The sequence below is a fragment of the Nonomuraea sp. NPDC047897 genome, assembly GCF_043204415.1.
Taxonomy (GTDB): Bacteria; Actinomycetota; Actinomycetes; order Streptosporangiales; family Streptosporangiaceae; genus Nonomuraea.
In genome coordinates this window covers 1-56069 of record NZ_JBIDCC010000024.1, presented here as the reverse complement: position 1 = coordinate 56069, position 56069 = coordinate 1, and the positions used below count along the sequence as shown (strand labels likewise).

General features: G+C 70.9%; 55 protein-coding genes (1 of these 55 running past the window's edge). 14 read left to right on the top strand and 41 right to left on the bottom strand.

Translation table 11 applies throughout. From position 1 onward, the window contains the following. A protein-coding gene (locus ACGF0J_RS36075; protein ID WP_393153432.1) for an MFS transporter crosses the window boundary here: on the top strand, positions 1–9 show its end. The gene continues 1503 nt to the left of window position 1, outside the view; 9 of the gene's 1512 nt are visible here — the last part of the coding sequence; the start codon falls outside the window, past its left edge; the stop codon is at positions 7–9. A gap of 163 nt (positions 10–172) precedes the next feature. Here the strand turns inward: ACGF0J_RS36075 and ACGF0J_RS36070 are convergent, their stop codons facing one another. The 8 genes from ACGF0J_RS36070 to ACGF0J_RS36035 all read right to left on the bottom strand — a co-directional run bounded on the left by ACGF0J_RS36070 (position 173) and on the right by ACGF0J_RS36035 (position 9202). Next, positions 173–1078, bottom strand: a complete 906-nt coding sequence (locus ACGF0J_RS36070) for a serine hydrolase (protein WP_393153430.1) — start codon at positions 1076–1078, stop codon at positions 173–175. A gap of 174 nt (positions 1079–1252) precedes the next feature. After that, entirely contained in the window at positions 1253–2143 is an 891-nt protein-coding gene (locus ACGF0J_RS36065; RefSeq protein WP_393153428.1) for an alpha/beta hydrolase, read from the bottom strand. A 72-nt stretch (positions 2144–2215) separates the two neighbouring features. Next, a complete protein-coding gene (locus ACGF0J_RS36060; protein ID WP_393153478.1) occupies positions 2216–3610 on the bottom strand; it encodes an NAD(P)/FAD-dependent oxidoreductase in 1395 nt (464 codons plus the stop codon). Positions 3611–3773: 163 nt separating this feature from the next. Beyond that, entirely contained in the window at positions 3774–4577 is an 804-nt protein-coding gene (locus ACGF0J_RS36055; RefSeq protein ID WP_393153426.1) for an ABC transporter permease, read from the bottom strand. Continuing rightward, positions 4574–5425: an ABC transporter permease gene (locus ACGF0J_RS36050; RefSeq protein ID WP_393153424.1), complete on the bottom strand. Its 852-nt coding sequence runs from the start codon at positions 5423–5425 to the stop codon at positions 4574–4576. The genes ACGF0J_RS36055 and ACGF0J_RS36050 overlap by 4 nt, the downstream gene beginning before the upstream one ends. 3 nt (positions 5426–5428) lie before the next feature. Beyond that, entirely contained in the window at positions 5429–6658 is a 1230-nt protein-coding gene (locus ACGF0J_RS36045) for a PotD/PotF family extracellular solute-binding protein (RefSeq protein ID WP_393153476.1), read from the bottom strand. A gap of 8 nt (positions 6659–6666) precedes the next feature. Then, positions 6667–7734: an ABC transporter ATP-binding protein gene (locus ACGF0J_RS36040; protein ID WP_393153422.1), complete on the bottom strand. Its 1068-nt coding sequence runs from the start codon at positions 7732–7734 to the stop codon at positions 6667–6669. Between the two features lie 34 nt (positions 7735–7768). Next, on the bottom strand, positions 7769–9202 hold the full coding sequence (locus ACGF0J_RS36035) for a gamma-aminobutyraldehyde dehydrogenase (protein WP_393153420.1): 1434 nt from the start codon (positions 9200–9202) through the stop codon (positions 7769–7771). Positions 9203–9406: 204 nt separating this feature from the next. Here ACGF0J_RS36035 and ACGF0J_RS36030 point away from each other — a divergent pair, with 204 nt between their 5' ends. Then, positions 9407–9901 (top strand): Lrp/AsnC family transcriptional regulator, encoded by a 495-nt coding sequence (locus tag ACGF0J_RS36030; protein WP_393153418.1) that lies wholly within the window; start codon positions 9407–9409, stop codon positions 9899–9901. A 76-nt stretch (positions 9902–9977) separates the two neighbouring features. Here ACGF0J_RS36030 and ACGF0J_RS36025 read toward each other — a convergent pair whose 3' ends face one another. Genes ACGF0J_RS36025 through ACGF0J_RS35990 form a run of 8 tightly spaced genes read right to left on the bottom strand, consistent with a single transcriptional unit; the run spans position 9978 to position 20049 of the window. Then, positions 9978–12707 carry an alpha-mannosidase gene (locus ACGF0J_RS36025; protein ID WP_393153416.1) on the bottom strand — a complete coding sequence of 910 codons (2730 nt, stop codon included), beginning with the start codon at positions 12705–12707 and terminating at the stop codon, positions 9978–9980. Further along, positions 12704–13792, bottom strand: coding sequence for a Gfo/Idh/MocA family protein (locus tag ACGF0J_RS36020; RefSeq protein ID WP_393153414.1), 1089 nt, complete (start codon positions 13790–13792; stop codon positions 12704–12706). Before ACGF0J_RS36020 ends, ACGF0J_RS36025 begins: the two co-directional genes overlap by 4 nt. A 13-nt stretch (positions 13793–13805) precedes the next feature. Further along, a complete protein-coding gene (locus ACGF0J_RS36015; protein ID WP_393153474.1) occupies positions 13806–14693 on the bottom strand; it encodes a TIM barrel protein in 888 nt (295 codons plus the stop codon). Further along, on the bottom strand, positions 14690–15877 hold the full coding sequence (locus tag ACGF0J_RS36010; RefSeq protein ID WP_393153412.1) for a CehA/McbA family metallohydrolase: 1188 nt from the start codon (positions 15875–15877) through the stop codon (positions 14690–14692). Before ACGF0J_RS36010 ends, ACGF0J_RS36015 begins: the two co-directional genes overlap by 4 nt. Next, on the bottom strand, positions 15874–16944 hold the full coding sequence (locus ACGF0J_RS36005) for an ABC transporter ATP-binding protein (RefSeq protein WP_393153410.1): 1071 nt from the start codon (positions 16942–16944) through the stop codon (positions 15874–15876). The genes ACGF0J_RS36010 and ACGF0J_RS36005 overlap by 4 nt, the downstream gene beginning before the upstream one ends. Next, the gene (locus ACGF0J_RS36000; RefSeq protein WP_393153408.1) at positions 16945–17763 is read right to left on the bottom strand and encodes a carbohydrate ABC transporter permease; all 819 of its coding nucleotides are present in this window, start codon (positions 17761–17763) and stop codon (positions 16945–16947) included. Continuing rightward, complete coding sequence (locus ACGF0J_RS35995) at positions 17760–18686, bottom strand: carbohydrate ABC transporter permease (protein WP_393153406.1); 927 nt, start codon at positions 18684–18686, stop codon at positions 17760–17762. The genes ACGF0J_RS36000 and ACGF0J_RS35995 overlap by 4 nt, the downstream gene beginning before the upstream one ends. Further along, positions 18661–20049, bottom strand: a complete 1389-nt coding sequence (locus tag ACGF0J_RS35990) for an extracellular solute-binding protein (RefSeq protein ID WP_393153404.1) — start codon at positions 20047–20049, stop codon at positions 18661–18663. The genes ACGF0J_RS35995 and ACGF0J_RS35990 overlap by 26 nt, the downstream gene beginning before the upstream one ends. A 231-nt stretch (positions 20050–20280) precedes the next feature. On the opposite strand from ACGF0J_RS35990, the gene iolC reads away from it, so the two are divergent. From iolC to ACGF0J_RS35960, 6 genes are all read left to right on the top strand, one after another. After that, positions 20281–21204 (top strand): 5-dehydro-2-deoxygluconokinase, encoded by a 924-nt coding sequence (iolC, locus tag ACGF0J_RS35985; RefSeq protein WP_393153402.1) that lies wholly within the window; start codon positions 20281–20283, stop codon positions 21202–21204. After that, positions 21201–22139: a deoxyribose-phosphate aldolase gene (locus tag ACGF0J_RS35980; protein WP_393153400.1), complete on the top strand. Its 939-nt coding sequence runs from the start codon at positions 21201–21203 to the stop codon at positions 22137–22139. Before iolC ends, ACGF0J_RS35980 begins: the two co-directional genes overlap by 4 nt. Further along, on the top strand, positions 22139–22999 hold the full coding sequence (gene iolB, locus ACGF0J_RS35975) for a 5-deoxy-glucuronate isomerase (RefSeq protein ID WP_393153398.1): 861 nt from the start codon (positions 22139–22141) through the stop codon (positions 22997–22999). The genes ACGF0J_RS35980 and iolB overlap by 1 nt, the downstream gene beginning before the upstream one ends. After that, positions 22996–24882, top strand: coding sequence for a 3D-(3,5/4)-trihydroxycyclohexane-1,2-dione acylhydrolase (decyclizing) (gene iolD / locus ACGF0J_RS35970; protein ID WP_393153396.1), 1887 nt, complete (start codon positions 22996–22998; stop codon positions 24880–24882). The genes iolB and iolD overlap by 4 nt, the downstream gene beginning before the upstream one ends. A 147-nt stretch (positions 24883–25029) precedes the next feature. Then, on the top strand, positions 25030–26082 hold the full coding sequence (locus ACGF0J_RS35965) for an AI-2E family transporter (RefSeq protein ID WP_393153394.1): 1053 nt from the start codon (positions 25030–25032) through the stop codon (positions 26080–26082). Positions 26083–26139: 57 nt separating this feature from the next. Next, on the top strand, positions 26140–26784 hold the full coding sequence (locus tag ACGF0J_RS35960) for an HAD family hydrolase (RefSeq protein WP_393153392.1): 645 nt from the start codon (positions 26140–26142) through the stop codon (positions 26782–26784). A gap of 14 nt (positions 26785–26798) precedes the next feature. On the opposite strand, the gene ACGF0J_RS35955 is transcribed toward ACGF0J_RS35960, so the two are convergent. Continuing rightward, entirely contained in the window at positions 26799–27347 is a 549-nt protein-coding gene (locus ACGF0J_RS35955) for a DivIVA domain-containing protein (RefSeq protein WP_393153390.1), read from the bottom strand. Positions 27348–27437: 90 nt separating this feature from the next. On the opposite strand from ACGF0J_RS35955, the gene ACGF0J_RS35950 reads away from it, so the two are divergent. Next, positions 27438–28181, top strand: coding sequence for an ATP-binding cassette domain-containing protein (locus ACGF0J_RS35950; protein ID WP_393153388.1), 744 nt, complete (start codon positions 27438–27440; stop codon positions 28179–28181). Continuing rightward, positions 28178–28849, top strand: coding sequence for a hypothetical protein (locus ACGF0J_RS35945; protein WP_393153386.1), 672 nt, complete (start codon positions 28178–28180; stop codon positions 28847–28849). The genes ACGF0J_RS35950 and ACGF0J_RS35945 overlap by 4 nt, the downstream gene beginning before the upstream one ends. A 79-nt stretch (positions 28850–28928) precedes the next feature. On the opposite strand, the gene rlmN is transcribed toward ACGF0J_RS35945, so the two are convergent. Further along, a complete protein-coding gene (rlmN, locus tag ACGF0J_RS35940) occupies positions 28929–30029 on the bottom strand; it encodes a 23S rRNA (adenine(2503)-C(2))-methyltransferase RlmN (RefSeq protein ID WP_393153384.1) in 1101 nt (366 codons plus the stop codon). A 353-nt stretch (positions 30030–30382) separates the two neighbouring features. On the opposite strand from rlmN, the gene ACGF0J_RS35935 reads away from it, so the two are divergent. Further along, positions 30383–31405 carry a suppressor of fused domain protein gene (locus ACGF0J_RS35935; protein WP_393153382.1) on the top strand — a complete coding sequence of 341 codons (1023 nt, stop codon included), beginning with the start codon at positions 30383–30385 and terminating at the stop codon, positions 31403–31405. Positions 31406–31472: 67 nt separating this feature from the next. Here ACGF0J_RS35935 and ACGF0J_RS35930 read toward each other — a convergent pair whose 3' ends face one another. The 6 genes from ACGF0J_RS35930 to ACGF0J_RS35905 all read right to left on the bottom strand — a co-directional run bounded on the left by ACGF0J_RS35930 (position 31473) and on the right by ACGF0J_RS35905 (position 37546). Continuing rightward, the gene (locus ACGF0J_RS35930) at positions 31473–32312 is read right to left on the bottom strand and encodes a phosphatidate cytidylyltransferase (protein ID WP_393153380.1); all 840 of its coding nucleotides are present in this window, start codon (positions 32310–32312) and stop codon (positions 31473–31475) included. Positions 32313–32371: 59 nt separating this feature from the next. Continuing rightward, positions 32372–32929: a ribosome recycling factor gene (frr, locus tag ACGF0J_RS35925; protein WP_393153378.1), complete on the bottom strand. Its 558-nt coding sequence runs from the start codon at positions 32927–32929 to the stop codon at positions 32372–32374. Positions 32930–32971: 42 nt separating this feature from the next. Then, complete coding sequence (gene pyrH / locus ACGF0J_RS35920; protein WP_217709034.1) at positions 32972–33670, bottom strand: UMP kinase; 699 nt, start codon at positions 33668–33670, stop codon at positions 32972–32974. Between the two features lie 135 nt (positions 33671–33805). Continuing rightward, complete coding sequence (tsf, locus tag ACGF0J_RS35915) at positions 33806–34639, bottom strand: translation elongation factor Ts (RefSeq protein ID WP_393153376.1); 834 nt, start codon at positions 34637–34639, stop codon at positions 33806–33808. Between the two features lie 755 nt (positions 34640–35394). Beyond that, on the bottom strand, positions 35395–36345 hold the full coding sequence (rpsB, locus tag ACGF0J_RS35910; protein WP_393153374.1) for a 30S ribosomal protein S2: 951 nt from the start codon (positions 36343–36345) through the stop codon (positions 35395–35397). 607 nt (positions 36346–36952) lie between these two features. After that, positions 36953–37546 carry an ArsR/SmtB family transcription factor gene (locus tag ACGF0J_RS35905; protein ID WP_393153372.1) on the bottom strand — a complete coding sequence of 198 codons (594 nt, stop codon included), beginning with the start codon at positions 37544–37546 and terminating at the stop codon, positions 36953–36955. A 91-nt stretch (positions 37547–37637) separates the two neighbouring features. Here ACGF0J_RS35905 and ACGF0J_RS35900 point away from each other — a divergent pair, with 91 nt between their 5' ends. Then, positions 37638–39065, top strand: a complete 1428-nt coding sequence (locus tag ACGF0J_RS35900) for an MFS transporter (protein WP_393153370.1) — start codon at positions 37638–37640, stop codon at positions 39063–39065. A 96-nt stretch (positions 39066–39161) separates the two neighbouring features. On the opposite strand, the gene ACGF0J_RS35895 is transcribed toward ACGF0J_RS35900, so the two are convergent. Both ACGF0J_RS35895 and ACGF0J_RS35890 read right to left on the bottom strand, forming a co-directional pair. Next, positions 39162–39362, bottom strand: coding sequence for a zinc ribbon domain-containing protein (locus ACGF0J_RS35895; RefSeq protein ID WP_393153368.1), 201 nt, complete (start codon positions 39360–39362; stop codon positions 39162–39164). A gap of 66 nt (positions 39363–39428) precedes the next feature. Then, positions 39429–39593, bottom strand: a complete 165-nt coding sequence (locus tag ACGF0J_RS35890; protein ID WP_393153366.1) for a hypothetical protein — start codon at positions 39591–39593, stop codon at positions 39429–39431. A 53-nt stretch (positions 39594–39646) separates the two neighbouring features. Between ACGF0J_RS35890 and ACGF0J_RS35885 the strand changes: the two genes are divergently transcribed. Beyond that, positions 39647–41197, top strand: a complete 1551-nt coding sequence (locus ACGF0J_RS35885) for a murein hydrolase activator EnvC family protein (RefSeq protein ID WP_393153364.1) — start codon at positions 39647–39649, stop codon at positions 41195–41197. A gap of 114 nt (positions 41198–41311) precedes the next feature. Here the strand turns inward: ACGF0J_RS35885 and ACGF0J_RS35880 are convergent, their stop codons facing one another. Beyond that, complete coding sequence (locus ACGF0J_RS35880; RefSeq protein WP_393153362.1) at positions 41312–41830, bottom strand: SgcJ/EcaC family oxidoreductase; 519 nt, start codon at positions 41828–41830, stop codon at positions 41312–41314. 64 nt (positions 41831–41894) lie between these two features. Here ACGF0J_RS35880 and ACGF0J_RS35875 point away from each other — a divergent pair, with 64 nt between their 5' ends. Continuing rightward, positions 41895–42353, top strand: a complete 459-nt coding sequence (locus ACGF0J_RS35875) for a MarR family winged helix-turn-helix transcriptional regulator (protein WP_393153360.1) — start codon at positions 41895–41897, stop codon at positions 42351–42353. 116 nt (positions 42354–42469) lie between these two features. On the opposite strand, the gene ACGF0J_RS35870 is transcribed toward ACGF0J_RS35875, so the two are convergent. The 14 genes from ACGF0J_RS35870 to ffh form a co-directional block, all read right to left on the bottom strand. Then, complete coding sequence (locus ACGF0J_RS35870) at positions 42470–43354, bottom strand: tyrosine recombinase XerC (protein ID WP_393153358.1); 885 nt, start codon at positions 43352–43354, stop codon at positions 42470–42472. Positions 43355–43626: 272 nt separating this feature from the next. Then, positions 43627–44895, bottom strand: coding sequence for a DNA-processing protein DprA (gene dprA, locus ACGF0J_RS35865; protein ID WP_393153356.1), 1269 nt, complete (start codon positions 44893–44895; stop codon positions 43627–43629). 450 nt (positions 44896–45345) lie between these two features. After that, positions 45346–46881 carry a YifB family Mg chelatase-like AAA ATPase gene (locus tag ACGF0J_RS35860; protein WP_393153354.1) on the bottom strand — a complete coding sequence of 512 codons (1536 nt, stop codon included), beginning with the start codon at positions 46879–46881 and terminating at the stop codon, positions 45346–45348. Next, positions 46882–47235 carry a YraN family protein gene (locus ACGF0J_RS35855; protein ID WP_393153352.1) on the bottom strand — a complete coding sequence of 118 codons (354 nt, stop codon included), beginning with the start codon at positions 47233–47235 and terminating at the stop codon, positions 46882–46884. A gap of 734 nt (positions 47236–47969) precedes the next feature. After that, positions 47970–48293, bottom strand: a complete 324-nt coding sequence (locus ACGF0J_RS35850; RefSeq protein WP_393153350.1) for a DUF2469 domain-containing protein — start codon at positions 48291–48293, stop codon at positions 47970–47972. A gap of 39 nt (positions 48294–48332) precedes the next feature. Then, positions 48333–49001: a ribonuclease HII gene (locus ACGF0J_RS35845; RefSeq protein WP_393153348.1), complete on the bottom strand. Its 669-nt coding sequence runs from the start codon at positions 48999–49001 to the stop codon at positions 48333–48335. A gap of 416 nt (positions 49002–49417) precedes the next feature. Continuing rightward, a complete protein-coding gene (gene lepB, locus ACGF0J_RS35840) occupies positions 49418–50011 on the bottom strand; it encodes a signal peptidase I (protein WP_393153346.1) in 594 nt (197 codons plus the stop codon). After that, a complete protein-coding gene (lepB, locus tag ACGF0J_RS35835) occupies positions 50004–50873 on the bottom strand; it encodes a signal peptidase I (RefSeq protein ID WP_393153344.1) in 870 nt (289 codons plus the stop codon). The genes lepB (ACGF0J_RS35840) and lepB (ACGF0J_RS35835) overlap by 8 nt, the downstream gene beginning before the upstream one ends. Before the next feature lie 211 nt (positions 50874–51084). After that, positions 51085–51447 (bottom strand): 50S ribosomal protein L19, encoded by a 363-nt coding sequence (rplS, locus tag ACGF0J_RS35830; protein WP_393153342.1) that lies wholly within the window; start codon positions 51445–51447, stop codon positions 51085–51087. Positions 51448–51584: 137 nt separating this feature from the next. After that, positions 51585–52364: a tRNA (guanosine(37)-N1)-methyltransferase TrmD gene (trmD, locus tag ACGF0J_RS35825; RefSeq protein ID WP_393153472.1), complete on the bottom strand. Its 780-nt coding sequence runs from the start codon at positions 52362–52364 to the stop codon at positions 51585–51587. Positions 52365–52387: 23 nt separating this feature from the next. Continuing rightward, positions 52388–52888, bottom strand: a complete 501-nt coding sequence (gene rimM, locus ACGF0J_RS35820; RefSeq protein WP_393153340.1) for a ribosome maturation factor RimM — start codon at positions 52886–52888, stop codon at positions 52388–52390. 508 nt (positions 52889–53396) lie between these two features. Further along, positions 53397–53642 (bottom strand): RNA-binding protein, encoded by a 246-nt coding sequence (locus tag ACGF0J_RS35815; RefSeq protein WP_393153338.1) that lies wholly within the window; start codon positions 53640–53642, stop codon positions 53397–53399. A gap of 1 nt (position 53643) precedes the next feature. Then, positions 53644–54084 (bottom strand): 30S ribosomal protein S16, encoded by a 441-nt coding sequence (gene rpsP / locus ACGF0J_RS35810; protein WP_393153336.1) that lies wholly within the window; start codon positions 54082–54084, stop codon positions 53644–53646. Between the two features lie 271 nt (positions 54085–54355). Continuing rightward, the gene (ffh, locus tag ACGF0J_RS35805) at positions 54356–55921 is read right to left on the bottom strand and encodes a signal recognition particle protein (RefSeq protein ID WP_393153334.1); all 1566 of its coding nucleotides are present in this window, start codon (positions 55919–55921) and stop codon (positions 54356–54358) included. Positions 55922–56069 lie beyond the last annotated feature (148 nt).

Below are 56069 nucleotides of genomic sequence, written 5' to 3'. Positions count from 1 at the left end.
CACTCGTGACCGGGCCCGTCCCGCACGCGGAACAGGCACTCACGCGACGGGCAGGTCCGCACGCGACGGGCAGGTCTTCACGCGACGGGCAGGTCTTCACGCGGCGGGCAGGTCTTCACGCGGCGGGCAGGTCTTCACGCGGCGGGCAGGTCTTCACGCGGCGGGCAGGTCTTCACGCGGCGGGGCGGGCGGCGCAGGGGCGGGCGCTGAGCGGGGCGAGGCCGTCCAGGCGGCTGCCGATCAGCCGGGCCAGCCCCTCGATGGCCTGGATGCCCTGCCCCTCCCCGGCCTGCCGGTCGGTCTGCACCGACAGCAGCAGGTCCCGGCCCGGCCCGGTGATCCGGCCATAGCTGGTGACCGCCCACGTGTTGTGGACGAACGGCCGCGGCGTCCAGCCGTTCTTCAGCGCCACCCGGTCGCCGGGCCGGGCGGCTGCGCTGACGCCCCACGCCTGCTCCGGCAGCACCCGGCCCATGAGGCCGAGCACGAGGCGGCGGTCGGCGGCGCTCAGCCCGGCACCGCCCCTGGCCAGCACGGTGAGCAGCCTGATCCGGTCGGCCGGGCTGGTGGTGGTGCCGCCCCAGAACCGGCTCGGCCCCGGCGTGGTCTCCCGCATCCCCGCCCGGCGGTAGAGGGCGCTCATGCCGCCGCCGGCGCCGACCCGCCGCCACAGCGTGTCGGCGGCCGCGTTGTCGCTCTCGCGGACCATGCGGGACGCCAGCTCCCGCTCGCCCGGCTCCAGGCCGGTACGGCGCAGCAGCAGCAGCCTGGCCAGGATGTCCACCTTGGCGCCGCTGGCCGTGATGATGTCGTCGTCGTGCTCGCCGCGGCCCAGCCGGACGCCGGTCACCAGGTCGTGCGCGCCGAAGACGATCCGGCCGGGCCGGCCGGCCAGGTAGCGGTCGATGTCCCGGAGCAGCCGGGTGCGGGCGGCCCGGCCGGCGCGCGGGTCGGCGACCTTCAGCACGCAGGGCGCCACCGTGGCCGGGGGCCGGGCGGACGTCACCGGTGAGGGCGGGCCCACGGCCCGCTCGGTGCCGCATCCCGCCAGGCAGCCGGACCCCAGCACGAGCCCCACGCCGAGACCCAGTCCGAGCCCTGCCCTGAGACCGGTCCTGAGACCGGTCCCGAGCCCCGTGCTGAGCACCGCACCACGTCTTGTCGCACGCACGCAGCAACCCCCGAGATGTCACCGGGGGTCCAGACGGATCTATCCCCTCCTGTCCGCCTTGTCACACCTCGGGCGGTCGGGTCAGAGATGTTCGCGCAGGAAGGCCACGGCCGCCTCCACGGCCTGCGACACGTACGGCTCGGCGTCGTAGAGGTCGATGTGCCGCTGGGCGTCGAGCCAGACGAGCCGCTTGGGCTCGTCGAGCCGCCGGAACGCCTCTTCGGCGCCCTCCGGCGAGCAGAACCGGTCGACCACTCCGTGCACGATGAGCGCCGGCTTGGGCGACAGGAAGTCCGCCCCCATCATGTTGTCCATGGTGATCAGCTCGCGGATGCTCGCGCGGGTCACCTCGTTGCGCCAGGAGGCCGAGGCGGCCCGCCCGGTGCCGTAGTAGGCCCACGGCTCGTCGCCCGGCATGGCGGCCTCGCCCTCCCCGGCCTCGCCCTCCCCTGCCACGGCCGGCAGGTACTCGACCGGCCCGCCCCGGTCCTGGCGCTCCAGCACCTCGCCGAGGCCGGCCAGCGCGCCCTGGTAGTCCATGCCGGCCCGCATCGTGTAGGGGTTGTTGTACGCCCCCGCGATCCCCGCGAACACCTTCACCCGGGGGTCGAAGGCGGCGAACTTCAGCGCGTACCCGCCGCCGAGGCAGATTCCGACGGCGCCGATCCGCTCCCCGTCCACCTCGGGCCGCGACCTGAGCAGCGACACGGCCGCCCGCAGGTCGTGCAGCTTGCCCTGCGGGTCCTCATGCCGCCGCGGCGTGCCCTGCGACTCGCCCCAGTTGCGGTGGTCGAACGCCAGGGTGACGTACCCCTCACGGGTGAGCCGCTCGGCGTACAGCCCGGTCACCTGGTCACGCACGCCGGTGAACGGCCCGGTGAGCACGAGCGCGGGCAGCGGCCCGCGCGCGCCGGCCGGCACCCTCAGGTCGCCGGTCAGCTCGATCCCGTCGGCTGCGAAAGTGATCCTCATGCCCCCAGTGTGGTGGCCGCGGCGGCCTGGCCGGCACCCGGCCAGGCCGCCGCGGCCGTGGGACGTCGGCGGTCAGGAGTCGAACCCGAGGCCCATCCGGTCGAGCGTGCGCAGCCACAGGTTGCGCCGGCCCTGGTGGCGGTCGGCCTGCGCGATCGACCAGCGGGTGAACTGGATCACCCCCGACCGCACCGGCTCGGGCGGGAAGGGAACGGGCTTCTCCCGCACCATGCGCAGCTCGGTGCGTTCGGTCCGGTCGCCCGACAGCAGGTCCAGCATGACGTTGGCGCCGAAGCGGGTGGCGCCGACGCCCATGCCGGTGTAGCCGACGGCGTAGGCGAGCCGCCCGCCGTGAGCCCGGCCGTAGAAGGCGCTGAACCTGCTGCACGTGTCGATCACGCCGCCCCAGCGGTGCGTGAAGCGCACGTCCGGGAGCTGGGGGAAGGTGGCGGCGAAGTGCTCGGCCAGGGTGACGAACGTCTGGTCACGCTGGTCGTACTCCGGTCTGACCAGGCCGCCGTTGTAGTACACGGCGTCGTAGCCGCCCCACAGGATCCGGTTGTCGTCGGTCAGCCGGTAGTAGTGGAACTGGTTGGCCGAGTCGCCGACGCCCTGCCGGTTGCGCCAGCCGATCGTGGCGAGCTGGTCGCGCGACAGCGGTTCGGTCATCAGCGCGTAGTCGTAGACCGGCACCACGAAGTGCTTGAGCCGGCGCAGCAGCGGCGGGAACACCCCCGTGCCGAGCGCGACCCGGCGTCCGGAGGCGACGCCGTGCGGGGTGCGCAGGCTGATGACGGTCCCGTCGTCGTCGAGCGCGCGGACCGGGGTGCGCTCGTAGACGCGCACGCCGAGCCGCAGGCACGCCTCCCGCAACCCCCACGCCAGGCGGGCCGGGTCGAGCATGGCGCAGCCCCGGCGGTCCCAGAGCCCGCCGAGGTAGGTGGGCGAGTCGATCTCGGCCCGCACCTGGTCCTGATCCATCACCTGGTAGTCGAGGCCGAGTTCGGCGATGAGGTCGAGGTGCTCGGTCAGCCCGTCGAGCTGCCACGGCTCGGTCGCGACGTTCAGCTCGCCGGTGCGTTCGAACGAGCAGTCGATGCCGTGGCGCTCCAGCGTCCGCTCGATCTCGTCGAGGTTCCGCACGCCGAGGCGTTCAAGTTGGTCGATCTCCTCGGGCCAGCGTTCCAGGCCGTTGGCCAGGCCGTGGGTGAGGGTCGCCATGCAGAACCCGCCGTTGCGGCCGGAGGCCGCCCAGCCGATCCGGCGCCCCTCCAGCAGGACGACGTCCTGCCCGGGGTCGCGTTCCTTGGCCATCAGGGCCGTCCACAGCCCCGAGAAGCCTCCGCCGACGACGACCAGGTCGGCGCTGGTGTCTCCGATGAGCCGCGGTCGCGGCTCGGGTCTGGCCGGGGTGTCCAGCCAGTACGGCTTGCGCTCCGCGTCAGCAAGCGCCTTCAGCGGATCCACAAATCCCACTTCCCTACAGTGTGTTCGTTGTGTAATTGCGGGATCTCAAGGGTTTGACCTCGCGCGGGTTCCCCCCGCCGGTATCCGATCTCGCCTCCCTGTTCTTTGCCGTGGTACGCGTAACCCCCCGCGGACGGGCGGGGGGAAGCATGGCGCGCGGGCGCTAGGTGCGGCGCCGCGCCGCGACCGCGTTGGCGATCGCGATGAGCACGCCGATGCCGAAGATCAGCGTCCCCATGACGTTGACCTGCGGCGGGATGCCCGTCTTGACGGATCCGATGATCCACAGCGGGAACGTGATGGTCGAGCCGTTGACGAAGCTGGTGACCACGTAGTCGTCGATCGACAGGGCGAACGCCAGCATCGCGCCCGCCGCCACGCCCGGCATGATGGCCGGCAGCGTCACCTGGCGGAACGTCCCCCAGCCGGTGGCGCCCAGGTCGCGGGCCGCCTCCTCCAGCGACGGGTCCAGGGTGACGACGCGCGCCCGCACGGTCACCGTGACGAACGACAGGGAGAACAGCACGTGCGCGATGGTGATCGTGACGGCGTCGCGCGGCAGGTTGGCCGAGACGAACAGCGACAGCAGCGAGGCGCCCATGACCAGTTCGGGCGTGGAGATGGCGGCGAAGACCAGGAAGTTGGTCACGCCCCGGCCCTTGAAGCGGTGGCGGCCGAGCGCCAGCCCCAGCATCGTGCCGATCACGACGGTGACGAGGGTGCTGGCCACCGCGATGTAGATCGAGTTGAGCAGGGCGGTGGTGAGGTCGGAGATGCCGAACAGCTCCTGGTACCACCGCAGCGTGAAGCCCTGCCAGCTCGTGTTGGACTTGCTCTTCTTGTCGTTGAAGCCGAACAGGATCATCACGGCGATCGGCGACGACAGCCACACGATGATCAGCCAGGTGTAGGCGTGCAGCAGCCGGTCGCCGAGTCTGCCGCGCGTCCGGGTGGACAGTCTGGTCATCGCGCCGCCGCCTCCAGCACGTTCTCGGTGCCGAGCGCCCTGGCGTAGGCGAAGATGCCGACGAGCAGCACGGCCATGAGCGTGAACGACAGCGCCGAGGCCGTCGGGTACTGCAGGTTGGTCAGGTAGGTGGTCTGGATGATATTGCCGATCATGGTGTTGGACGTGCCGCCGAGCACCTGGGCGTTGACCGGGTCGGCCGTGGCGGGCACGAACGTCATGAGCACCCCGGCGAACACCCCTGGCAGCGACAGCGGGAGCACCACCCGCCGGAAGGCCGCCGTGCGGGAGGCGTACAGGTCCTGCGCCGCCTCCACCACCCGCGGGTCCACCCGTTCCAGCGCCACGTAGATCGGCAGGATCATGAACGGCAGCCAGTTGTACGTCAGCCCCGCGATCACCGCGAACGCCGTGGCCAGCACGTGGAAGTCGGCGGGCAGCAGCCCCCAGCCCTTCAGCGTGCCGAACAGGATGCCGTCGTCGGCCAGCAGGAAGCCCCATGAGATCGTCCGCAGCACGAACGACACGAAGAACGGCAGCAGCAGCAGGAACAGGTACATCGACTTGCGGTGGCCGCCCTTGAAGGCGATCCAGTAGGCCACCGGGTAGCCGATCGCCAGCATCGCCACCGTGGCCGCCGCGCCGTACGCCAGGGAGCGGGCGAGCTGGGTGCTGTAGCGGCTCAGCGCGTCGGTGTAGTTGGAGACGCTGAACGTCATCGCGAAGCCGTCGATGGCGTTGCCGGTCTGCAGCGACACCGACGCCATGGCGGCCATCGGCACCACCAGGAAGATCGCCAGCCACATCCAGCCCGGCAACGCCAGCAGGTAGGGGGTGAGGCGCTTCATGCCCTACGCCTGCGTGATCGACTGGAAGATCGGGTTGAAGACCTGCTCCTGCGCCGTGGTCAGCTTGGTGTAGCTGTGCAGTTTGGCGTAGTCGGCCTCGGTCGGGAACATGAGCGGGCTGGAGACCATCTGCTCCAGCGCTTCCTTGTCCTCGCCCGTGGCCTTGGCGGCCTTGTCCTTGAGGATGTCCTGCACGGCCGGCACCGGGGTGATGAACTGGATGAACTCGTCCAGCTCGGCGGCGATGGCCGGCTTGTACAGGAAGTCCATGAGCATGAGCGCGTCGACCGGGTTGGCGGCGCCCTTCGGGATGAGCATGTTGTCGGTCCAGATGGTGCCCCCCTCCTCGGGCACGTAGAACTCGACGGGCTCGCCCGCGAGCTGGCGCTGGAAGACGTCGCCCGACCAGGCCATGCTGATCCAGATGTCACCCTTCGACACCGCGTCGATGTACGCCTGGTCGTAATATTTCCGGACGATTCCGGCGTCGCGCTGGGCCTTGAGCTTCTCGCCCGCCTTCTGCCAGTCCGCCTCGGTCGACTCCTCCGGCGCGATGCCGAGCGCGATCATGCCGAAGTTCGCGATCTCCTGCGCGTCGGCCATCATGCCGACCCGGCCCTTGTACTTGGGGTCGAAGAGCGCGTTGATGCTCTTGAGCTCGTCCTTGACGTACTTGGTGTTGTACGCGATCCCCGTCACGCCCGAGGTGTAGGGAACCGTGTAGGTGTTGCCCGGGTCGTAGGCCCGCTTCTTGTACGCGGCCCCGGCGTTGGCCGCGAAGTTCGGCAGCTTGGACTGGTCCAGCGGCACGCAGTAGCCCAGCTCGATCATGTGCTGGAGCTGGATGCCGTTCGTCATGACGACGATGTCGTAGCCCAACGACTGGCCGGCGCGGAGCACGGGGTCGGCCTTGCCGAAGAACTCGGCGTTCTCCTGGATGACCTCCTTGTACTCGTAGGCGATGCCGGTCTCCTGCTGGAACTGCTTCAGCGGCGCCTGGTCCTCGGGCATGTACTCCGGCCAGTTGGCGAAGACCACCTTGCCGTGTTTGGTCTGCTTGGCCCAGAAGTCCTGCACCGCGTCGGTCTTGGGCGGCGCCGCCTTCTGCCCCTCCACCCCGCAGGCGGCCAGGGCCAGGCCGGCCGCGGAGAAGCCGGCGATCCGGAAGGCGTCGCGGCGGGTGCGGGGCTGCGTCATGCCCCGCAGCAGAGCGGGGTCGTGCTGGTGGTTCATGTGCTCGGTCAACTTCCTAGTGCGTAGGAGTGCTGCGCCTGCCACGACAGCCACACCGCGTCGCCTCGCTCCGCGATGTTCCTGGCGTCGTGCGCGTTCTGCTGGAACACCGTCACCTCCGTCCCGTCCGCCAGGCTCACCGCGTAGCTGGTGTAGGTCCCCAGGTAGACCACCTCGTTGACGGTCCCGGGCACCACGCTCACCTCGCCGTCCGGCTTCTCGGCGGAAATCGTGATCTTCTCCGGGCGGACGGTGAGCGTGACGTCGCCCTCCCGTTCCGGCACCAGGACCCGGCCGCCGCCCACCTCCAGGACGCCGCCGCTCGCGACGCCGGACAGCAGGTTGGAGGTGCCGATGAAGCCCGCGACGAAGGCGCTGGCCGGGCGCTCGTAGATCTCGCGCGGGCCCGCGAGCTGCTCGACGAGACCGTCCTTCATGACGGCGATGCGGTCGCTCATCGTCAGCGCCTCACCCTGGTCGTGCGTCACGTACACGAACGTGATCCCGACCTCGCGCTGGATCCGCTTCAGCTCGATCTGCATGGCCTGGCGCAGCTTCAGGTCGAGCGCGCCGAGCGGCTCGTCGAGCAGCAGCGCGCTCGGCCGGTTGACCAGGGCGCGGGCCAGCGCGACGCGCTGCTGCTGGCCGCCGGACATCTCACGCGGCCGGCGCTTCTCGCGGCCCGTCAGGTCGACGATCTCCAGGATCTCGCCGACCCGCCGCTTGATCTCCTCCTGCGGCGTCTTGCGCTGCTTGAGGCCGAACGCCACGTTGTCCCACACGTTCATGTGCGGGAACAGCGCGTAGGACTGGAAGACCATGTTGACGTCGCGCTTGTTCGGCGGGACGTTCGTCACGTCCTGCCCGTGCAGCTTCACCACACCCCGTGAGGGCTCCTCGAAGCCGGCGATCATCCGCATGGTGGTGGTCTTGCCGCACCCGGAAGGGCCGAGGAGGGAGAAGAACTCCCCCTCGGCGATGTCGAGCGTGACCCCCTTCACCGCCTGGACGACCTCGCCGTGCGAGACGTACTCCTTGACGACGCCTTCGAGTTCGATCGCGTTCAGCTCGGCCATGTCCAGGTTCAATTCCTTGTCGTGCCGTGTCGCGTCATTCGCCGATGTAGTGCATGACGTGCTTGACCCGGGTGTAGTCGTGCAGCCCGAACACCGACAGGTCCTTGCCGTATCCGGAGTGCTTGAAGCCGCCGTGCGGCATCTCCGAGACGAACGGGATGTGGGTGTTCACCCAGACGACGCCGAAGTCGAGCCGGTTGGACATCCGCATCGCGCGGCCGTGGTCGGAGGTCCACACCGAGCTGCTCAGGCCGTACTGGACGTCGTTGGCCTTGGCCAGCGCGTCGGCCTCGTCGGAGAAGGTCTGCACGGTGATGACCGGGCCGAACACCTCGTTCTGCACCATCTCGTCGTCCTGGCGGAGCCCGGCGACGACGGTCGGGGCGAAGAAGTAGCCCTTGTCGCCGACCCGGTGACCGCCGGTGAGGACCTTGGCGTGCGCGGGGACCCGCTCGATGAAGCCCTGCACCTTGGCGAGCTGGTTGGCGTTGTTGAGCGGGCCGTACAGGGCGTCCTCGTTGGACAGGTCGCCGGTGACGGTGGCCGCGGCGGCCTCGGTGAGCGCGGCGACGAACTCGTCGTGCACGCTCTCGTGGACCAGCACCCGGCAGGCGGCGGTGCAGTCCTGGCCCGCGTTGTAGTAGCCCGCCACGGCGATGTCGGCCGCGGCCTTGCCCAGGTCCTTGACGTCCTCGAAGACGACGACCGGCGCCTTGCCGCCCAGCTCCAGGTGAACCCGCTTGAGGTCCTCGGCGGCGGTCCTGGCGACGGACATGCCCGCGCCGACCGAGCCGGTGATGGCGACCATGGCGGCCGTCGGGTGGCCGACGACCAGGGCGCCGGTCTCGCGGTCGCCGGTGACGACGTTGAAGACCCCCGCCGGCAGCACCTCGCCGAGGATCTCGGCGAGCTTGAGCGTGGCGGCCGGCGTGGTGTCGGACGGCTTGAGCACGACCGTGTTGCCCGCGGCCAGCGCAGGGGCGATCTTCCACACGGCCATCATCATCGGGTAGTTCCACGGCGTGACCTGCCCGACCACGCCGACCGGCTCGTGCCTGATGACGCTGGTGTGCCCGGCCAGGAACTCCCCTGCCGTCGGGCCCTCCAGCGTGCGCGCGGCGCCGGCGAAGAAGCGGAAGTGGTCGGCGGCGACCGGAGTCTCGTCCTCCGCCATGCGGGCGCGCGGCTTGCCGGTGTTCAGGCACTCCGCCTCGTTGATCTCCTCGGCCCGCGCGTCGATCGCGTCGGCGACCTTGAGCAGCAGGTTGGCCCGCTCCCCCGGGGTGGTCCGGCCCCATGACTCGAACGCGGCGGCCGCGGCGGCGTAGGCAGCGTCGACATCCTCCTGGCCGGAGATCGGAGCCTCAAGGTAGGCCTCGCCGGTGCAGGGATCGATGATGTCGGAGAATCGGCCGCTCTGGGCGTCCACGAACCCACCGTTGATGAAGTTCTGCAGACGGGTGGTCAAGGCAATGACCTCCTGGTGAGGTGGCTGAGATGCCGCGACTCTTACAGAGCACGTGCATCTCGACAAGGGATTTCGTGGCGAAGATATCAAATTGCTACGAAATCGCTTGACAGGACCCACAGAACTGACAACATGTCGCACCAGGACGGCAATGAGACGGGAACGCGCTTGTAACGGCGCGACCGGCTGGGAGGACTCCTCGCAATGACGACGCCGCCGCGCGTACGCCGCAGCAACGCCGCGACGCCCGGGCCATTCGTGCTCGACGACCTGTCCAAGCAGATCATCGAGCAGCTCCAGGCCGACGGGCGGATGCCGTACGCGGCGATCGGCAAGGCGGTCGGCCTGTCGGAGGCCGCGGTCCGCCAGCGCGTGCAACGCCTGCAGGAGGCCGGTGTCATGCAGATCGTCGCCGTGACGGACCCGCTGACGCTGGGCTTCCCGCGCCAGGCGATGATCGGCGTCAACTGCGAAGGCGATCTCGACACGGTGGCCGACGAGCTGGCCGCGATCGAGGAGATCGACTACGTGGTGCTCACGGCGGGCTCGTTCGACCTGATCGTCGAGGTGGTCTGCGAGGGCGACGGCCATCTTTTGGAAATCCTGAGCAAAATTCGCGCCATTCCGTCGGTGCGGACCACGGAGTCGTTCGTCTACCTCAAGCTGCGCAAGCAGACCTACTCGTGGGGCACCCGCTGACCCAGCCGCGCGACGGCTCTGACCGGCGCCCCGAACGCCGCCCCCTCCCCAGCCGGAGGGGGCAGGACGTCCACGCTCAGTCGGCGAGTTGGATGGTGGCGATCTCCCAGGGGTTCAGGGGAAGGCGGAGGGTTCCGTCGGTGACCGGCAAGGGGGCGCCGGGGCGGCCGCGGAGATCCGCGTGGCGGGCACGGGTGAAGGGGCCGGTGATGACCGCTTCCGTGGCCGTCGGGGTGAGGGCCACGACGCGGAGCTCGCGCCGGTCGTCGCGCATCCGCAGCGAGGTCATGACCACGCCGTCGCCCGTCACCGTCAGGCCGGCGGCCGGCGCGGGCAGGGGCAGCGACGGGTCGCCCGAGCCGGGGACGGGCAGCAGGTCGTGCCGGAACGTCTCCGCCGCCGGCGGCACCGCCGACCAGGTCCCGCTGTACGGCATGAGCGCCAGGTCCACCGTGCGGGGGCCGCGCGACTGGGCGGCGGGCGTGGGGAGCTGGGGGCCGGCGGGCTCGGGGCGCAGGGCGTGGCGGTTGCGCGACAGGTAGCCGACCGAGCGGAGCAGGGTGAGCGCCAGTTCGCGGCCCTCGTCCACCAGTTCGTACTCGGTGACGTGCTCCAGCAGCGCCGCGACTCCCCCGGCGGCCACCCAGGAGGCGGCCGGGAACGTGGGCAGCGGCTCCTCGCCGCACCCGCCCTCGGCCGTCAGGCCGCGGGTGACGACCGCGAACTGGCCTTCGGCGTGGGAGGCGGTCGCCTGTTCGGGCAGCGGCACGTGCAGGCGGACCCGGTGGTCGGCGCAGCGGTTGTCGAACGTGACGCGCAACCGGACGAACGGCTCGCCCGCCCGCAGCTCGACCCTGGTGTCGACGACGATCTCCTCGGTGGCGTCCGTCCGGGACGCGGCGGGCAGCTCGGGGGTGCCCTCGATCCCGGCGCCGGCCGCCGGCCACCGGTAGCCGCGGCGCACGTCGAGGGCGGCCACCAGAGGTCCGGTGCAGACGACGTCCACCTCGACGTCCTCGGGCTCGTCGACGATCCTGTCGGTGGCGGGCGGCGCGTGGTTGTAGGTGTCGCCGACGTCGCCGCCGTCGACGATCCGGCCCGCTCCGGTGAGCGTCACGCCGTCGGCGCCGGTCAGGGCGAGGGTGCCGTCGGCCGCCACCTCGACCCGCAGCAGGCCGTTGTCGAGCACCTGCCCGTCCACCCGGACCGGGGCGATCGCCGCGCCGTCGGCGGGCTGCGCGGCGGTCGAGTGGTCGGCGGATTCCTGCCGGGCGGGGCGCAGGCTGGTGTGGCCGAGCGGTGGGACCTCGACGAGCGCGGCGACCGTGCGGCGCGGCTCGGCGACGATCCGCACCCGGGTCACCCCGTGCAGGCGGTCGCGCAGTTCAGCCGTCGTGAAGGCGGCCGACGTCTCGCGGGCCACGGTGAAGGTCAGCGTGCCGTCCTCGACGGACCAGCCGGTGATCTGCTGGCCGTACAGCTCGGTGCCGTGGATGAAGGTCAGCGCCGTGGCCGGGTCCATCTCCTCGTCCAGCAGCAGCGTGGGCGCGTACTCCAGCGGCTGGAGGGGCAGGCGGCGGCCCGTGGCGTCCACGAGCGGCTCGTGCCCGGCGACGTCCACGAGCACCACGCCGCGCCGGGCGGCGGGTGTCGGGTTCACGACGAGCACGCCGTCGGACGGCACGGCGGCGGCCAGCTTGGCGGTCACCATGTCGCGTACGGCCTGCCCGAGGTGCTCGGCCTCGGCGATGCGGGCGGCGACCTGCTGGGCGGTGTCGTCCACGCCGCAGCCGGTGACGGAGTCGTGGCCGCTGGCGTCGACCAGCCGCCACCAGGCCATGTCGAGGAAGCGGCCCGGCCACTCCTCGCCCCAGAGCGCGGCGAGCGGCTCGGCGTAGCGTTCGACCATGCGCTCGGCGCGGCCCATGGCCTGCTTGACGTGCGCGCGGACGGAGATGACGCCGGGCAGGATGTTCGCGCGGGCGTGGGAGCGTAGTTCTCCGGTGACGCGCGGCAGCCCGTCCACGGCCCCACCCTGACCATTTGCCGCGATATATCCGGACAAGGTGTCCATGCGGGCGCCGATCGCGGCCACCATGCCGGGCAGGCCGCGCACCGGTGCCGAGTGGTCGGTGCCGTACATGGCGAGCAGCGGCCCCTCCGGGCCATGCCACCGGCGCATCCGCCCGGTGAACTCCGCCGCCCGCTCGGCCAGCCGCCCCGGCTCCTCGAACAGGTGCGCGCCGTTGCCGTAGCCGCCCGCCGGGAGGTACTGGGCGCGCACGGCCGTCCCGTCGGGCGCCACCCAGGCGAAGACGTCGGTCACCACGGCCGACGGCACCCCGCGGTAGACGCAGGCGTGCAGCAGCCCGGCCTTGCGCAGGATCTGCGGCATCTGGGCCGTGTGGCCGAACATGTCGGGCAGGTAGCCGACCGGCATGGCCCCGCCGAGCTTGTCGGCCCGGTCCATGCCGAGTTCGAGGTTGCGGACGATGTTCTCGCCCGAGCACAGGAACTCGTCCAGCAGGATCTGCCACGGCCCCACCGCGAGCCGTCCCGACTCGACCAGCGCGGCGATCCGGTCCCGCTGCTCGGGCCGGACCTCCAGGTAGTCGTCCACGCAGGCGAGCTGCCCGTCGAGGGTGAAGTGGTAGGCCGGCTCGCGTTCCATCGTGTCGAGCACCTCGTCCAGCAGCGCCACCAGCCGCAACCGGAAGCGCTGGAAGGGCTCGTACCACTCGCGGTCCCAGTGCGTGTGCGGGACGACGACGATCTCGGCGGGCCTGTCGGTCTGCTCGGCGCTCACGCGGCTTCCCCTCCGATGGGCAGGTCGTGCTGTACGGCGTAACGGGCGGCCACGCGCTGGGCCGTGACGATGTCCTCCAGGGCGCCGGCCATGCCGGTCAGCGGCGCCCTGCCGTCGGTGACGAAGGCGTGGAAGGCGGCGAGCTGCGTCTCGAACGCCTCGGTCACGTCACGCCACTCGGTGCGGCTCTCCCCGCCGGAGGCCGGGGACACGACGGTCAGCGTCGTGGGCGCGTTCATCAGGTAGGGCGCGGGGAAGGCCAGCTCCAGGGTCCCCCGGTCGTGGTGGATGGCCACGGTCTCGCGGTAGGCGGGATAGTCCTCCAGGTAGTGCCAGCGGATGGCGAACCGCCCGGCGGCCGGCAGCGGCCCCGAGATCTCGACCGACCCCGGCTCCTCCCCCCACGTCTCGACGTGCGAGATCTCGACGGGCGACCCGGTGAACCTGCGCAGCAGCGAAAGGTCGTGGCAGATCGACCCGAGCGCCACCGCGTACAGGGCCCGCACCCGCCGCGGAGCTGACTCGCCGAGCGCCTGGGAGACGAGGGAGTCCTCGGCCGCCCGCAACGAGGCGAGCAGGCCGGCGTCGACGTCGCGGGCGCGGGTGAGGTTGGCGAAGGCGAGCTGGGAGTCCCCGCTCGGATGCAGCACGGTCACCTCGACCGACCGGATGGCGGCGGGGCCGCCCAGCTCGGCCAGCAGTTCCTCGGCCCGCCGCACGGCCGGGTCGTACTGCTTCATGTAGCCGACCATGAGCCGCCCGGCCGGCAGCGCGGTCACCTCGGCGCGGGTCAGCGCCAGCGGCTTCTCGCACAGCACGGCGTACCCGGCGGCGAGCGCCTGGCGTACCGCCTCGCCGTGGGAGCCGGAGGCGAGGACGAGGACGGCGTCGAACCCGCCGGCGGCCAGCATCGGCTCGACGGCGGTGTAGCGGGCGGTCGCGCCCAGCCGGTCGCCCACGGCGTCGGCGAGCGTGCGCGACAGGTCGCAGACGGCGGTCACCTCGAACAGGTCGCGGCGGCGCGACAGCAGCGGCACGTACACCGCCTGGGTGACGGCGCCGCACCCGAGCAGCGCGATCTTCACAGCGGGCTCCTTCTCACAGTCCCAGCTCTCTCAGCTTGTCGCGGTTGGCGGCCTGGTCGGCGATGTTCCGCTCGACGGAGCGGCGGCCGGGCAGGGTGTCCTGCTCGATGACGACCCACCCCCGGTAGCCGGTGTCGCGCAGCGCGGCGACCACGCCCGGCAGGTCCAGCTCGCCCTCGCCGAGCGGCGCGAACCCGCCGCGGCCCATGAGCTCGCGCAGGTCGGCGCCGTCGGCGAGCGCCCGGCCGAGGATCTCGGTGTCGCCGTCCTTGACGTGCACGTGGCCGACCCTGCCCGCCCAGTCGCGCAGGGCGGCGACCGGGTCCCCGCCGGCGAGCAGCAGGTGGCCGGTGTCGAGGCAGAGCGGCACGTCCGTCAGCTCCAGGAGCCGTTCGACGTCCTGCGGCGTCTCGACGTAGGTGCCGAGGTGGTGGTGGAAGGCGGGCTCGAAGCCGCGCTCGCGGCACCGGTCGGCGGTCTCCTGCACGCGGGCGGCGTACCCGGCCCAGTCGCCGGGGGCGAGCCCGGGCGCGGTCCCGCCGGGGCGGGCGAAGCGCTCGGGCGAGCCGGAGCAGCCGAGCGTGGGGCGCGGCGCGAACGGCCCGTCCACGGCGGGCGCCGCGGCGAACACGTCCAGCGTCGCGTCCAGCTCGGGCAGCTTCGCCCGGAAGCCGTCGGCGTCGTGGTACGGCAGGTCGGCCCAGCCGCCGGCGAGCAGCAGCCCGCCCAGCCGGCCGGCCAGGTCGGCGGCGGTGCCCAGGTAGCCGAGCGGGCCGAGGTCGATGCCGTCGTAGCCGGCGTCCGCGATGGCGGTGACCATCTCGGCGCCGGTCAGCGGCGGCGGCGCGTCGCTCAGCTCGAAGACGCCGAAGCTGACCGGAGCGTTGGCCACCTTGATCATGCGCACAGCGCCATCACCTCGTTCTCGTGGGTTTCCAGACGGTGCCGTCCCTCCCCGGCCGGCACCAGCACCCGGTCGCCGCGGATCACCTGGCGGCCTCCGCCGGGACGGACCAGGACCAGCCCGTCGGCGTCCAGGGCGAGCAGTTCGTCGCCGAGCCGGAGGAGCAGTGGCGCGTCCGGGCCCGCGGAGATGGCGGTGCGGCCGGCCGCGACCGCCTCGAAGGCCGCGGCCGGGTCCTCGGCCAGCACCCAGGTGGTGGGCGAGCCGGGCAGGCCGTCGGAACCCTCGCGGTGGAAATCGCTCGCGCCGATCGCGACCAGGTCGTCGCGCCAGGCGTCGGCCCAGGCCAGCGGGGCGCCCCAGCGTCGGTCCCACCAGCCGGAATGCCAGACCTCGGCCACCCGGGGCCGTTCGGCTAGCGGCTGCAGCCAGGCGCAGTCGCCGCCCAGCGGGTGGTTGATCGACATGAGGCCGCCGTGGTCGCGGGCGTGCCGCAGCCAGGAGTCGGCGGGTTCGCGGAAGTCCACCCAGCCGACGTCGCCGAAGACGTTGGCGTGGCCGCGGTCGGTGGTGACCTCCTGGCCGGGCAGCAGCGCGATGCCCCGGTCCGTGGCGGCCAGCTCGGGGTGGTGGCTGACGGTGTTGTGGTCGGTGACGGCCAGGAAGTCCAGGCCACGGCCGCGGGCCAGCGCGGCCAGCTCGCCGACGGTCAGCGTGCCGTCGCTGTGCAGGGTGTGCGCGTGGAAGTCCCCGGCGTACCAGCGCAGGCCGTCGAGGCCGGGCAGGTCGCGGCGCGGCGGCCGGTCGGCGGCGGGCGGCTCCTCGGCTGCGGGCCGCTCGGGGACGGCCGTCTCGGCGCGGATGTCCAGGGTGTAGTCGAGGCCCTGGGGCGGCACCCGGTGCAGCCGCAGCCACACGTGCCAGGTGCCGGGCTCGGTCGGGCCCGGCAGGTAGCCGGGCGTCGCCCAGTCCTCGGTGATCGTGTACGTGTCGCGGGCCCCGCCGGACCAGCCGCGGAATCCCCGGGGTGAGCCGCATCCCAGGTCGAGCACGCCCTGCGCCCGGTCGTAGCCGAGCCGCACGGTCACGGCCGCGGTGCCCGGCGGCACCTCGAAGGCCACCTCGCGCAGCATCCGCTCCAGCCGGTCGTCCAGGCTCCAGTGGCCCCGGATCACCGTCATCCCGCCACCAGCTCGCCGTCGCGGTAGACGAGCGCCCGGTCGCGGCGGGGCACGGCCCAGCCCTGGTCGCCGATGGCGGGCTCGCGGCCCTCGGGCACGATGGCCTGCACCGGCACGTCGTTGACGTCGAGCGTCACCAGGTGGGCGGCCCCCAGGTTCTCCATGATCACCACCTTGCCGCCGAGCGCGTCCTCGGCGGGCTCACTGGCGTAGGCGTTGTACTCGGGCCGCACGCCGTACACGACCTTCTCGCCGTCGGTCAGCAGGCCCTGGGCCGACGTGGGGACGGGCAGCGCGCACCCGGCCACCTCCAGCGTGCCACCGCGCACGACTCCGTCGAGGAGGTTCATGGGGGTGGAGCCGATGAAGGCGGCGACGAACGTGTTGGCGGGCCGCTGGAACACCTCTGCCGGCGTGCCGATCTGCCGGATGTGACCGGCCTCCATGACGGCCATCCGGTCGGCCATGGCCAGCGCCTCCGCCTGGTCGTGGGTGACGAACACGGTGGTCACGCCCAGCTCGCGCTGCAGCTTCTTGAGGAACGTGCGCGCCTCCAGTCGCAGCCGGGCGTCCAGGTTGGACAGCGGCTCGTCGAACAGGAACGCCTGCGCCTGCGTGGCCATCACGCGGGCCAGCGCGACGCGCTGCTGCTGGCCGCCGGACAACTGGCCGGGGCGGCGGTCCATGAGGTGTTCCAGGCCGAGCCGGGCGCCGACCTCGGTGGCCTTGGCCTGCCGGGCGGCCTTGGCGACCTTCTTGATGCGCAGCGGGTAGGCGATGTTGTCGGTGACGTCCATGTGCGGGAACAGCGCGTAGTCCTGGAAGACCATGGCGACGTCCCGGCCGCCCGGCTGCACGCCGGTCACGTCGCGCTCGCCGATGACGACGGAGCCGCCGGTCGCGGTCTCCAGTCCGGCGATCGTGCGCAGCAGCGTGGTCTTGCCGCACCCGGACGGGCCGAGCAGGGCGAAGAACTCGCCGTCGGGGATGACCAGGTCGAGCGCGTCGAGCGCCCGCACCCCGCCCGGGTAGACCTTGGTCAGGCCTCGCAGTTCGATGGCGGCCATTTAGCGCTTGATCCCTCCGTGGAAGCGGAAGCCGTACTTCTTGCTGACGATCAGATACATGACCACCACCGGCACCGAGTAGAGCAGGCCGAACGTGGACAGCAGGCGCAGGTTGGCCTGGCCGCCCTCGGTGTACAGGGTGTACATGATCACCGCGGCGGGCTGCTTCTCGACGTCCCGCAGCAGCAGGAACGGCATGAGGAAGTTGCCCCACACGTTGGCCACGGACCACACCGCGATCGTCGCCAGACCGGGCCGTACCAGGGGGACGACGACGTGGCGGACGATCTGCAGCGGGGTGGCCCCGAAGACGCGCGCCGACTCCTCGTACGACTTGGGGGTGGCGTCCATGAAGTCCTTGAGCATGAAGATCGCCGCGGGGAGCAGACCGCCGGACAGGATGAGGATGAGCCCGAACTGCGAGTCGATGAGCTGCAGGTCCACGGCGAGCTGGAACAGCGGCACCATGGCCGCCGTGCCGGTGATGATGGACGACAGCAGCAGCAGGATGTACAGCAGCACGTCGCGGCCCGGCAGGTGCACCCGGCTGAGCGCGTAGGCGGCCAGCGCCGCCAGCAGGACCACGACCAGGGCCGTGCCGACCGACAGCACCAGCGAGTTGTACAGCGACGGCAGCGCGTACGGGTGCTCCAGGATCGTCTGGAAGTTCTCCCAGGTGAAGTCGGGCACCGACACCTTGTACGTGGGGTCGCTGGTGAGCGGCGCCGACGCCAGCCACAGCAGCGGCAGGGTGAAGAACGCCAGCAGCACCGCGATCAGCGTCGAGAATCCGATCCGGCCGAGCACGAACCGCGTCATCGCTTACTCCTGAGCAGGCGCAGGTAGAACACCGCCACGACCAGGTTGATCAGCAGGATGATCGTGGAGATGGCCGCCCCGTAGCCGAGCGAGCCGTTGCGGACCGCCTCGTTGTAGACGTGCACGGCCAGCACCTCCGACTTGCCGTCGGGTCCGCCCGCGGTGAGCATGAACGGCGAGAAGTCGTTGAACGTCCACAGGCTGATCAGCAGCAGGTTGGTCAGGACGTGCCCCCTGATGTGCGGGAAGACGACGTCCCTGAGCTGCTGCCAGCCGGACGCGCCGGCCAGCCGGGCGCTTTCCAGGTGGGAGGGCGGCACGTTCCCGAGCGCGGCGGCGTACAGCATCATCGAGAAGGCGGTGCCGCGCCAGATGTTGAAGACGATGATGGACAGCATGGGGTGGTCGAGCAGCCACGCGAAGTCGGTCAGCCCGAGCACGGCGTTGAGCGTCCCGTCGGACGGGTCGAGCAGCGCAACCCACAGGAACGCCACGACCGCGCTGGGCAGGATCCAGGCGAGGATGACGATGCCCTCGACGATCCGGCGCAGCGGGCCGCGCCGGTCGCGCAGCATCCAGGCGATGGCGAAGCCGAGCACGGCCTGGCCGATCACCGCCGAGCCGGCGACGAACTCCACGGTCAGCCACGTCGAGTTCCAGAACCTGGGGTTGGCCAGCGCGGTGAGGAAGTTGTCGACGCCGACGATCTGCGGGTCGGCGGCGGCGATGCCGGTCAGCCGGTAGTTGGTGAGCCCGAGGTAGAGCACCCACAGCGCCGGGAAGACCAGGAACACCGCGATGAGCGCCAGCGCGGGCGCGGTGAAGGCGCCCGCGCGCAGTCGGCCCAGCCCCGCCGCGTCCTCGCTGTAGCGGCGGGCCGGCCTCTCCTCGGTGCTGTCAGGAAGCGATGTTGCCTGCGCCACCGACGATTCCTTCGAGCTTCTTCTGGTAGTCGGCCGCCGCCTGGTCGGGCGTCGTGCCACCGACCACGGCGGTGGTGGCCTCCTGCAGCGCGACCGACACCTGCGGGTAGACGGCGACGGGCGGACGGTAGGCCGTGAGCGGCAGCACCTTCTCGGAGATGAACGTCAGCAGCGGGTCGCCGGCGAGCAGCTCCTTGTTGACGTCGGTGCGCGGGGTGACGCGGATGCTGCCGTTCTTGGCCTCCTCCTTCAGCGCCTCGGGGGACAGCGTGAAGGTCAGCAGCTCGAACGCCTCCTTGGGGTGCTTGCTGTGCGGATTGACCGTGCGCAGCGCGCCGCCGGACATGCTGACGAAGTCCTGGCCGCGGATGCCCTTGCCGGGCTCCATCGCGGGGATGAGGGCGTAGCCGACGCTCTGGTCGCGGTCCTCCATCTTGGCGATGCCTTCCTTGGGGTTGACGACCCCGCGCCAGAAGTAGTCGCCCTCCATGAGGATGCCGACCTCGCCCTCGGCGAAGCGCTGGAAGGACTTGTCGCGGCCCTTGGCGTCCTGCTGGAGCCGGGGGTCGCCGAGCCCTCCGCCGTAGATCTTCTGGTAGAGGCCGAGCGCGTCCTTCAGCGGCTGGGCGGCCCCGGTCCACTTGCCGTCCTTCTGCACCTCGCCGCCCGCGCCGGCCAGCAGCGGCAGCACGCCCTGCATGGAGGTGGCCTCGCCCATCGCGGTGCCGGCGTTGATCTGGATCGGCACGGGCACGCCCGCGGCCTTGAGCTTGGCGCCGGCGTCGAGGACCTCCTGCCAGCTCTTGGGCTGCCAGTCGGCGGGCAGCCCGGCCTTGGCGAAGACGGGCTTGTGGTAGTAGAGGACGCGGCCGTCGGTGCCGACCGGCAGGGCGTACTTCTTGCCCTCGTAGGTGGCCATGCCCTGCACGGCCTCGGGGATCTGCTGCCAGCCGTCCCACGAGTCGGCCTCCGGCCCGACCAGCTCCGACAGCGGCTTGATGTAGCCGGCCTGGGCGAACTCACCGGCCCAGATGCCGTCGATGTCGATCACGTCCGCGCCCTTGCCCGACTTGAGGTCGAGGGAGAGCTTGGTCTTGTACTGCTCGTCGTCGACGCCGCTGGGGACGAACTTGACCGTGACGTTCTTGCCCTTGGCCTTCTGGGCCTCCTCGAACTTGGGGATGACCCACTTGGCGATGAACTCCGCGGCCGCGGCGTTCTTGCCGCCCGCGATGGCGTTCTGGGCGATCGTGAGCTCGATCGCGTCCCCGCCGCCACCCGATGACTGGCCGCAGGCGGCCAGGGCCAGCCCGGACGCGGCCAGCACCGCAGTGAACCCCAACGACCGCTTCCGCACTCCCATGCTTACCCTCCGACTGGTCTCTTACGGAGCACACGCCAATATGTCATGACATTCATATGTCGTAAAGGGCTGGCTATATTTCAGGAAAGTGTCGAACCGGTCACCGGCCGGAGCGGCGACCCCTACCCCGCCCGGATCGGGCGATGCTCGGCACCCCGAGCAGACGATAACGGACATGCTAATGTCAGGACATTACGTCGTACTGGGGGACCAGAGCCCTCTGGAGGTGCGTTGTTCGACCTGATCACGATCGGACGCTGCGGCGTCGACGTCTACCCGCTGCAGACCGGCGTGGGCCTGGCCCACGTCGAGACCTTCGGCAAGTTCCTCGGCGGCAGCCCCACCAACGTCGCCGTGGCGGCGGCCCGCCACGGCCTGCGCGCCGCGGTGATCACCGCCACCGGCGCGGACCCCTTCGGCGAGTACGTCAAGCAGGCGATCCGCGGGTTCGGCGTCGACGACTCCTACGTGGCCACGGTCGCCGGCCCCGCCACCCCGGTCACCTTCTGCGAGATCTTCCCGCCCGACCACTTCCCGCTCTACTTCTACCGGGGCGAGCATCCACCCGACCTCCAGGTCACCCCGGAGTCGCTGGACCTCGCCGCGATCCGCGACGCCCGGGTGTTCTGGTTCACCGCCACCGGCCTCAGCCAGGAGCCCAGCCGCTCCGCCCACGCCGCCGCGCTGGCCGCGCGCACCTCCGGCTGGACCGTCTTCGACCTGGACTACCGGCCCATGCTGTGGGAGTCCGCCGAAGCCGGGCGCGACCGGGTGCGCGAGCTGCTCCCGCACGCCGACGTCGCCGTCGGCAACCTCGACGAGGTGGAGAACGCCGTGGGCGTCCGCGACCCGGAAGCCGCCGCACAGGCGCTGCTCGACGCCGGGATGCGGGTGGCGATCGTGAAGATGGGGCCCGACGGCGTCCTGGCGCGCAGCGCCGACGAGCGGGTGGTGGCCGAGCCGGTCAAGGTCGAGGTGGTCAACGGCATCGGCGCGGGCGACGCGTTCGGCGGCGCCGTCTGCCTCGGGCTGGTGCGGGGCTGGTCGCTGGAGCGCACGATCCGCTTCGCCAACGCGGCGGGCGCGTTCGTCGCCGCCCGCCTGGCCTGCGCCGACGCGATGCCGACGACGGACGAGGTGCAGGCCCTGCTATGAGCGAGACGACCCTGCCCCCCGCCCCCTCCGCGGGCCCCCCCGGGCACCCCCCCGCCGCCACCTCCTACGAGCACCTCACCCGCATCCGCGCCACCAACCCCGGCGGCATCGCCGAGGCGGCCGCCCGGCGACAGCGGCGCGACCTGCCCGGCGCCGGCGACCGGCTGCTCGTCATCGCCGCCGACCACCCGGCGCGAGGCGCGCTGGCCGTACGCGACCGGCCGCTGGCCATGGCCAGCCGCGCCGACCTGCTCGACCGGCTGCGCGTGGCGCTGGACCGGCCCGGCGTCGACGGCATCCTCGCCACGCCCGACGTGCTGGAGGACCTGCTGCTGCTCGGAGCGCTGGAGGGCAAGCTCGCCTTCGGCTCGATGAACCGGGGCGGACTGCAGGGCGCGGTGTTCGAGGCGGACGACCGGTTCACCGGCTACGACGCCGCCGCGATCGACGCGATGCGGCTCGACGGCGGCAAGATGCTCTGCCGCATCGACCCGGCCGACCCGGCGACGGCCCAGACGCTGGAGTCGTGCGCGCACGCCGTCACCGACCTGGCCCGCAGGCGGCTCGTCGCCATGGTCGAGCCGTTCTGGTCGCGCCGCTCCGGCGCCGGGACGCTGCGCAACGACCTGTCGCCCGACGCCGTCATCAAGTCCATCAGCGTCGCCCAGGCGCTCGGCGTCACCTCCGCCTACACCTGGCTGAAGATCCCCGCGGTCGCCGAGATGGAGCGGGTCATGGCGGCCACCACACTGCCCGCGCTGCTCCTGGGCGGCGACCCGCCCGACATCGACACCGCCTACGCCGACTGGGGGCGGGCGCTGCGGCTGCCGGGCGTACGCGGCCTCGTGGTCGGCCGGGCGTTGCTCTACCCTCCGGACGACGACGTCGCAACGGCCGTAGACGGCGCGGCCGCCCTGGTTCGAGAGGTTCACTGATGACGTACCTTCCCTACGGCAAGGCCGCCAACGGCCCCTGGTCGGTGGAGATCACCCCCGAGGTCGCCGGCTGGACGTACTCCGGCCTGCGGGTGGTGGAGCTGGACGACGCGCCGGTGTCGTTCGGCACGGGCGGCGAGGAGATGGTGATCCTGCCGCTGGCGGGCTCCTGCACCGTGCGTTGCGCACCTGACGGTTCGCCTGACGAGACGGTCGAGTGGGAGCTGCGGGGCAGGGAGTCGGTGTTCCACGGCCCCTCCGACTTCGCATACGTCCCGATCGCCTCCCAGGTGACGCTGGAGGGCCGGGGCCGCGTCGCGCTGCCGTCCGCCCGGGCCGCCCGCCCGCTCCCACCCCGCCACGTGCCCGCCTCCGAGGTGCCCGTGGAGATCCGGGGCGCCGGGCAGGCGACCCGCCAGGTGAACAACTTCTGCGCCCCCGGCGTCTTCGACTGCGACAAGCTCGTGGCCGTCGAGGTCCTCACCCCCGGCGGCAACTGGTCCTCCTACCCCCCGCACAAGCACGACACCCCCGGCGAGGGCGAGGCGGTGCTGGAGGAGGTCTACTACTTCGAGGTCGCCGGCGAGGGCATGGGCTACCAGCGGGTCTACTCCTCCGGGCGGGGCCGCATCGACACCCTCGCCGAGGTGACCACCGGCGACGTGGTGCTCGTCCCCTACGGCTACCACGGCCCGTCCATGGCCACCCCCGGCTACGACATGTACTACCTGAACGTCCTGGCCGGCCCCGCCGAGGAGCGGACCATGGCCTTCTGCGACGACCCCCGCCACGCCTGGATCCGCTCCTCCTGGGAGGACCAGGCCCCCGACCCCAGGCTGCCGTTCGGGAGGACACGATGACGGACACGACGACCCGGCTGACCGTCGCCCAGGCCCTGGTGCGCTTCCTGGCCGCGCAGTGGACCGAACGCGACGGCGTCGAGCACCGCTTCTTCGGCGGCTGCCTCGGCATCTTCGGCCACGGCAACGTGGCCGGGCTCGGCCAGGCGCTGGCCACCTCGCCCTCCGCCGAGGACCTGCCCTACCGGCTGGCCCGCAACGAGCAGGCGATGGTGCACACCGCCGCCGCCTACGCCCGCGCCGCCAACCGCCTGGCCACGCTGGCCTGCACCACCTCGATCGGGCCCGGCGCGACCAACATGGTGACCGGCGCTGCGGGCGCGACGATCAACCGGCTGCCGGTGCTGCTGCTGCCCGGCGACGTCTTCTCCACCCGCGTGGCCAACCCGGTGCTGCAGGAGCTGGAGGACCAGCGCTCCTACGACGTGTCGGTGAACGACTGCTTCCGGCCGGTCTCCCGCTACTGGGACCGGATCAACCGCCCCGAGCAGCTCCCCCCGGCCCTGCTCGCCGCCATGCGGGTACTCACCGACCCGGCCGAGACGGGCGCGGTGACGCTGGCGCTGCCGCAGGACGTGCAGGCCGAGGCGTGGGACTGGCCGGAGGAGCTGTTCGCCCGGCGCGTCTGGCACATCCCCCGGCCGCGCCCCGAACGGGCCGCCGTCGCCCGCGCCGCCGACCTGCTGAGGTCGGCCCGGCGGCCGCTGGTCGTCGCCGGCGGCGGGGTGCTCTACAGCGAGGCCACCGACGCCCTGCGCGCCTTCGCCGAGACGCACGGCGTCCCCGTCGCCGAGACGCAGGCGGGCAAGGGGGCGCTGCCGCACGGCCACCCGCTGGCCGTGGGCGCGGTCGGCGCGACCGGCACGACCGCCGCCAACGCGCTCTCCCGCGAGGCCGACGTCGTCATCGGCGTCGGCACCCGCTACAGCGACTTCACCACCGCCTCCGGTTCGCTGTTCGCGGCGGACGCCCGCTTCGTCAACCTCAACGTCACCGGCTTCGACGCGGCCAAACTGTCCGGCACGCAGCTCGTCGCCGACGCCCGCGAGGGACTGGCCGACCTGTCGCAGGCGTGTACGGGCTGGGCCGCCCCCGACGCCCACCGGGCCAGGACCGCCGAGCTGAACCGTGCCTGGGACGCCGCCGTGGACGCCGCGTACGCCCTCGACGCCGATGACGGCGCGCCGCTGCCGCAGCCCGCCGTCATCGGCGCGGTCAACGCCGCCGCCGGAGACGACGGCGTGGTCGTGTGCGCGGCCGGGTCCATGCCCGGCGACCTGCACAAGCTCTGGCGCCCCAGCGGCCCGGGCAGCTACCACGTCGAGTACGGCTACTCGTGCATGGGCTACGAGATCGCCGGCGGGCTCGGCGTCAAGCTGGCGGCGCCCGAACGCGAGGTGTTCGTCATGGTCGGCGACGGGTCCTACCTGATGATGGCCCAGGAGCTCGTCACGGCCGTCGCCGAGGGAATCAAGCTGGTCGTGGTCCTGGTCGACAACGCGGGGTTCGCCTCGATCGGCAACCTGTCCGAAAGCGTCGGCGCCGACCGGCTGGGCACCTCCTACGCCTACCGCGGCACCGGCCGCTACGACGGCGGCCCGCTCCCCGTGGACCTCGCGGCCAACGCCGCCAGCCTCGGCGCCTCGGTGCTGCGGGCCGACTCGATGGACGGCCTGCGCAAGGCCCTCGACGCGGCCCGCGCGGCCACCGGGACCACGGTGATCCACGTCCGGACCGACCCGGCGGTCTCCGCGCCGTCGTCGCAGGCGTGGTGGGACGTGCCGGTGGCCGAGCTGTCGACGACCGACGCGGGCCGCGCGTCCCGGCAGGCGTACGAGGCGGGCAAGAAGGAACAGCGCCCGCGCCTCACCCCGCCCGGCTGACCCCGCCGTCCCACCGCCCGGGCGGCGTGACGGCGGGCCGGGCGCGTCCCCACCCGGGCCGGGCGCGTCGGCACGGTACGGCGGGCCGGGTGTACCGCGCGGTACGGCGGGAAGGCTCGTCACCAGGCACGACGTCGGGAGGGCCGGATGAGGGCGTGGCGGGCGCTCGGGTGGATCGCGATCATCGCGGTCGGGCTGTTCCTGTTCCACGTGTTGCACACCGTGGTCATCTCGGTGATCGTCGGCGTGTTCATCACCGCGCTGCTGCTGCCGCCCGCCCGGTGGCTGGCACGGCGCGGGCTCAACCGGGCGCTGGCCACCGCCGCCGTCTTCATGGGTGGGCTGCTCGTGGGCGGGGCGTTCATCGCGCTGCTCGTGCCGCCCACCATCGCGAGCGTCTCCGAGCTGTCCGCCAGCCTCGGCAAGGCCGTCACCGACCTCAACAGCCTCGCCGCCCGGTTCGGCATCGACGGCGCGACCGTGGCCGGCCAGATCGGCGACTACCTGTCGAGGCAGGGACAGACGGTCGCCACCGGGGCACTCACCGGCGTCCGGACCGCGGGTGAGATCCTCGTCGGGGCCGTGCTGGCCGTCATCCTGGCGGTGTACTTCGTGCACGGCGGCGACCGGCTGTTCCGATGGCTGGTCGACCTGGCCCCGACCCGGGCGCGGCGGTCCCTGTTCGACAGCGGCGAGCTGATCTTCGGGGTCGTCGGCCGCTACATCCGCGGGGTGGCGCTGGTAGGGCTGGTCGACGGGTTCTTCATCGGGCTGGCACTGTGGATCATGGGTGTGCCGCTGGCGCTGCCGCTGGCCGTGCTGACGTTCGTCGGGGCGTTCCTGCCGGTCGTCGGGGCGTTCATCGCGGGACTGCTGGCCGCGGCGGTGGCGTTCGTGGCCAAGGGCTGGCTGGTGGCGCTGATCGTGGTGGCGGTGACGGTGGCCGTGCAGCAGCTCGAAGGGCACGTGCTGGCCCCCCAGATCTACGGCCGGGCGCTCGACCTGCCCGGCGCGGTGATCATCGTGGCCATCGCTGTCGGCAGCCTGGTCGCCGGGGTCACCGGCGCCTTCCTCGCGGCGCCCGTCACGTCGGTGATCGTCGCACTGCTGCGCCGTGAGGTCACGGCGTCACCCGAATCTCCAGCTCCAGCTCATGCCGGATCGGGATCCCGTCCGCCGGCCAAGGAATCCCCGGCCTGAGCTCCCGCGCCCGGTTCGATCGGCCGCACAGTGATCGCCATAAGCCATGATGAACCCATGCGATGGGTGACATTCGACTGTTTCGGCACGCTCGTCGACTGGCGGCACGGCATCGCCACCGCCGTCGACCTCATCCTGCCCGGACACGCCGAGCGGCTGCTCGACGCCTACGTCCGCCACGAGGCGGCCGTCCAGGCCGAGTCGCCGACGCTGCGCTACCGGGAGGTGCTCGCCGAGTCGTTGCGCCGCGCCTGCGCCGAGTCCGGGACGGCGCTGCGGCCGGACGACGCGTCCGTGCTGGCCGCCACGCTGCCCTACTGGCCGGTCTTCCCCGAGGTGGACGACGAGCTGGCGGCGCTGCGGGCCGCAGGGTGGCGCCTCGCGCTGCTCACCAACTGCGACAACGACCTGATCGCCGAAACACGACGGCGGCTGCGGGCCCCGTTCGACGCGGTGGTGACCGCCGAGGACGCCGGCGCCTACAAGCCGGCCGACGCCCACTTCACCATGTTCCGGGAGACGTTCGAGCCGGAGCGGTGGGTGCACGTCGCGCAGAGCTACGTGCACGACATGGTGCCCGCCCACCGGCTGGGCATCCCCAGCGTGTGGATCAACCGGCAGGGCGAACGGCCCGCCGACCCGGCGACCGTGCGGGCCCAACTGCCGGACCTGCGCGGCCTCCTGGACGTCATCACCACCTGACCCGCCGGGTGCCGTCAGCCGCGCTGCCCCAGGACGTCGGCGATGCCCGCCAGGAAGGCGTCCACGTCGGCGATGAGATAGCCCGACCGCAGCAGCACGGTCGAGAACTTCGCCTCCCGCACCTCCTTGGCCGACACCGGATACTCGGTCGTGCCGCGCAGCGTGGCCACGATCCGGTCGAGGAAGGCGTCCACCTCGTCCTCGTTGTAGCCGGTGCCCATCCGGCCGGGCCGGAACGCCACCCGTTCGACCCGGGCCGCCTGCGTCTCGAACCACTCCTCGCGCAGCATGTCGCCGGTCGGCTCGGCCATCGCCAGCCGCACCGGCGCGGTGGCCTTCGTCTCCAGCGCCACCACGAACGCCTCCAGCGCGAAGTCCACCGCCGTCTCGTGGTAGCCGCCCCGTCTGGCCGAGAACGTGGCATTGCGCACCTCGTCGGCCGTTACCGGCTCCAGATCACGCGTTCCCCGGCCCAGCGTCGCCTCGATCCGCCCGATGAGGGCGTCGACCTCGGCCGGGTCGTAGCCTGAACGCATACCCATGACGCGCGGAAAGCGGTTCAAGCCCACTCCTTCTGGGTTGTGCCGGGGGTTCGGTCCTATTGTGGGGCTCTTTATCTCGACAATGCGAGTCGTGCTCTACGGTTACCGCACATGCGGCTGTCACAGGTCTCGTTCCGCTATCGAAGGCGGGCGCGGGACATCCTCCACGGCGTCGACGCCAGGCTCGACCCCGGCGACCTGATCGAGCTGGCCGGAGCGAACGGGGCGGGCAAGTCCACCCTGCTGCGCCTGCTGGCCGGGCTCACCCCGCCCACCTCGGGAACGGTGACGGACCGGCCGGCCGTCGTGGGCTTCGCCCCCGACCGCTTCCCCACCGGGCAGCCGTTCACCGTGGCCGGCTACCTGCGGCACATGTCCCGCGTGCGCGGCGGCGTCCGCTGGGAGCCGTGGGCGGAGCGCCTCGACATGACGCATCTGCTCGGCGTACGGCTGCGGGAGCTTTCCAAGGGCAGCGCCCACAAGGTGGGCCTGGCGCAGGCGCTCATGGCCGACCCCGGCCTGCTCATCCTCGACGAACCGTTCGCCGGGCTGGACCCGGACACCCGCGACGTGCTGCCGGCGGTCGTGACCGAGGTCGCCGCCCGGGGCGGCATCGTCGTGGCCAGCGACCACCAGGGCGGCCTGCGCGGCCTCGCCCCGCTGCGTCACTGGGCGCTCCGCGACGGCCGTCTCGCCGAGCACGCCGCGCCCGGACGCCTGCGCGAGGAGCAGGTGCGCGAGGAGCAGGTGACCGTCGAGGTGCGGGTTCCGGCCGGCGAACTGGCGGCGTTCCTCGACCGGGTCCGCGACGAGGGGTACCCGGCCCGGCCCGTGACCCCGGAGGAGGTCGGATGACCGCCCTGGTCGTCTTCCGGGTCACCGCCTACGTACGCTCGCACCGCGCCTACCAGGCCCTGCTGCCCGTGCTGGCCGTCCTCGCGATCGTGCACGGCAGCCGCGCGCCCGCGGAGTCCGGGGCGACCGCGCTGGCGGACTCGGCCGTGCTCATCCTGCCGTTCCTGGCCTGGGCCGCGCGGAGCGTCCTCGACACCGAGCCCGACCAGCAGCGCGTCGTCTCCGCCACCGCTGCCGGCAGCGGACCGCGTGAGGTCGCCGCCGGGCTGCTGGCCGCGCTGACGGCGTGCCTGGCGTTCGCGGCGCTGGCGTTCGGGTGGGGCGTGGCGCTGGGGCTGTCGGCCGTGCCCTCGCCGCCGGTCACCCTGGCCGCCGCCGCGCTGCACGGCCTCGCCGCCCTGACCGGCGTCGCCCTCGGCGCCCTCACCAGCCGCGCGATCGTGCCGTCTCCGGCGCTGTCGATCATGGGACTGCTCGCCGGGTATCTGGCGATGTTGCTGGTCAGCGCCTCACCGGCGTACTGGCTGACGGTGCCCGTGACCGCCTGGATGAAGGCCGCCACGGCGGGCGAGCTGACCGCCCGGCTGCCCGTGCTGGCCGCCGTCTCGGTGGCGTGGTGCCTCGCCGGGCTGGCCGCGTACGCCCGTCTGCGCCGGACCCGGCCGTGACCCGCGGCCGGTCACCTGGGCCCTGTGAGGGCGGGTCACTCTGCGGGGGACTACTCGGAGCGGGTCCGCTCGGGCCGGGTCACTCGGCGGCGGCGAGTTGGCCGCAGGCGCCGTCGATCTCGCGCCCGCGCGTGTCACGGACCGTCACCGGCACGCCGTGGAACTGCAGCCGCCGGACGAACGCCCGCTCGTCCTCCGGGCGGGAGGCCGTCCACTTCGACCCCGGCGTCGGGTTGAGCGGGATCAGGTTGACGTGCACCAGCTTGTTCTTGACCAGCTTGCCGAGCAGATCGGCCCGCCACTCCTGGTCGTTGACGTCCTTGATGAGCGCGTACTCGATGGACACCCGCCGCTTGGTCCGCGCCGCGTACGCCCAGGCCGCGTCGAGCACCTCCGACACCTTCCAGCGCGTGTTGATCGGCACCAGCGTGTCGCGCAGCTCGTCGTCCGGCGCGTGCAGGGAAAGGGCCAGCGTCACCGGCAGACCCTCGTCGGCGAGTTTGCCGATCGCAGGCACCAGGCCGACCGTGGAGACCGTGACGCCGCGCGCCGAGATGCCGAGCCCGTGCGGGGCCGGCTCCACCAAGCGGCGGACCGCGCCGATGACCTGCTTGTAGTTGGCCAGCGGCTCGCCCATGCCCATGAACACCACGTTGCTCACGCGGGCCGCCCCGCCGGGCACCTCACCGGCCGCCAGCGCGCGGGCGCCCGAGACGACCTGCTCGACGATCTCGGCCGTGGACATGTTGCGCGTCAGCCCCGCCTGGCCGGTGGCACAGAACGGGCAGTTCATGCCGCAGCCGGCCTGCGACGACACGCACATCGTCACCCGGTCGGGATAGCGCATCAGCACCGACTCGACCAGCGCCCCGTCGAACAGCCGCCACAGCGTCTTGCGGGTGGTGCCGCCGTCGGTCGTGAGCTCCTTCACCGGGGTCAGCAGCGGCGGCAGCAGCGACGCCAGCCGATCGCGCGAGGCGGCGGGCAGGTCGGTCATCTCCTGCACGTCGGTGGTGAGCCGCTCGAAGTAGTGGCGCGACAACTGGTCGGCACGGAACGCCTTCTCGCCCAGCTCGGCGACCGCCACGCGGCGGTCCGCCATCGACAGGTCGGCCAGGTGCCTGGCGGGCTTGGCCCTGCGCGGCGCGACGAAAGTGAGCTGGCCTGGCTGCTGGGACACGGGACTGCCTTCTGCTAGAGGGTTACCGACCAGGGTAGTGAACGCTCGACCCGCCCCGCACCATTCCGCCACCCCACCCTGATGCGCGCACACCCCAGCCGGCGCCCCGCCTGGACCGTCCCCACCACGAGGACCGTTCTCACCACCGGGACCAGCCCGCAGGGCCTTCACCGCAGGGACCGGACCGTCCTCACCACGGGAACCGTTCTCACCACAGGGACCGGACCGTCCTCGCCGCACGGACGCCCCGTCGCCCCCACCACGTCCGCACGGACCGCCGTCGCCCGTACATAGCGGACCGCCCTCCCCGTACGGGTCGCCTGAGATGATCGGCCGTTCTACAGTCAATGCGTATGGCGATTTTCCGGTCGGCGTCTGGCGAGGGGCAGACCGAGGTCGTCCTCACCGTCGGCAGCCCGTACGGGAGCCGGACACTCGTGGTCGAGCGAGACGAGGACGCCTCGGTGGCCTACCTGTGCTCGCCCGACGGCACCGTGCACGGCGCGGTGTGGCTCGCCAACCACCGGCCCGCCCCGGAGGCGGTCGATCCGGCCAGGGTCTCCTCGGGTCTGCCGCCCGTGATGCCGGCCCCCAACACGACGCACCCGGCCGGCCGCCGCCCCCTCGGGGAGCTGAGCGCCCTGTGGTTCGAGGAAGGCGACGGGATGGCCCTCTACGAGGACGACGACCTGCTCGCGGTGATTCCCGGCTGGGCCGACATGGGCAGGGGCATGCCCGGTTACGCCCGTGACGCCGTGGGCGAGACACCGTTGGCCTGGGCGCTCTCGGAGGCGCTCGAAGGGCTGGCGCCGCGCATCTCCAACGCACGGTCCTACTGGCTGTGGCGTCAGTCGCAGGGCTCGTGGCCGTCGTTCCAGCAGTTCGTGATGAGCCATCTCGACCGGGTGCTCGGCCCGGCGGGCCGCTACTGGGACGTCAGCGGTGAGCGGCTGCCCACCGTGGGCGTCACCGAGCGGCCGCCGTACGCGGGCCGCGCGTTCACGGTGCTGTCCACCGTCGGCATGAGCTGTCAGCGCATGCCGACGGTCGAGCAGTGGATCGACAAGCCCGACGCCTACGCCCGCATCGAGCTGGCCGTGGCCACCCGCGACGACCCGCGTGAGGCGGCGCTGCTGCTGGTGTGGCTGTCGCAGTATCCGTGGCACCAGGTCACCTGGCTGGGCCACGGGCACACGGCCAAGTGGTATCACGAGCCGTCGACGTTCCCGCTCGGGCCCGAGTACGCCGGGGTGCTGATGCTGGCCGAGCAGCCGGGCATGCCGCGCATGTCGGGGTTCACGTTCGGCGGCGAGGGCGTCCGCTGGCTGTGGCTCGTGCCCGTGACCGCCCGCCAACTGGACGAGCACCGCCACTAGAGGATCGATGGGAGGGCATGGCCGCGGCGGGGCCCGCCGTCAGAAGAACGCCGCGGCGGGCCCGCCGTCAGAAGAACAGGGACAGCAGCAGCCAGACCGGCACCAGCGTCGTGACCAGCGAGTCGAGCCGGTCCATCAGCCCGCCATGGCCCGGCAGGATCGTACCGAGGTCCTTGATGCCGAGATCCCGCTTGATCATCGACTCGATCAGGTCGCCCGCGGTCGCCAGCATCGCGCCCAGCGCGCCGATCAGCGCCCCCTGCCAGATCGCCCCGTCGAAGAGCCAGACGACCAGCCACGCACCCACCGCCATGCAGGCGGCGACGGACCCGGCGAAACCCTCCCAGGTCTTCTTCGGGCTGATGACGCTCATCTGGTGCCGCCCGAACAGCACACCCGCGATGTAGCCGCCGATGTCACTCGCCACGGTGACCGCGATGAACACGACCACCCTGCTCGGCCCGTCCGGGGGCGCCAGCAGCAGCGCGACGAAGCCCGCCAGCAGCGGCGGGTACGCCAGCAGGAAGACCGACGCCGTCGCGTCGCGGACATAACCGTCGGTGCCGTCGCTGAACATCCGCCAGATCAGCATCACGAACGCGAACACCACGAACGTGCCCAGCAGCCAGACCGGCCCGCCCCAGTAGGCCCCGGCCTGCATGGCGGCCAGCGCCACCAGCACCGGCACGACCGGCACCCGGATGCCGCGTGTGGCGAACGCCCGAACCAGCTCCACCGTGCCGACCCCGACGGCCGCCACGACCACGATCAGGAAAAGTTCCTTGATCGTGTAGAGGGAGGCGATGACCAGCGAGCCCAGCCCCACACCCACCGCTATCGCGGCGGGCAGGTTCCTCCCGGTACGGCTGCCGCCGCTCGGGCTGCTGCCGGCCGTACGTTCTTCCACTGAGACTCTCCATGTGCCACGGCCCCCGCCGCGGGGGCGAGGGCCGTGCGGCGCGCCGCTCAGACCTCGAGCAGCTCGGCTTCCTTGTGCTTGAGCAACTCGTCGATCTTGGCGACGTGCTTCTGCGTGATGTCGTCGAGTTCCTTCTCGGCCCGCCGGACCTCGTCCTCGCCGGCGTCGCCATCCTTGATCATCTTGTCGAGGATCTCCTTGGCCGTACGACGGATGTTGCGCACCGACACCTTGGCGTGCTCACCCTTGTTCCGGGCGACCTTGATGTACTCCTTGCGGCGCTCCTCCGACAGCTCGGGGAACGTCACCCGGATCACCGCGCCGTCGTTGCCCGGGTTGACGCCCAGGTCGGAGTCGCGGATCGCCTTCTCGATCGCGGCCATCGAGCTCTTGTCGTAGGGCTGGATGATGACCATGCGGGCCTCGGGCACGTGGAACGAGGCCAGCTGCTGGATCGGTGTCGGCGAACCGTAGTAGTCGGCACTGATCTTGTTGAACATGGAGGGGGCGACACGACCCGTGCGGATGCTCGCGAAGTCCTCCTTCGCGACCGACACGGCCTTGTCCATCTTTTCCTCGGCTTCGAGGAGAGTTTCGTCGATCACAGCGGCTCCCTGTCTACTAGCTGGCGGATCGGGCTCGCTCCGTCATTTCCCTGCGGGACTCACCAGCGTGCCGATTTTCTCACCGCGTACCGCGCGCAGGATGTTGCCCTCGCCCATGAGGTCGAAGACCACGATCGGCAGGTCGTTGTCCTTGCACAGGCTGATCGCGGTGGCATCCATGACCTGCAGGTCGCGGATCAGCACCTCTCCGTAGTCGAGGTGGTCGAACCGCACCGCGTCGGGATTCTTCCTCGGGTCGGAGTCGTAGACACCGTCCACCTGGGTGCCCTTGAGCAGCGCCTCGGCGCCGATCTCCAGCGCCCGCTGTGACGCGGCGGTGTCAGTGGAGAAGAACGGTGAGCCGAGCCCCGCTCCGAAGATCACCACGCGGCCCTTCTCCAGGTGCCTGATCGCCCGGCGCGGCAGGAACGGCTCGGCCACCTGCTGCATGGTGATGGCGGTCTGGACCCTCGTCTCGACGCCGCGCCGCTCCAGGAAGTCCTGCAGCGCGAGGCAGTTGATGACGGTGCCCAGCATGCCCATGTAGTCGGCGCGGGCCCGGTCGATGCCCTGCTCCGACAGGGCGGCGCCGCGAAACATGTTGCCCCCGCCGACCACCACCGCGACCTGCACACCCTCGCGTACGGCCTCGGCGATGGAGTCGGCGAGATGGTCGACCACCAGCGGGTCGATACCCAGCGGGTCACCACCCGCGAACGCCTCGCCTGACAGCTTCAGCATCACCCGCTTCCACCTGAGCGGGCTCTGGGACGGACCCGGATGCGAAGGAGCCGCCGGCGTGGCTGGCTCCTGATTCTCCTGCACGGCGGCGGCCTCCTTCTTAGGCGGTTCGTGGGGCTGGGGGTTCGCTCAAGCCTAAGCCTGACCGACCTTGAAGCGAACGAACCCGAGCACCTCGACGCCGTTCTCCTCGGCGTACTTGCCCACGTTCTTCTTGTTGTCCTTCACGAACGCCTGCTGGAGCAGGGTGAAGTCCTTGTACCAGCCGTTGACGCGACCCTCGACGATCTTGCCGATGGCGGCCTCGGGCTTGCCCTCCTCGCGCGTCATCTCCTCGAAGAGCTTGCGCTCCTTCTCGATGACCTCGCCCGGCACGGCGGCGGCGTTGAGGTACTGCGGAGCCATCGCGGCGGCGTGCTGCGCGATGTCCTTGGCCACGTCGGCGTTGGGCTTGTCGAGCTGCACGAGCACGCCGACGGCCGGGGGCAGCGCCGGGTCGGTGCGGTGCATGTAGGCGCCGATGTAGCCGCCCTCCAGCACCGCGAAGCGGCGGATCTCGATCTTCTCGCCGAGCGCGGCGTTGGCGACGTCGAGGTGCTCCTTGACGGTCTTGCCGTCGAAGGAGGACTCCAGCAGGGACGCCACGTCGGCCGGCTTGGTGGCCAGTACGTGCTCGACGACCTGACCGGCCAGCTCCTGGAAGCGCTCGCCCTTGGCCACGAAGTCGGTCTCGCAGTTGAGCTCGAGCAGCGCCGCGGCGGCGTCGCCGTCCCGCTTGAGCGCGACCAGGCCGTTGGAGGCGGTGCGCGTCTCACGCTTGCCTACGTCCTTGGCGCCCTTGAGGCGCAGCAGCTCGATGGCGCGGTCGAAGTCGCCGTCAGCCTCCTCGAGCGCCTTCTTGCAGTCCATCATGCCGGCAGCGGTGATCTCGCGAAGCCGCTTGACGTCGGCCATGTTCACGGAAGCCATTGCTTTTCCTCGTGGGATTTCGTCGTGGATCGGATGGGTGCCGGGGTCCGGCGCCCACCCTTTGTCGTACGACCCGGCGGTGCCGTACGGGAGCTCGGCTTGCTCGGTCGCTAACCCGAGCCGGTGGCCGCCCACCCGAGCCGTCCGGCCCTGGCGGGTGACCGTGTTGTGCGGTCTGTCGAAGTGCGGTCCATCCTGCGATCCGTGCAGCTTCCGAATACGGTACGGGCGAGTACGCCCTGCCCGCATACAGCCTGCCCGCATACGGCCCGGCCGAGTACGGCCTGCCGAAGTACGGTCTCCCGGTACCCCGGTCGGCCGGCGCCCGGCCAAGGATCAGGCCGACCGTCCAAGCCTTCCGCTCCGAACCGGCGCTCAGGCCTTCGGTCCCGAGCCAGTCGCCGAGGCGCCACCCGAACCCGAGGCCCGGCCGGCGGCAGAGCCCAGACCTTCGGTCGAGCACCCGCCCGACCTTCAGCACCAGCCTGAAGCCCGAGACCTCAGCATCCGGCCTGCGACCCGGGCCTCACCGCCACGAATCTGCAACGGATCCTTGCCCCAGAACATCGGGGCCTCACCCGGCCGTTCGCCCGGCCTTGTTCACGAGGCTCCCGGCCTGACGCTTTGCGGCGAAAGGCCAGGAACCTCCGATCATGAGCCGGACCGAGTGGCCACGTGTGCCTCCTGACCGGCCGATCCGGCGCGGTCGAGCGGAAGCCTGGCACCGGCCCCGGACGGAGCCCGCACCTGACGGGTCAGGCCTGCTGCTCGGCCTCGGCGGCCGGAGCGGTCTCGGTCTCGGGCTCGGTCGCGGTCTCGGTCTCAGTCTCGGCGGCAGCCTCGGGAGCGGCGGCCTCGGGAGCAGCCTCCGCACCAGCGGCCTCGGCGACGGCAGCCTCGGGGGCAGCGGCCTCGGCCTCACCCGTGGCACCCGTGCCCTGCTCGATCAGCTCGCGCTCCCACTCGGCCAGCGGCTCGGCGGCGGCGGGCTTCTCGTCACCGCGAGCGGCGCCCGAGCGAGCCATCAGGCCGGCGGCGACGCCGTCGGCGACGACCCGGGTCAGCAGGCCGACGGCGCGAATGGCGTCGTCGTTGCCCGGAATCGGGTAGTCGACCTCGTCGGGGTCGCAGTTGGTGTCGAGGATCGCGACGACAGGGATGCCAAGCTTCTTGGCCTCGCTGATCGCGATGTGCTCCTTCTTCGTGTCGACGACCCACACGGCGCTGGGCACGCGGCCCATGTCGCGGATGCCGCCGAGCGTGCGCTCCAGCTTGTCCTTCTCACGCCGGCGCATGAGGAGCTCCTTCTTGGTGAGCCCCGAGCCCGCGACGTTGTCGAAGTCGAGCTCCTCCAGCTCCTTCAGGCGCTGGAGCCTCTTGTGCACGGTGGAGAAGTTGGTGAGCATGCCGCCCAGCCAGCGCTGGTTGACGTACGGCATGCCGACCCGGGCGGCCTGCTCGGAGATGGCCTCCTGCGCCTGCTTCTTCGTGCCGATGAACAGGATCGTGCCGCCGTGGGCGACGGTCTCCTTGACGAAGTCGTAGGCGCGGTCGATGTAGGACAGCGACTTCTGCAGGTCGATGATGTAGATGCCGTTGCGCTCGGTGAAGATGAAGCGCTTCATCTTCGGGTTCCAGCGGCGGGTCTGGTGACCGAAGTGAACGCCGCTCTCGAGCAGCTGTCGCATGGTGACGACGGGGGCCATGTGCTGGTCCTCCAGGTCTGGGCGCCGTAGCGGGCAGGCGCCATTCTCGGTTGTGTCGCGACAACCCGTCGGGTGCCGCCCTGATGCCCCGAACCGCTCCAGCCGAGCCGAAACCCGGACCGATGGCGCGATCCGCAATGGGGCATGCGAAGTCGGCCTGTGGTGACAGGCCATCGGAAAGTCTACCTCCCGCACCGCCCCCGTCTGACCGCCTGAGGTCGACACTCCCCTGTCTCAACCCCGTGCGACCGCCTCCCAACCTGCAGAGACGATCGCCAGACGACGCTCCGGAGCCGCCCCGCACAGCGGCAAGCCAGCACCACGCCGGCAATCCACACACCCAGCGCACCAACCTGCAACCAGACCCATGGAGCACGCCCGCAGAACAGTCGCTTCAGAGCCCGTCCCACCCCCAAAGCCCGAAGCCCCGTCCGCCCCCCCACATCCTCCACAACCCCGGGCCCCGTCCGCCCCCCACAGACGCAGCCCGGTCGGCCCCCCACGTCCATCCATAGCCCGGGTCCGTCCCCAGCATCCATCTACAATCCGCCTCAGGCGTCACCCTTGCCTCATCGCAACGGAGGGTAGATCCAGCCGAGGCGGGGGATCACCTGGCGTCGTGGTCCTCGGTCGGCAGGCCTGGCACCGGTCTGGACGCATGCGGGAACAGGTTGACCTGCGCCTCGGCGACCCTGGCGCCGGCCGGAGCATCCTCCGTACTCCGGTGCTGGGCGGCGTACGGCCGGAGCAGCTTTTCGATCTCCGCATTCAGCCACGCCAGCTCATCCGCGTCGACCCGGAGCAACGTACGACTGAACCGGGTGGCATCACGCCACTCCGACGGCTCCTGCTCCAGGTCGGCCAGCGCCCGCTCCCCCTCCTCGTTCGCCGCCCTCCGAACCGCCCTGATGAGCAGCCCCTTGGCCTCACGCACCTCGGGTTGGTCATCGGGCATCATGCCTACGCTGACCGGCGTGTCCACGGCGCGCCACAGACGCTCCCGCCCGTCGCCACGCGGCTCCGCGTCCTCCACGAATCCATATTTGGCGAGCATGCGCAAGTGGTAGCTGGCGGCGCTCGGCGTGATGCCCGCCACCTCGGCGACCTCGGTAGCCGTCGCCGACTCCCCTGTGCCCAGCCGGTTCAATATGGCAAGCCTCGCCGGATGCGCCAGCGCCCGCATCGCCTTGGGATCGCTCAAGCTCTCCCTTCCCTGCGTCATGCGCCCCAAGGTACCCCGAGCACGATGCGAAGCATTGCTTTCACAACTATGAAGCAATACCTTCACATTTATGAAGCGAGTCTTTCATAGTTCAGCGCTTTGCCAAGCAGCCGTAGCGTCCACGACCCGCCAGAAGGCCGTTGAAACCAGCCCTTCCCAGCAAGACGGCCACCCGCCGACGAGGGAGGACTACGCCTCCACTCCCCCGGACCGCCCCCTGCCGGTCGAGGGCGGCACCACTCCCCGGCCGGCCTCGTCGACGCCGCCGCTCCACAGGCAGCGCGACTACCGGCTGCTCTGGACGGCTCGCACCACCTCGATCACCGGCTCAGAGGTGTCGAAGCTGGCCGTTCCTCTGACCGCGGTGACGTTACTCGCCGCCTCCCCCACCGAGATGGGCCTGCTGACGGCTGCCGCCTTCCTGCCCGCACTGCTCTTCGGCCTCCAGTCGGGCGTCATCGCGGACCGGCTCATCCGCCACCGCCCACTCATGATCGCCTGCGAACTGGTCTCCGGCGTCGCGGCGTTGGCCGTTCCCGTGGCCTGGTGGCTCGGCCTTCTCACCGTTCCCCTCCTCGTCGCGGTCGCTCTCACCATCGGCACGGCCGGGGTGCTGTTCAAGGCCGCGAACCTTCCGCACCTGGCCGTCGTCGTCTCTCCCACGCAACGGACCGAGGCCGTGGCAGGTCTGAACGCCTCCTATTCCGTCGCCTCAGTAGGCGGCCCAGGTCTGGCCGGCGCCCTCGTACAACTCCTGACCGCGCCCATCGCCGTGCTGGCCGAGGCACTGGCGTTCCTGATCTCGGCCCTGCTCCTGCGTTCCATCCGCACCCCTGAGCACTCCCAACCCGCCAGGTCGCGGGGCATGTGGCACGACGTGGCCGAAGGGCTCCGGGCGAGCATCACGCATCCCGTGCTGCGTGCCTTGCTGGGCGCGGGAGTCACGATCAACTTCTTCGCGATGACGTACACGGCCGTCTACATGCTCTACATGATCAATACGTTGGGGATTCCCCAGGGGCTGATCGGAGCTCTCATAACCCTCAGCGGCCTGGGCGGCGTCCTCGGCGCCTGGACCACCTCCCGCCTGGCGAAATGCTACGGAGAGGAACGCGTGATGCTCGTCTCGGTGCTGCTCTTCCCGGTCGAGATCCTGGCTGTGGGCCTGCTCTCCGGCCCGCTCTGGTGGAAGCTCGCGGTGCTCGCCCTCATGGGAACGATCACCGGCGGCATCGTGGTGGCGTACGCCACGTGCATGGGCTCGATCACGCTTCGCGTCGCCCCTCCTGAACTCCGCGGCCGCGTCAACGCGACCATGACGTTCGCCGTGCAGGGCGTCATGGCCCTGGGCGGTCTCACGGGCGGCCTGTTGGCCGAGGCCGTCGGCCTACGAAACGTCATCCTCGTCTCCGCGGCCGGTATCGCACTCAGCGCCGTCTGGATCTGGTCGTCTCCGCTGCGCACCACTTTCCCTATGCCACATGCCGAGCGCGGCTGACCATGGGCGGCCAGGACTTCCTTCGGGCCGCCACCCGTTCATACACCGGCACCACGAATCCACATGCCGAAGGCCACAACCCACCCTGCCCGAGGCTCAAGACCCCTCGGACGCGACCCGGCTCGGTCGGCCGGCCTGGGTGACGCGGTTCTCGGCCGCGCAGTGCCCGCATCGCGGGGAGGTGCGGGAGGTGTTGCGGGAATCCACGGCGATCAGCTCTCGACCGGCGCTTTCAGCCTTCAGCTGTCGACCGGCGCTTTCAGCCTTGTGCGACAGGATCGTCAGGAACACCCCCAACCCGCGTCCAGGATGCTCTGGTTCAGCCCCGACTTGGCGGCTGCCCCGTTGGGCAGCCACCCGCCCTCACCATCCGGTTTCGGTGCCGCCCGCCGGATCATGCCGCCCGATCACCTCATCGTCGCCCATGACGGCGAGCGTGCCGTTCCATCTTGCACCCTCTCCGACACCGCCGACGCCACGATGCGAGCGGTTGTCCACAGCCTCGCGCAGTCGGTGGCGCTTATCCACAGAGTTACGTTCAGCTCTACGCCGCCGGCCGCTCGCCGTCCAAACTCGCGGGCATGCCAAACCCTCACTCCACGACCCACCGGCACGACCGAACCCTCGGGTACGGCCCGACCAGCCTGTGCGATCGCACCCAGCTGCACGAGGCGCCACCCGGCCCTGCCGACGCCTGCACGGTTCACGCGCGCCGGCGTGTACTCGCACGCCCGCTACGAGCCAGCCCGTCCCCCCACCTGCGTCCAGCCACCACAGCGCGTCGTCGGTCGAGGTCCGCACCCACACCCGCCGTCGCGGTGAGCTCTGCAGTGGTCCTGCTCGTGACCGCCGCCTCGTTGGCCTGCGCCGATCCTGCCGCGGCCGAGCGGTCATCCTGGCGCTGGCCTTTGAACGGCCGCCCGCGAGTCCTGCATCGCTTCGCCCCGCCTCCTGAGCGATGGCTGTCCGGACACCGGGGCGTCGACCTCGCTGCCCCTCCAGGCACACCGGTGCTCGCCGTTGGCTCGGGCGTGGTCCGCTACGCCGGTGCTCTCGCCGGGCGTGGCGTGGTGTCCATCGAGCACCCCGGCGGACTCCGCACCACATACCTCCCCGTCACGGCCGCGGTGCGCCAAGGGCAGCAAGTGGGCCGAGGAGATCGGCTGGGAGTCGTGGCACCGTCCCCCTCACACTGCCCGCAATCCTGCCTGCACTGGGGGCTCGTACGCGAACCCCTCTACCTCGACCCGCTGCTTCTCCTCGGCCGGTCTCGCGTCCGCCTCCTACCGTTCTGGCCCGGCCACCGACCCTCCCACGAGGCCCCTCCCGTGACGAACCGTAAGTCCCCTCCCGTGATGGAGTCCGGCTGGGGTCCCGCCCCCGCCCCTCCCGCACTCCCACTGAGCCCCTCGCCAACCGTCCCCGCCGAAGCACGCCCCGCTCCGCTTACGAGCGTGGACCCCGCCTTGATCGCGGTATCACCCCTCGCGCTGGGACGCATCCCGCCTGCCGCGTCAAAGTCCGCCACCCACGCCCCACCCAGGAGGATGACCAGCCGCAGTGCCCTCGCCTTCGCCCCCCGACCGACACCGCCTCTCCCATCCGCCTGCCACACTGCGGCTCAGCCGGCCACCCTCACACCAGGCGAACGACACCCGCCCGACAAGCCCCGTACGAGCAGGCCAAGCCACGCCGACTCCACATGTGACGTCTCCGCTCCTACCTCCCACAAGAGTCACCGAACGCGCTTCGCCCTGACATCCGCCCGCCTCGCACCGCCTGCTTGGCGTCCGCGCCCGGCGCGCAGTCACGTCAGCAACAGCGTCATCGGGCGAAGCCGCCCTTCTCCGCGCACCGCCGGGATGCATCCCTCCGAGCGCACCACCCGGCCACCGCACGTCTCCGACCGCTCGCCGCCGTACCTTGCTCCCCGATGGTCCAACGTGTCCACGATCTCCGCTGCCGGTATCGCCGTGATCTTCTGCGCGCTCCTCCTAGTGGCCCTGCACGGCCGCCGGCACCGACCACAGCGAGTCGACGTCCCGCGGGGTCGCCATAGGAAGGGACGCCACAGACGACCGTCGCGCCGCTTCCCCGCTCTGCCGGACAGGAGAGAACGGACGTACCGATGAGGCCAGGTCCCGACCAGCGGGCACCTTTCTCATACGCGTACGAATCGTGGGCGCACCGTCGAGCAGCATGTGTACGGCAGGCCGGCCGACCTGAGGCCGGCGCCGCCTGAGAGGTCAGCGTCGGCCGAGGCCGAGTCGGTGGGCGATACGTGCCATCAGCTGCGACATCCTGGAGGGGAAGGCGGCGGGATCGGGAACGGTGACAGGGCGGACGCGTCCGTTGTGAATCGCGCTGATCTTCCAGCCTGCTTCCGTCAGCACCACCACGATCGTCTGCCTTGACAGCCGCCGCTTGGGGAGCGTGGATCGCCAAGGCATCAAGACGGAGGCCGTGCCGTACAGGATCGCCACGTCCGGCGTGATGTAGCGGACCGACTCCAAGTCCCCGACCAGCGCCGAGCCTGCCAGAACGCCGCGGAAGAGCTTGTCGTGGTTGTGCTGGTGCTCCCTGCGGCCGCGGGCGATGGTGCCATCGTAGGAGACGTAGTCGGAGTCGTCGGTGAACAGCTCACCAAAGGCTTCGGCGTCACCCGCCGTCCAGGCCACCAGGAAGTCGGCGAAGAGCCTTTCGATCTGAGCGGTGTCTCCCGCTCGCGTGCCGGCGGTGGATCCGGTGAGGGTGGTTGAGCGCATAGTGGTACCCCGCAGTGGTAGCGTCGTTTCGCCTTACGAACATTACGATACTAGAAAGATTCGAATGTCGAAAAGTGGAGTCATCGAAGAGATCGGCATGGAGTTCCGGCGGTTGCAGCAGAGCTTCGACGCCTTCGACGATGCAGCCGCCGCCCGGCTCTGCCTCAACCGCACCGACCTGCGCTGCCTCGATGTGGTGCTGGCTGAGGGGCCCTTGGCCGCGGGCCAGCTCAGCGTCGCACTGAAGCTCAGCCCAGCCGCTACCACCACGGTCATCGACCGGCTGGAACGCGCAGGCATGGTGTCCCGTTCGCCCGATCCGGGCAACCGCCGCCGCGTCCTGGTCGCCGCAACCGACGCCGCCCGCTCGGCCGAGGCTGAGATCTTCGTCCCGGTCGGCGAGGCAGGCGCCCAGGCGCTGCACGGGTACGGGATGGACGAACTGGCTACCATTCTGGATTTCCTGCGCACAGCCCGCAGGGTCCAAGAGGAGCAGGCCGCCCGCCTCAGGGCCCTCTCCTGAGCCGGGTTCGGGTAGTTGAGACCGCGTGGAGACGAGGGGCTGCGCGGGCCGGGCGGCCATGGATGATTGTTTCGGCGATCCCGCTACGCCTGACAGTTGCCGCTGCGGCTGAGCCGCTACGCCCTGGGGTGGGCTTGCCGGTACGCCGCCCGGAGCCGCTCGATCGAGACGTGGGTGTAGATCTGCGTGGTGTTGAGCGAGGCATGACCCAGTAGTTCCTGGACGCTTCGCAGGTCTGCGCCACCTTCCAGCAGATGTGTGGCAGCGGTGTGCCTCAAGCCATGAGGAGTGAGGTCAGGAGCTCCCTCGACGTCTCGTAGGCGTCCATGGACGACCCGACGCACGGTCCCCGCGTCGATACGCCTTCCTCGCGCACCCAGGAACAACGCCGTGCCGGAGCCAGGCTTGATCCACAGTGGCCGCCCATGGACGCACCACCTGTCAACGGCCCGCAGCGCGGGCGTCCCGAACGGCACAGTCCGCTCCTTGCGCCCCTTGCCCAGCACCCGGATCACATGGCGATCCCGGTCGACGTCGTCCACGTCCAGCGCGCAGAGCTCGCTCACGCGGACGCCGGTGGCGTACAACAATTCCAGGATCGCCTGGTCACGTAGTTCCTTGGGCTCGCCGGTCGATGGCCCATCCAGCACGGTCCGCGCCTGCTCCTGGTCGAGTACGGCGGGCAACGATCGTGGTGCCTTGGCGCTGCCGAGCAGGAGCCCTGGATCGTCCGGGAGCCGGCCTTGCCGATGGCAGAAGGCGGTGAACGTCCTCGCACAAGCGGTCCGTCGTGCCAGAGTGGCTCGCGACTTGCCCTCGGCGTGCTGCTCGGCCAGCCACTCCCGCAGAGCGCCGATCTCCAAGCCGTCGATCCCGCCGCCCAGATGCTGCACCAGAGCCCGAACGTCCGACAAGTAGGCCCGAACGGTATGTGGTGACAGGTCCCGCTCGAACTGCAGATAGCGCCCGAACTCGCTCACTACCTCATCGACATCCGCCATACCGCACCCGTGTCCGCCCGCCAGCACGCATCCTTGACCATCAACTCAGCGCCGCAGCCACCATCACCACCGCGTAGAGCATCTCTCTGACCCTCGCAACGTCCCTATCACTTGCAACGCCAGACATGCTTCCCCACTTCTCCTCATTCCACGCGTGTCGCACTTCCCGTGAGCTGCCGGTACGGCTCATGACGCGTAAGAACCCGCTCTTCGCCGCGTCCGTCGCTTGGCCAGGGACTTTTGACATGTGGGCGACGCGGCCAACTCGCATGTCATGCCAACTCGGAAAGGGGCGCGGTCGGGTCCTGGGGGCTCGGAGGTTCGGCGAAGGCGTCCGCCCCGGAGGAGTCGGCAGGATCCGGCAGGGAGTCGTGCTTGCGGTAGGCGGCCGCCGCCGGCTTGCGGATGCGCCACCCTTTCTCCACGCGTTCCACGTACCCCGCTGCTGCGAGACCTCCCAGCGAGCTGAGAGCGGCGTCCAGCGGGACGCCCGCGGCCAACGCGATCGATGCGGGGCCCGCACCACCCCGGGAGGGGACCGCGTCGAGGATCTTCCTGGTGATCTCGTTGAGGGCGTCGCGCGGGACCACCGGGCTTCTGGGCGACGGGGCGAGGTCGTCGCCCAGGACGCCTACCAGGTCGATCATCTCCTCCGGCGTGGCGACGCAGACGGCTTTGCGCTCGCGGAGGAGCCTGTGGCACCCGGCCGACATGGGGGAGGTGACGGGGCCGGGTACGGCTGCCAGGTGCCGGTTCAGCGTGAGAGCGTGTGTTGCCGTGTTGAGCGCGCCGCTGCGCAGCGCTGCCTCCACGACGACCGTGCCGCGGGACAGGGCGGCGATCAGGCGGTTTCTGATGAGGAACCGCGCACGCGTGGGGTGAACGCCCGGCGGGCATTCGCTGACGACCACGCCCTGTTCGCGGACGGCGGTGAACAGACCGAGGTGTCCACGCGGATAGGCGATGTCGACACCGCATGCGAGCACCACGACCGTCGGCGCGTCGGCAGCCAGGGCTCCGCGGTGTGCCGCACCGTCGACCCCATAGGCGCCGCCCGAGATGACCGTCCAGCCGGCCTCGCTGAGGCCGATCCCGAACTCGGCCGCCACGTGGGTGCCGTACGAGGTGGCCGAACGCGCTCCTACGACCGAAACGGAGCGCAGGCAGGAGAAACGTAGGTCGGCAGAGCCGTGCAGCCACAGTGCGAGCGGACGGCTGGGGCCGAGTTGATCGAGCTGGCTCGGCCACTCAGGACTGCTTGGGATGATCAGCCTCGCTCCTGACCGCTCTCCGGCGGTGATGTCCGCCACCGGATCAGCTGATGCGAGTCTGGCGTGCCAGGTGTTCAGCTTCTGGTCCAGCTTGGTGACGCGTTCCTGTTGCGCTTCCCGGGCGACGAACGCGGGCGGGAGCGTCCGGTCACGGATGGCATCCAGGGCCGCGATCGCGCCGCAGGCAGCCACGAGACGGCCCATCGTGGTGTCTCCTGTGTCGGCGGCGCGCGTGAGAGCGGCTCTTGCCACCAGTTCGGGGTTGCTCATCGTGACTCCTGCAGATCGAGGTGTGGAGGGGCCATTGGGAGACGGGCACCGAAGCAGCGCAAGTCGGTGCCGAACAAGGCCCGGGCCGAACGAGGCGAGCCGAACAAGGCCGAGCCGGGCCACCAGCGCCCGTGTACGGCCGGCGCCTTGGGCAGGGAGTGCGTGGCGCGTCGCGTGGGTGGCGTACGCGACGGGCACGGACAGCAGCGACTGGGGCGCGGCTGGCAGACCCTCGCTCCGGCCCGTGACCAGGTCCGGAGGTGAGGGCGGCGGACGCCTCCCGGTGGACCGCCTGGATCCAGCGGCACGCGGCGATAGGCCAGGGAGCCGCGGTCTTCGGCGTCGAGCCTGTGGGGCTGCCGTGGCCGGGGCAGGTCGCCTCGTCGAGGGCCTGGTGGTCTCCTCCGCGGGCGGGGATGCGGCAAGGCAATGACCGGGTGATGCGCGTGGTCAAGTGTTCACCCCGAGCCACAGGGCGAGTGCCGTGCCTGTCTCCTCATGTCCAGGTCTGTCCTTTCCGGCCAGGTCCGCGACGGTCCAGGCGACTCTTATGACCCGGTCGAGACCCCGGGCGCTCAGCGCACCCGAGTCGAGGCAGGCGGTCATCGGCTTCATGGCCTCGCCCGGCGGGCGGTAGTCGGTGTGCAGGGCCGTGGACGGTATCTCGGCGTTGGTGCGCCAGGGAGTGCCGGAGAGGCGGTCGGCCGCTCGTTGCCGCGCTTCGAGGACCCGTTCGGCGACGATCTTGCTTGACTCGACGAACTGGCGGTCGGCCATGAGCTCGCGTCTTGAGGAACGGGCGACGGTGACCTTCATGTCGATGCGGTCGATGAGCGGGCCCGAGAGCCGGCCAAGGTAGCGGCGTCTGACCGTGGGGGTGCACTGGCAGGCATCGGGGTTGTCCTGCGGCTGCGCGCATGGGCAGGGGTTGGCCGCCAGCACCAGCATGAACCTCGCCGGGAACGTGACCGAACCCGCTGACCTGGACACCGTCACCCGGCCGGACTCCAGAGGCTGGCGCAGCGAATCGAGCACCGGACGCGGGAATTCGGGAGCCTCGTCCATGAAGAGCACACCCCTGTGCGCCAAGGAGACCGCCCCCGGACGGACGACGGTGCTGCCACCGCCGATGATCGCGGCGGCGCTGGCGGTGTGGTGGGGGCTGACGAACGGTGGCCTGCTCACCAGGGGGCTGTTGGGCGGGAGGGCTCCCGCGACCGACTGGATGGCGGTGACTTCGAGCGCGTGGTCGAGCTCCAGGTCGGGAAGGAGGGTCGGCAGGCGTTCGGCGAGCAGAGTCTTGCCCGTGCCGGGCGGGCCGAGCATCCAGAGGTTGTGGCCGCCGGCCGCGCAGATCTCCAGGGCACGGCGCGCCACCGGCTGACCGACCACGTCGGCCAGGTCGACCGCGGAACGGGGGGAGGCTGGCGCCGCGGTGTCGAGGTCGGGCCGCAGAGGCTGCGGCGGGTCGTCTCCCCGGCGTAGCCACTCGACGAGCTGCCGGAGGTCCGCCACCGGCACCACGCGGACGTCGGGCACCAGAGCCGCCTCGGCCGCGTTCGCCGACGGGATCACGACGGTGACCTCGCCCCGCCCGACCGCGCCGAGCACGGACGGGAGAACGCCGCGCACGGGCCTGAGCCGTCCGTCGAGCCCAAGCTCGCCAAGGAAGAACGGCTCGGCGATGCGCTCGCTGGGGACCACCCCGGCGGCCCCCAGGATCGCGATCGCTATGGCCAGATCGAACTGGCTGCCTCTCTTGGGCAGGCTCGCCGGGAACAGGCTCACCGTGATCCGGGCGTCGGGCCAGGGATAGTGACTGTTGACCATCGCGGACCGTACCCGGTCGCGGGCCTCGCTCAGGGCCGTGTCGGGCAGGCCGATGAGGTGGATGCCGGCCAGCCCGTTGCCGACGTCGGCCTCCACTTCGACCATGCGGCCGGTCACACCGACCAGGGCGACGCTGCGGGTGCGTGCGACCGCCATCTAGACCACTCCCCGGACGTGGCGCAACGAGTAGTCGCCTGCGAAGCGCTCCAGGGCGATGACGTCGACCCTGACCGTGGGGAACGTGCGCGGCTGGGACGCCAGCCACTTGGCCGCCAGCATGCGCAGTCTGCTCAGCTTGGCCGGCCGCACGGACTCGAGTGCCGTGCCGTGCGACCTGCCCGATCTTGTCTTGACCTCGACGACCACCAGGGTGGAGCCGTCTTCGGCGATGACGTCTATCTCGCCGTGGCGGCAACGCCAGTTACGCTCGATGATCCTCATTCCCTCGGCTTCGAGATAGTCGACGGCCAGTTGCTCGCCGTGTCTGCCGAGGTCGTTCTTCGCGGCCATGTGCCACCTCCGGGCACGACTTTCGCCCAGCGGGGGCGGCGGTGGGGCTCGCGAACGAGGTTCTGGGGAAAACGTCGTTCGGGGACTCTGCGGGTTGTGGACAACTGAGGGCCCCGTGGTGCTCGACGCCCTTGGGCGCGTCAGAGACAGGCGGAGGAAACGTGGGTAGCGGAGCGCTCGGAAGGGAGCGGGCATCGGTAGATGTGTGCCTCGGGCACGCGGTGGAGCATGCGGAGAAGGGAGCGGCATCGACAGAGGAGCGGCGAGCACGGTGTGGAAGGGAACGGGCTCGGCAGAGGGGGCTTCGAGCACGCAGTGGCAGGCGCGGCGCCGTAGCCGACCGCGCCGACGGTCGGCGGCTCAGGTGCGTGTGCGCGGGTCGACGATCACCATGCGCACTGTGGCGCGGCACCGAGCCAGGGTGCGCGCGCTCTGGCTGCAGGTGCGACGCGTGATCCGTGGGGCCCATGGCCTTCCCGCCGCACCGTTGGTTGTGTTCATGTTCGCGGCACTCACCGTGCCAGAGGCGCTCCCGGCACCCACCGCGCCACAGGTGCTCCCGGCACCCACCGCGCCAGGGGTGCTCCCGTCACTTGCCATGCCAGAAGTGCTCGTGGCACCCCCTGCGCCATAGACGCTCGTGGCGCCCCCCTGCGCCATAGACGCTCGCGGCACTCATCGCGTCAGAAGCGCTCGCAGCGTCCGGATGCCGCAGTGCCCGGACCCGCGCGGAGTCACCCGGAGAACCCCTCCTTCGGCATCTCCAGGTCGGCCTTGGCCAGCTCCTCCACGTTGACGTCCTTGAACGTGACCACACGAACGTTCTTCACGAACCGCGCCGGTCTGTACATGTCCCACACCCACGCGTCCTGCATCTTCACGTCGAAGAACACGTCGCCGTTCTCGGCGGTGCGGACGTCGAGGTCGACCGTGTTGGTCAGGTAGAAGCGCCGTTCCGTCTCCACGACATAGGTGAACAGCCCGACGACATCACGGTATTCGCGGTAAAGCTGCAGCTCCATCTCGGTTTCGTACTTCTCGAGATCCTCTGCGCTCATCGCGGTCCTCCTGTCGTACCGGTCCCCCGGTGTGCCTGGTCAGGCAACCCCGGCCCCCAATTCATTCTCGCCCATCTCTCTGGCCACCGTGACGAAGGAGAAACGGTGGTGCGGGCACGGGCCGTGCGTCTCCAGCGCCAGCCGGTGTGCTGCCGTGACATATCCCTTGTGATCGGCGAAACCGTAGGCGGGAAATTCGGCGTCGAGCGTAACCATCATCCGGTCCCTGGTCACCTTGGCCACGATCGAGGCCGCCGCCACACAGGCCGCCACCTGGTCCCCCTTCCACACCGCCAGCGACGGTGCCGGCAGGCCGGGCACCGGGAAGCCGTCGGTGAGGATGTACTCCGGGCCACAGGTCAACTGTGCGACCGCGCGCCGCATTCCCGAGATGTTGCTGCGGTGCAGCCCTCGGGCGTCGATCTCGGCCGGCGGGATGACGATGAGGCCGACGTGTGCCGACCGGACGATCTGGTCGTAGAGCCGCTCGCGCGCGGCGGGGGTGAGGAGCTTGGAGTCGTCGAGGCCCTGGATCTGCTTGCGCAGGACGACAGCGGCGACGACCAGCGGCCCGGCGCAGGCTCCCCGACCCGCCTCGTCGACGCCCGCGATGGGCGTGAGGCCTCGGCGGGCGAGCGCCCGTTCGTAGGCGTAGAGCCCCGAATCGCGCCGGACTATGCTCGGGCGAGGGCGGAACGCAACTGTCATGACAGAGGCAGAGTACGCCCCAATCGCCGCAAACCGCGACCGGAAACCTTCGACTGCCGCACGGCGCCGAACCACTGGAGCCCCTGCCCCGCCGGGTCTCTGCGCGACGGCCTGGTGCCGCTGCCTGGCCGGGCCTTGGAGCGACGCCGCCGCTTGCCGCCTGCCGGGCCTCGGAGCCACGCCGCCGCCTAGCCTCGGAGCGACGCCGCCGCTTGCCGGGCCTCCACGCCGGCCCCCCACTTCGTCCCATGCGGGCCGGCACAGGACTCAGCCCACCCTCGGACGCGCACCACCCCGGCACAGGACTCAGCCCCCCAGACCCGGTCGAGCCCGTACGAGACCCAGCCCGCACCTCCGTGGACCCGCGCGGGACTGAAGCCGCGCACCTGCGCGAGCCCGTACGGGATCAGGTGGGTCTACTTCACCTTGTCGAAGGTTTCGGGCCGGGTGAAGATGAGGCCGCGTGAGAGTGGCCAGTAGCGCATGACCGCCTTGCCGACCACCGCGTCCTCGGCGATGAACCCGCCCCCCGGCTCCTCCATGTGGCTGCGTGAGTCGGCCGAGGCGCTGCGGTGGTCTCCCATCAGCCAGAGCTTGCCCGGCGGGACCTTGACCTTGAACTCGTCGCCCGACGGATAGTCGTCCGGGTACAGGTAGGAGGATTCGGCCAGCGGCGTGCCGTTGACCGTGATGCGCCGCTTGGAGTCGCAGCAGACCACCTCGTCGCCGCCGACGCCGATGACCCGCTTGATGGTGTCGTCGCCGTTCCAGCCCTTGAAGACGACGATGTCGCCGCGCTCCGGCTTGCCGGACAGCTTGTTGACGAACACCTGGTCGTTGATCTGCAGGGTGTTCTCCATCGACTCGGACGGAATGTAGAACGACCCCATCACGAACTGCCGGAGCACCAGCGCGATGCCGACGCCGAGTGCCAGGAGTAAGACGGTCTCGCGGAAACCGCCCTTTTTCTTCTTCTGCTGCACGCCCTCCGCCTTCTCGGTGTCAGCCATCAGCGCCCTTGCGCGACCGGCGCCTGCGGATTGCCAGAACCAAGGGTACGGCCAGCACGAAGCCGGCGGCGAACGGCGTGGCCCCGCCGAGCGCCTGCAGGGCCGGCTGGGCGAACGTGTCGGGGATGGGCAGTGTCCCCGCCCGGGAGAACGGCCACACGATGACGAACGCCCGGCCGATGACCTGGCTCTCGGGGATCGAGCCGCCGCCCGGGTCGCCCTGGTGGGCACGCGAGTCGAGCGAGACGGCGCGATGATCGCCCATCACCCACAGGTGACCTTCGGGCACCTTGATGTCGAAGAACTTGTCGGAGGGCTCGTTGCCGGGGAAGAGGTAGCTCTCCTCGTTGATCGCGACGCCGTTGACCGTGATGCGCCCCTTGGAGTCGCAGCACTTGACGTGGTCGCCGCCGACGCCGATGACCCGCTTGATGTAGTCCTTCTCACCGGGGACGACGCCGAACGCGGTGCCGATCCAGCGGAAGAACCCCGCGACGGGGTTGGACGGCTCCTCCAACTGGAACTCCTGGTCCCAGGAGTCGACGCCGGAGAACACCACGACGTCGCCGCGCTCGATGTCACGCGTGTGGTAGACGAGCTTGTTGACCAGGACGCGGTCGTCCTTGAGCAGAGTGTTCTGCATCGACTCGGACGGGATGTAGAAGGCCTGGATCACGAAGGTCTTGATGATCAGGGCCAGCACCAGCGCCACGACGACGAGGACGGGAAGCTCCTTCCAGAACGACCCCTTCTTCTCCTTGTCGCCTTTCGCCGGCTTCTGAGTCTCTTCGGCGACCACGTCCACCTCGTCCTCGACAGGGCGGCGCGCAGCAGCGCCGTACTCCTGGCTCTCGCTAGTCATCGCTGACGAGCCTAGATGATGCACCGGCTCGGCAACGCTCGACCGACGTTACACCCGCGCCCGAGTCGCTCCGCATAAAGAGAATCGCCCCGATAAAAGCGGATGGCCCGCGCGGAACGCGGGCCATCGGGCCGGCCGTGCCGAGCATGGGCACGGGCCTCCGACCGGGCGCCCGCGCCGGGGTGGGCACGGGCCGCCGGTCAACGCCTGGTCACTTGGCGGGCGTCGCCTCACGCTTCTCGCGGATGCGAGCGGCCTTGCCGCGCAGGTCGCGCATGTAGTACAGCTTGGCGCGACGCACGTCACCCCGGGTGACCAGCACGATCTTCTCGATGACCGGGCTGTGCACCGGGAAGGTGCGCTCGACGCCGACGCTGTAGCTCACCTTGCGGACCGTGAAGGTCTCGCGGGCGCCGCTGCCCTGGCGACGCAGCACGAAGCCCTTGAAGACCTGGATACGGGATCGGTTGCCTTCGACGACTCGGACGTGAACCTCGAGCGTGTCACCGGGGCGGAAGTCCGGCACATCGCTGCGCAGGGTCGCCTGCTCGAGCTCCTGGATCTTCGTGTGCATGAGAGCTGTCCTCAAAGTCTCGCTAGCACGCGGAGGTCCACCCGGCCGGAGCTCGCGGCGGACACGCCTGCTGATGTGATGAGCCCGGGATCGATCCCCGGGCATGACAGACCAACCGAACGACGGTTGGCAACGCCTCAGTTTGCCATATCTTCCGGTCCGACGCGAAACGCCAGCTCCTGGAGGACCTCACGGTCGCGTTTGTCGAGCGTCTCGGCGTCGAGCGCCGCCGCCAGTTCGGGCCGGTTGGCGACGGTACGGCGCAGCGCCTCGTCGCGCCGCCACCGGGCGACCTTGCCGTGGTGCCCGGACAGCAGCACGGCGGGCACCTCGTGCCCTCGCCACACGGGGGGCTTGGTGTAGACGGGTCCCTCGAGAAGGTTCTGCATGGCGCCGGGGGCGAAGGAGTCGTCGACGGCCGAGTGGACGTTGCCGAGCACGCCGGGCAGCAGCCTGCCGATGGCCTCCACCATGACCAGCACCGCGACCTCCCCGCCGGCGAGCACGTAGTCGCCGATGCTCAGCTCGTCCACCCGCAGCCGCGAGCCGTACTCGCGCATGACCCGGGAGTCGATGCCCTCGTACCGGCCGCAGGCGAACACCAGCCACGGCTCCGCCGCCAGTTCCTGCGCCACCTCCTGGGTGAACGGCCGGCCGCTCGGGGTGGGGACGATCATGCGGGGCGCGCCGTCGCCGATCACCTCGTCGATGGCCTCGCCCCAGACCTCCGGCTTCATGACCATTCCGGGTCCGCCGCCGTACGGGGTGTCGTCCACCGTCTTGTGCACGTCGTGCGCCCAGTCGCGGAGCTGGTGCACCCGCACGTCGAGGATGCCGCGCTCGCGTGCCTTGCCGATCAGCGAGACGTCGAGCGGCGCGAAGTACTCGGGGAAGATGGAGATGACGTCGAGCCGCATGGTGCCCGGCGCGGGACGCTCCGTCACAGCAGCCCCTCGGGCGGGTCGACGACGAGCCTGCCGCCGTTCACGTCCACCTCGGGCACGATCGCCCTGACGAACGGGATGAGCGCGTCGTCCTGCCCGCCGCGGGCGACGACCAGCAGGTCCTGGCCGTGGTGCAGCACGTCGGTGACCTCGCCGACCTGCTCGCCGGAGGCCGTCACGACCGTGAGCCCGATGAGCTGGTGGTCGTGGAACTCGTCGGGGTCGTCGGAGGGCTCCACCTCGGCGGAGTCGATGACGATCATCGTGCCGCGCAGCTCGTCGGCGGTGTCGCGGTCGGCGACCCCGGCGAGCGCGAGCAGCAGGTTTCCCTTGTGCCAGCGGCGGCTCTCGATCACGAGCGGGCCGCGGCCCGGCGGGTCGGTGGCGAGCGACGTCCCCACGGCGAAGCGCAGCTCGGGATCGTCGGTGCGCACCTCCACGGTCACCTCGCCGCGCACTCCGTGCGGGCGGCCTATCCGGCCGACGACCAGTTGCACCTGAACCTGCCTTCTCTCACCCGATGTCTCCCAGCGTGCACGTACGGACCATCCCTCCCGGGGTCCTGACCGTCCCGATCCTGACACTCCCGATCGGGGCTGTCCCGGATCCTGGCTGTCCCGGTCGGGGCTGTCCCGGGTCCTGACATCCCCGCTCCTGACCGTCCCGGATCGGCTCCCGACCGTACGGACCGGACGCCCGCGAGCGGGGTGCCGCAGGCCCGTCCGCGCGGTGACGGCTGTCAAGCTCGGCCGTCCACCCGTGAGCCGCGGCGCGGTGCCCGCACGGCCGGTGATCAGCCCGTGTGACCGGACCCGAGGGAATCCGGCCTGACGCCACTGGGTGGCGCCGAAGACCCGGCGGCCGCAGGCGCCGTCACGACGGTCCTGTGCGGTACGCGGCGGTCCGGCGGCGGGCGTCCCGTCCCTGACGAGACCGGGTCGGGAGAGGCCCGCGAACGCGAGCGCCCCCATCGGAAGGTCCCGATGAGGGCGTGCAAACCTGACGCTAACGGACCGCTTCGTGCAGGTCGAGCAGATCGACCCGCACGTACTTCCCGTCGGACAGGGCGTTCACCACGATGCGCAGCGCCTTGGCGGTGCGCCCACCGCGACCGATGACCTTACCCAGGTCCTCGGGGTGCACCCGGACCTCCAGGACGCGCCCGCTGCGGATGCGGCGAGCGCGAACCCGGACATCGTCGGGATGTTCGACGATGCCCTTCACGAGGTGCTCGAGAGCCTCCTCGAGCACGTCAGCCCTCGCCCTCGGTCGGGGTCTCGGTGGCGGCCTCGGCCTCGTCCTTCTTCTTGGCCTTCTTGGGCGTGGTGGCGGTGGTGCCGGTGTCGCCACCGGACAGCGCCTCCTTGGCCGCGGCCTCGTAGAGGGCGTGCCGGTCGGCAGCCGGCTCGGCGACCTTCAGCGGCTCAGGGGCGGGCTCGCCCTTGAACTTCTGCCAGTCACCGGTGAGCTTGAGCAGCTTGAGCACGGGCTCGGTCGGCTGCGCGCCGACGCCGAGCCAGTAGGCCGCGCGCTCCGCGTCGATCTCGATGCGCGACGGGTTCTGCTTCGGGTGGTACAGGCCGATCTCCTCGATCGCCCGGCCGTCACGCTTGGTGCGGCTGTCGGCGACGACGATACGGTACTGAGCGTTGCGGATCATGCCGAGCCGCTTGAGCTTGATCTTGACTGCCACGGGTGTGGTCTCTCCTGCATTCGAGCGCGGGTGAGCTGCGCCTCGCCGAGTGGGGCACGACAGGACGTTCGCTCCAGGGACAGGCGTGGCCGCCGGGAGGTGAGAGGGCACCCAGCTGGTCACGGTGTTCCAACATGCCATTGTGCCAGATCCTGGACACTGCCAGCGACGTGACGCGCGGACACCGCCGGGCGGGCCCCCGCGCCAGAGACTGGTGCCGCCGGGAAAGGGGGGGGTGCCGGTCGGGCGGGTCGCCCGACCGGCATGACGACTACTGGCCGGGAAGCTTGAACTTGGACGGGTCGAAGCCCGGCGGGAGCTCGATGCCGGGGGGCAGCTTGCCGCCGAGGTTGCCCAGCATGCCGCCCACCTTGGGCGTGGGCGCCGCGTCGTCGTCGGAGCCGGCGCCTGCGCCGGCCGAGGCCTTGCCGAGGGCGGCCTTGCGCGGGTCGCCGCTCACCCGGCGCCCCTTCTTGCCCTTCTTCTGCGCCTTGCCGGCCTTGCCGCGGCCGCCCGGCATGCCGGGAATGCCCATGCCGCCGGCCATCCGCTTCATCATCTTCTGGGCTTCGAAGAAGCGGGTGACGAGGTTGTTGACGGCGGTGACGGTGACGCCGGAGCCGGCCGCGATGCGGGCCCGCCGCGAGCCGTTGATGATCTTGGGGTCCTGACGCTCGGCGGGCGTCATGGACCGGATGATGGCGGCGACGCGGTCGAGGTCGCGGTCGTCGATCGCGTTGAGCTGGTCGCGCATCTGCCCCATGCCGGGCATCATGCCGAGCAGGTTCTTGATGGGCCCCATCTTCTGGACCATCATCATCTGCTCGAGGAAGTCCTCGAGGGTGAAGCTCTCGCCCGAGGTGAGCTTGCCGGCCATCTTGGCGGCCTGCTCCTCGTCGAACGTCTTCTGGGCCTGCTCGATCAGGGTGAGGATGTCGCCCATGTCGAGGATGCGGGAGGCCATCCGGTCGGGGTGGAAGGCGTCGAAGTCCTCGAGCTTCTCGCCCGTCGAGGCGAACATGATCGGCCGGCCGGTGATGTGCCTGACCGACAGGGCGGCACCGCCGCGCGCGTCGCCGTCGAGCTTGGTGAGGACGACGCCGTCGAAGCCGACCCCGTCCATGAACGCCTGGGCTGTGGTGACGGCGTCCTGGCCGATCATGGCGTCGACCACGAACAGCACCTCGTCGGGGGTGACCGCGGCGCGGATGTCGGCGGCCTGCCGCATCATGTCCTGGTCGATGCCGAGCCGGCCGGCGGTGTCGATGATGACGATGTCGTGCTGCTGCCGGCCGGCCTCGTCGATCGAGCGGCGGGCCACGTCGACGGGGTCGCCGACGCCGTTGCCCGGCTCGGGGGCGTAGACGGCGACCCGCGCGCGCTCGCCCATGACCTGGAGCTGCTGGACGGCGTTGGGTCGCTGCAGGTCGGCGGCGACGAGCATGGGGGTGTGGCCCTGCTCGCGCAGCCAATGGGCCAGTTTGCCCGCCAGGGTGGTCTTGCCGGAGCCCTGCAGGCCGGCGAGCATGATCACCGTGGGTGGGGTCTTGGCGTGGCGGAGCCGGCGGGTCTCACCGCCGAGAATCTCGATCAGCTCGTCGTTGACGATCTTGACGACCTGCTGCGCCGGGTTGAGCGCCTGGGAGACCTCGGCGCCGCGCGCGCGTTCCTTGACCCGGGCGACGAATGCCTTGACCACCGGCAGCGCGACATCGGCCTCGAGCAGCGCGATGCGGATCTCGCGGGTGGTCGCGTCGATGTCGGCGTCGGACAGCCGACCCTTGGATCGGAGGGAGGAGAAGACCGATGTCAGCCGGTCGGAAAGCGTCTCGAACACGTGGTTGGCCAGTCCTCGAAGCGGATGAAGGTCTTGGACTCAGCCTAGCCGCTCCGCTAGCCGCTCCAGCCTGGCACGGCCATCCGGACCGTCAACGCGTGTTCGACCAGATTGATCAACGCGCTCTTGACCGAGTCCTTCGACCGGG

What these genes read in the sequence shown, in the direction of transcription:
- ACGF0J_RS36030 (WP_393153418.1), top strand. Translation starts at nt 9,407, where the DNA reads ATGACGACGCCGCCGCGCGTACGCCGCAGCAACGCCGCGACGCCCGGG.
- ACGF0J_RS35990 (WP_393153404.1), bottom strand. Translation starts at nt 20,049, where the DNA reads ATGGGAGTGCGGAAGCGGTCGTTGGGGTTCACTGCGGTGCTGGCCGCG.
- ACGF0J_RS35960 (WP_393153392.1), top strand. Translation starts at nt 26,140, where the DNA reads ATGCGATGGGTGACATTCGACTGTTTCGGCACGCTCGTCGACTGGCGG.
- rpsB (WP_393153374.1), bottom strand. Translation starts at nt 36,345, where the DNA reads ATGGCCCCCGTCGTCACCATGCGACAGCTGCTCGAGAGCGGCGTTCAC.
- dprA (WP_393153356.1), bottom strand. Translation starts at nt 44,895, where the DNA reads ATGAGCAACCCCGAACTGGTGGCAAGAGCCGCTCTCACGCGCGCCGCC.
- ACGF0J_RS35850 (WP_393153350.1), bottom strand. Translation starts at nt 48,293, where the DNA reads ATGAGCGCAGAGGATCTCGAGAAGTACGAAACCGAGATGGAGCTGCAG.
- iolD (WP_393153396.1), top strand. Translation starts at nt 22,996, where the DNA reads ATGACGGACACGACGACCCGGCTGACCGTCGCCCAGGCCCTGGTGCGC.
- ACGF0J_RS35855 (WP_393153352.1), bottom strand. Translation starts at nt 47,235, where the DNA reads ATGGCCGCGAAGAACGACCTCGGCAGACACGGCGAGCAACTGGCCGTC.
- pyrH (WP_217709034.1), bottom strand. Translation starts at nt 33,670, where the DNA reads ATGCTGAAGCTGTCAGGCGAGGCGTTCGCGGGTGGTGACCCGCTGGGT.
- ACGF0J_RS36050 (WP_393153424.1), bottom strand. Translation starts at nt 5,425, where the DNA reads ATGAAGCGCCTCACCCCCTACCTGCTGGCGTTGCCGGGCTGGATGTGG.
- ACGF0J_RS35945 (WP_393153386.1), top strand. Translation starts at nt 28,178, where the DNA reads ATGACCGCCCTGGTCGTCTTCCGGGTCACCGCCTACGTACGCTCGCAC.
- ACGF0J_RS36040 (WP_393153422.1), bottom strand. Translation starts at nt 7,734, where the DNA reads ATGGCCGAGCTGAACGCGATCGAACTCGAAGGCGTCGTCAAGGAGTAC.
- ACGF0J_RS36005 (WP_393153410.1), bottom strand. Translation starts at nt 16,944, where the DNA reads ATGGCCGCCATCGAACTGCGAGGCCTGACCAAGGTCTACCCGGGCGGG.
- ACGF0J_RS35980 (WP_393153400.1), top strand. Translation starts at nt 21,201, where the DNA reads ATGAGCGAGACGACCCTGCCCCCCGCCCCCTCCGCGGGCCCCCCCGGG.
- ACGF0J_RS36055 (WP_393153426.1), bottom strand. Translation starts at nt 4,577, where the DNA reads ATGACCAGACTGTCCACCCGGACGCGCGGCAGACTCGGCGACCGGCTG.
- lepB (WP_393153344.1), bottom strand. Translation starts at nt 50,873, where the DNA reads ATGACTAGCGAGAGCCAGGAGTACGGCGCTGCTGCGCGCCGCCCTGTC.
- ACGF0J_RS35950 (WP_393153388.1), top strand. Translation starts at nt 27,438, where the DNA reads ATGCGGCTGTCACAGGTCTCGTTCCGCTATCGAAGGCGGGCGCGGGAC.
- ACGF0J_RS35845 (WP_393153348.1), bottom strand. Translation starts at nt 49,001, where the DNA reads ATGACAGTTGCGTTCCGCCCTCGCCCGAGCATAGTCCGGCGCGATTCG.
- ACGF0J_RS35885 (WP_393153364.1), top strand. Translation starts at nt 39,647, where the DNA reads ATGCCAAACCCTCACTCCACGACCCACCGGCACGACCGAACCCTCGGG.
- iolB (WP_393153398.1), top strand. Translation starts at nt 22,139, where the DNA reads ATGACGTACCTTCCCTACGGCAAGGCCGCCAACGGCCCCTGGTCGGTG.
- ACGF0J_RS35900 (WP_393153370.1), top strand. Translation starts at nt 37,638, where the DNA reads ATGAAGCGAGTCTTTCATAGTTCAGCGCTTTGCCAAGCAGCCGTAGCG.
- ACGF0J_RS35860 (WP_393153354.1), bottom strand. Translation starts at nt 46,881, where the DNA reads ATGGCGGTCGCACGCACCCGCAGCGTCGCCCTGGTCGGTGTGACCGGC.
- tsf (WP_393153376.1), bottom strand. Translation starts at nt 34,639, where the DNA reads ATGGCTTCCGTGAACATGGCCGACGTCAAGCGGCTTCGCGAGATCACC.
- ACGF0J_RS35935 (WP_393153382.1), top strand. Translation starts at nt 30,383, where the DNA reads ATGGCGATTTTCCGGTCGGCGTCTGGCGAGGGGCAGACCGAGGTCGTC.
- ACGF0J_RS36015 (WP_393153474.1), bottom strand. Translation starts at nt 14,693, where the DNA reads ATGATCAAGGTGGCCAACGCTCCGGTCAGCTTCGGCGTCTTCGAGCTG.
- ACGF0J_RS35870 (WP_393153358.1), bottom strand. Translation starts at nt 43,354, where the DNA reads ATGGCGGATGTCGATGAGGTAGTGAGCGAGTTCGGGCGCTATCTGCAG.
- ACGF0J_RS35880 (WP_393153362.1), bottom strand. Translation starts at nt 41,830, where the DNA reads ATGCGCTCAACCACCCTCACCGGATCCACCGCCGGCACGCGAGCGGGA.
- ACGF0J_RS36045 (WP_393153476.1), bottom strand. Translation starts at nt 6,658, where the DNA reads ATGAACCACCAGCACGACCCCGCTCTGCTGCGGGGCATGACGCAGCCC.
- ACGF0J_RS35875 (WP_393153360.1), top strand. Translation starts at nt 41,895, where the DNA reads ATGTCGAAAAGTGGAGTCATCGAAGAGATCGGCATGGAGTTCCGGCGG.
- lepB (WP_393153346.1), bottom strand. Translation starts at nt 50,011, where the DNA reads ATGGCTGACACCGAGAAGGCGGAGGGCGTGCAGCAGAAGAAGAAAAAG.
- rplS (WP_393153342.1), bottom strand. Translation starts at nt 51,447, where the DNA reads ATGCACACGAAGATCCAGGAGCTCGAGCAGGCGACCCTGCGCAGCGAT.
- ACGF0J_RS35965 (WP_393153394.1), top strand. Translation starts at nt 25,030, where the DNA reads ATGAGGGCGTGGCGGGCGCTCGGGTGGATCGCGATCATCGCGGTCGGG.
- ACGF0J_RS36000 (WP_393153408.1), bottom strand. Translation starts at nt 17,763, where the DNA reads ATGACGCGGTTCGTGCTCGGCCGGATCGGATTCTCGACGCTGATCGCG.
- ACGF0J_RS36010 (WP_393153412.1), bottom strand. Translation starts at nt 15,877, where the DNA reads ATGACGGTGATCCGGGGCCACTGGAGCCTGGACGACCGGCTGGAGCGG.
- ACGF0J_RS36065 (WP_393153428.1), bottom strand. Translation starts at nt 2,143, where the DNA reads ATGAGGATCACTTTCGCAGCCGACGGGATCGAGCTGACCGGCGACCTG.
- trmD (WP_393153472.1), bottom strand. Translation starts at nt 52,364, where the DNA reads ATGCGGCTCGACGTCATCTCCATCTTCCCCGAGTACTTCGCGCCGCTC.